This window comes from Terriglobales bacterium (genome assembly GCA_035567895.1).
GTDB lineage: Bacteria > Acidobacteriota > Terriglobia > Terriglobales > Acidobacteriaceae > Gp1-AA112.
The window spans coordinates 1-57,671 of sequence record DATMPC010000022.1; the positions used below are offsets into that span (position 1 = coordinate 1).

50 protein-coding genes (1 of these 50 running past the window's edge) are annotated in these 57,671 nt (G+C 55.2%); 27 read left to right on the forward strand and 23 right to left on the reverse strand.

Annotated elements, in window-relative coordinates; all coding sequences use genetic code 11:
* Positions 1-255 (reverse strand): prepilin-type N-terminal cleavage/methylation domain-containing protein (locus VNX88_05885; protein ID HWY68174.1); only part of this gene is annotated, 255 nt, incomplete at its 3' end.
* Positions 256-762: 507 nt separating this feature from the next.
* Between VNX88_05885 and VNX88_05890 the strand changes: the two genes are divergently transcribed.
* From VNX88_05890 to VNX88_05905, 4 genes are read left to right on the forward strand one after another with little or no spacing between them, the layout of a single operon-like run.
* Complete coding sequence (locus tag VNX88_05890) at positions 763-2,475, forward strand: tetratricopeptide repeat protein (protein ID HWY68175.1); 1,713 nt, start codon at positions 763-765, stop codon at positions 2,473-2,475.
* A 52-nt stretch (positions 2,476-2,527) separates the two neighbouring features.
* Positions 2,528-4,291, forward strand: a complete 1,764-nt coding sequence (locus VNX88_05895; GenBank protein ID HWY68176.1) for a hypothetical protein — start codon at positions 2,528-2,530, stop codon at positions 4,289-4,291.
* The gene (locus tag VNX88_05900) at positions 4,288-5,514 is read left to right on the forward strand and encodes a glycosyltransferase family 2 protein (protein HWY68177.1); all 1,227 of its coding nucleotides are present in this window, start codon (positions 4,288-4,290) and stop codon (positions 5,512-5,514) included. The genes VNX88_05895 and VNX88_05900 overlap by 4 nt, the downstream gene beginning before the upstream one ends.
* Positions 5,511-6,107, forward strand: a complete 597-nt coding sequence (locus VNX88_05905) for a class I SAM-dependent methyltransferase (GenBank protein ID HWY68178.1) — start codon at positions 5,511-5,513, stop codon at positions 6,105-6,107. The genes VNX88_05900 and VNX88_05905 overlap by 4 nt, the downstream gene beginning before the upstream one ends.
* A 76-nt stretch (positions 6,108-6,183) precedes the next feature.
* Here the strand turns inward: VNX88_05905 and VNX88_05910 are convergent, their stop codons facing one another.
* From VNX88_05910 to VNX88_05925, 4 genes are all read right to left on the reverse strand, one after another.
* Positions 6,184-6,918: an SDR family NAD(P)-dependent oxidoreductase gene (locus VNX88_05910; protein ID HWY68179.1), complete on the reverse strand. Its 735-nt coding sequence runs from the start codon at positions 6,916-6,918 to the stop codon at positions 6,184-6,186.
* Positions 6,919-6,921: 3 nt separating this feature from the next.
* Complete coding sequence (locus VNX88_05915; protein HWY68180.1) at positions 6,922-8,280, reverse strand: FAD-binding oxidoreductase; 1,359 nt, start codon at positions 8,278-8,280, stop codon at positions 6,922-6,924.
* Positions 8,277-9,770: a UbiA family prenyltransferase gene (locus VNX88_05920; GenBank protein HWY68181.1), complete on the reverse strand. Its 1,494-nt coding sequence runs from the start codon at positions 9,768-9,770 to the stop codon at positions 8,277-8,279. The genes VNX88_05915 and VNX88_05920 overlap by 4 nt, the downstream gene beginning before the upstream one ends.
* Before the next feature lie 722 nt (positions 9,771-10,492).
* A complete protein-coding gene (locus VNX88_05925; protein HWY68182.1) occupies positions 10,493-11,770 on the reverse strand; it encodes a pitrilysin family protein in 1,278 nt (425 codons plus the stop codon).
* Positions 11,771-11,905: 135 nt separating this feature from the next.
* Here VNX88_05925 and rlmN point away from each other — a divergent pair, with 135 nt between their 5' ends.
* Positions 11,906-13,108, forward strand: a complete 1,203-nt coding sequence (rlmN, locus tag VNX88_05930) for a 23S rRNA (adenine(2503)-C(2))-methyltransferase RlmN (protein HWY68183.1) — start codon at positions 11,906-11,908, stop codon at positions 13,106-13,108.
* A gap of 30 nt (positions 13,109-13,138) precedes the next feature.
* Here rlmN and VNX88_05935 read toward each other — a convergent pair whose 3' ends face one another.
* The 4 genes from VNX88_05935 to VNX88_05950 all read right to left on the reverse strand — a co-directional run bounded on the left by VNX88_05935 (position 13,139) and on the right by VNX88_05950 (position 18,446).
* Entirely contained in the window at positions 13,139-14,734 is a 1,596-nt protein-coding gene (locus VNX88_05935) for a hypothetical protein (GenBank protein HWY68184.1), read from the reverse strand.
* Between the two features lie 43 nt (positions 14,735-14,777).
* Entirely contained in the window at positions 14,778-15,710 is a 933-nt protein-coding gene (locus VNX88_05940; GenBank protein ID HWY68185.1) for a PfkB family carbohydrate kinase, read from the reverse strand.
* Positions 15,710-16,591, reverse strand: a complete 882-nt coding sequence (locus VNX88_05945) for an S-methyl-5'-thioadenosine phosphorylase (GenBank protein ID HWY68186.1) — start codon at positions 16,589-16,591, stop codon at positions 15,710-15,712. The genes VNX88_05940 and VNX88_05945 overlap by 1 nt, the downstream gene beginning before the upstream one ends.
* A 121-nt stretch (positions 16,592-16,712) precedes the next feature.
* A complete protein-coding gene (locus tag VNX88_05950; protein HWY68187.1) occupies positions 16,713-18,446 on the reverse strand; it encodes a hypothetical protein in 1,734 nt (577 codons plus the stop codon).
* Positions 18,447-18,489: 43 nt separating this feature from the next.
* Here VNX88_05950 and VNX88_05955 point away from each other — a divergent pair, with 43 nt between their 5' ends.
* The gene (locus VNX88_05955) at positions 18,490-18,978 is read left to right on the forward strand and encodes a tetratricopeptide repeat protein (GenBank protein ID HWY68188.1); all 489 of its coding nucleotides are present in this window, start codon (positions 18,490-18,492) and stop codon (positions 18,976-18,978) included.
* Here VNX88_05955 and VNX88_05960 read toward each other — a convergent pair.
* Entirely contained in the window at positions 18,975-20,042 is a 1,068-nt protein-coding gene (locus tag VNX88_05960) for a 3-isopropylmalate dehydrogenase (protein HWY68189.1), read from the reverse strand. The genes VNX88_05955 and VNX88_05960 overlap by 4 nt on opposite strands.
* Before the next feature lie 29 nt (positions 20,043-20,071).
* Between VNX88_05960 and VNX88_05965 the strand changes: the two genes are divergently transcribed.
* The 5 genes from VNX88_05965 to VNX88_05985 are packed head-to-tail and all read left to right on the forward strand — an operon-like array spanning position 20,072 to position 23,890.
* Entirely contained in the window at positions 20,072-21,133 is a 1,062-nt protein-coding gene (locus VNX88_05965; protein HWY68190.1) for a hypothetical protein, read from the forward strand.
* A 7-nt stretch (positions 21,134-21,140) separates the two neighbouring features.
* The gene (locus tag VNX88_05970) at positions 21,141-21,683 is read left to right on the forward strand and encodes a DUF1844 domain-containing protein (GenBank protein HWY68191.1); all 543 of its coding nucleotides are present in this window, start codon (positions 21,141-21,143) and stop codon (positions 21,681-21,683) included.
* On the forward strand, positions 21,680-22,450 hold the full coding sequence (locus VNX88_05975) for an MBL fold metallo-hydrolase (protein HWY68192.1): 771 nt from the start codon (positions 21,680-21,682) through the stop codon (positions 22,448-22,450). Before VNX88_05970 ends, VNX88_05975 begins: the two co-directional genes overlap by 4 nt.
* The gene (locus VNX88_05980; protein ID HWY68193.1) at positions 22,450-23,394 is read left to right on the forward strand and encodes a bifunctional riboflavin kinase/FAD synthetase; all 945 of its coding nucleotides are present in this window, start codon (positions 22,450-22,452) and stop codon (positions 23,392-23,394) included. The genes VNX88_05975 and VNX88_05980 overlap by 1 nt, the downstream gene beginning before the upstream one ends.
* A gap of 40 nt (positions 23,395-23,434) precedes the next feature.
* Positions 23,435-23,890 carry a hypothetical protein gene (locus VNX88_05985; GenBank protein ID HWY68194.1) on the forward strand — a complete coding sequence of 152 codons (456 nt, stop codon included), beginning with the start codon at positions 23,435-23,437 and terminating at the stop codon, positions 23,888-23,890.
* A 9-nt stretch (positions 23,891-23,899) separates the two neighbouring features.
* Here the strand turns inward: VNX88_05985 and VNX88_05990 are convergent, their stop codons facing one another.
* The 3 genes from VNX88_05990 to VNX88_06000 all read right to left on the reverse strand — a co-directional run bounded on the left by VNX88_05990 (position 23,900) and on the right by VNX88_06000 (position 25,933).
* Positions 23,900-24,265, reverse strand: coding sequence for a cytochrome c (locus VNX88_05990; protein ID HWY68195.1), 366 nt, complete (start codon positions 24,263-24,265; stop codon positions 23,900-23,902).
* A 14-nt stretch (positions 24,266-24,279) separates the two neighbouring features.
* Entirely contained in the window at positions 24,280-25,143 is an 864-nt protein-coding gene (locus VNX88_05995; protein ID HWY68196.1) for a hypothetical protein, read from the reverse strand.
* A 202-nt stretch (positions 25,144-25,345) separates the two neighbouring features.
* A complete protein-coding gene (locus tag VNX88_06000; GenBank protein ID HWY68197.1) occupies positions 25,346-25,933 on the reverse strand; it encodes a DUF4254 domain-containing protein in 588 nt (195 codons plus the stop codon).
* Positions 25,934-26,729: 796 nt separating this feature from the next.
* Between VNX88_06000 and VNX88_06005 the strand changes: the two genes are divergently transcribed.
* From VNX88_06005 to VNX88_06035, 7 genes are all read left to right on the forward strand, one after another.
* Entirely contained in the window at positions 26,730-29,234 is a 2,505-nt protein-coding gene (locus tag VNX88_06005; GenBank protein HWY68198.1) for a sodium-translocating pyrophosphatase, read from the forward strand.
* A gap of 146 nt (positions 29,235-29,380) precedes the next feature.
* The gene (locus VNX88_06010) at positions 29,381-31,177 is read left to right on the forward strand and encodes a M20/M25/M40 family metallo-hydrolase (GenBank protein ID HWY68199.1); all 1,797 of its coding nucleotides are present in this window, start codon (positions 29,381-29,383) and stop codon (positions 31,175-31,177) included.
* 155 nt (positions 31,178-31,332) lie between these two features.
* Positions 31,333-31,644: a hypothetical protein gene (locus VNX88_06015; protein ID HWY68200.1), complete on the forward strand. Its 312-nt coding sequence runs from the start codon at positions 31,333-31,335 to the stop codon at positions 31,642-31,644.
* A gap of 145 nt (positions 31,645-31,789) precedes the next feature.
* Positions 31,790-33,043, forward strand: a complete 1,254-nt coding sequence (gene glgC, locus VNX88_06020; protein HWY68201.1) for a glucose-1-phosphate adenylyltransferase — start codon at positions 31,790-31,792, stop codon at positions 33,041-33,043.
* A 468-nt stretch (positions 33,044-33,511) separates the two neighbouring features.
* Positions 33,512-33,895 (forward strand): YciI family protein, encoded by a 384-nt coding sequence (locus VNX88_06025; protein HWY68202.1) that lies wholly within the window; start codon positions 33,512-33,514, stop codon positions 33,893-33,895.
* Complete coding sequence (locus VNX88_06030; protein HWY68203.1) at positions 33,892-35,148, forward strand: RNA polymerase sigma factor; 1,257 nt, start codon at positions 33,892-33,894, stop codon at positions 35,146-35,148. The genes VNX88_06025 and VNX88_06030 overlap by 4 nt, the downstream gene beginning before the upstream one ends.
* A 143-nt stretch (positions 35,149-35,291) precedes the next feature.
* Positions 35,292-35,714, forward strand: a complete 423-nt coding sequence (locus VNX88_06035; protein HWY68204.1) for a GxxExxY protein — start codon at positions 35,292-35,294, stop codon at positions 35,712-35,714.
* A gap of 77 nt (positions 35,715-35,791) precedes the next feature.
* Here VNX88_06035 and VNX88_06040 read toward each other — a convergent pair whose 3' ends face one another.
* Positions 35,792-38,221 carry an ABC transporter permease gene (locus tag VNX88_06040; GenBank protein HWY68205.1) on the reverse strand — a complete coding sequence of 810 codons (2,430 nt, stop codon included), beginning with the start codon at positions 38,219-38,221 and terminating at the stop codon, positions 35,792-35,794.
* 909 nt (positions 38,222-39,130) lie between these two features.
* On the opposite strand from VNX88_06040, the gene VNX88_06045 reads away from it, so the two are divergent.
* The 5 genes from VNX88_06045 to VNX88_06065 are packed head-to-tail and all read left to right on the forward strand — an operon-like array spanning position 39,131 to position 43,198.
* The gene (locus VNX88_06045) at positions 39,131-39,757 is read left to right on the forward strand and encodes a sigma-70 family RNA polymerase sigma factor (protein HWY68206.1); all 627 of its coding nucleotides are present in this window, start codon (positions 39,131-39,133) and stop codon (positions 39,755-39,757) included.
* 1 nt (position 39,758) lies between these two features.
* A complete protein-coding gene (locus tag VNX88_06050; protein HWY68207.1) occupies positions 39,759-40,640 on the forward strand; it encodes a hypothetical protein in 882 nt (293 codons plus the stop codon).
* Complete coding sequence (locus VNX88_06055) at positions 40,637-41,461, forward strand: B-box zinc finger protein (GenBank protein ID HWY68208.1); 825 nt, start codon at positions 40,637-40,639, stop codon at positions 41,459-41,461. Before VNX88_06050 ends, VNX88_06055 begins: the two co-directional genes overlap by 4 nt.
* 2 nt (positions 41,462-41,463) lie before the next feature.
* Positions 41,464-41,787, forward strand: coding sequence for a DUF5668 domain-containing protein (locus VNX88_06060; GenBank protein HWY68209.1), 324 nt, complete (start codon positions 41,464-41,466; stop codon positions 41,785-41,787).
* Positions 41,780-43,198: a DUF4097 family beta strand repeat-containing protein gene (locus tag VNX88_06065; protein ID HWY68210.1), complete on the forward strand. Its 1,419-nt coding sequence runs from the start codon at positions 41,780-41,782 to the stop codon at positions 43,196-43,198. The genes VNX88_06060 and VNX88_06065 overlap by 8 nt, the downstream gene beginning before the upstream one ends.
* 156 nt (positions 43,199-43,354) lie before the next feature.
* On the opposite strand, the gene cmk is transcribed toward VNX88_06065, so the two are convergent.
* From cmk to VNX88_06110, 9 genes are all read right to left on the reverse strand, one after another.
* On the reverse strand, positions 43,355-44,083 hold the full coding sequence (cmk, locus tag VNX88_06070; protein ID HWY68211.1) for a (d)CMP kinase: 729 nt from the start codon (positions 44,081-44,083) through the stop codon (positions 43,355-43,357).
* Entirely contained in the window at positions 44,076-44,978 is a 903-nt protein-coding gene (locus VNX88_06075; GenBank protein HWY68212.1) for a hypothetical protein, read from the reverse strand. The genes cmk and VNX88_06075 overlap by 8 nt, the downstream gene beginning before the upstream one ends.
* A gap of 116 nt (positions 44,979-45,094) precedes the next feature.
* Complete coding sequence (gene mutL / locus VNX88_06080; protein HWY68213.1) at positions 45,095-47,047, reverse strand: DNA mismatch repair endonuclease MutL; 1,953 nt, start codon at positions 47,045-47,047, stop codon at positions 45,095-45,097.
* A gap of 117 nt (positions 47,048-47,164) precedes the next feature.
* Positions 47,165-48,982, reverse strand: a complete 1,818-nt coding sequence (gene aspS, locus VNX88_06085; protein HWY68214.1) for an aspartate--tRNA ligase — start codon at positions 48,980-48,982, stop codon at positions 47,165-47,167.
* A gap of 151 nt (positions 48,983-49,133) precedes the next feature.
* On the reverse strand, positions 49,134-50,078 hold the full coding sequence (locus VNX88_06090) for a branched-chain amino acid transaminase (GenBank protein ID HWY68215.1): 945 nt from the start codon (positions 50,076-50,078) through the stop codon (positions 49,134-49,136).
* A 199-nt stretch (positions 50,079-50,277) separates the two neighbouring features.
* A complete protein-coding gene (locus VNX88_06095) occupies positions 50,278-51,003 on the reverse strand; it encodes a uracil-DNA glycosylase (protein HWY68216.1) in 726 nt (241 codons plus the stop codon).
* Between the two features lie 37 nt (positions 51,004-51,040).
* Positions 51,041-51,343, reverse strand: a complete 303-nt coding sequence (locus tag VNX88_06100) for an antibiotic biosynthesis monooxygenase (GenBank protein HWY68217.1) — start codon at positions 51,341-51,343, stop codon at positions 51,041-51,043.
* A gap of 36 nt (positions 51,344-51,379) precedes the next feature.
* A complete protein-coding gene (locus VNX88_06105; protein ID HWY68218.1) occupies positions 51,380-51,586 on the reverse strand; it encodes a hypothetical protein in 207 nt (68 codons plus the stop codon).
* A 36-nt stretch (positions 51,587-51,622) separates the two neighbouring features.
* Positions 51,623-52,180 carry an ATP-binding protein gene (locus VNX88_06110; protein HWY68219.1) on the reverse strand — a complete coding sequence of 186 codons (558 nt, stop codon included), beginning with the start codon at positions 52,178-52,180 and terminating at the stop codon, positions 51,623-51,625.
* A 187-nt stretch (positions 52,181-52,367) separates the two neighbouring features.
* On the opposite strand from VNX88_06110, the gene tig reads away from it, so the two are divergent.
* The 4 genes from tig to lon all read left to right on the forward strand — a co-directional run.
* A complete protein-coding gene (tig, locus tag VNX88_06115) occupies positions 52,368-53,771 on the forward strand; it encodes a trigger factor (protein HWY68220.1) in 1,404 nt (467 codons plus the stop codon).
* Between the two features lie 103 nt (positions 53,772-53,874).
* On the forward strand, positions 53,875-54,468 hold the full coding sequence (gene clpP, locus VNX88_06120; protein ID HWY68221.1) for an ATP-dependent Clp endopeptidase proteolytic subunit ClpP: 594 nt from the start codon (positions 53,875-53,877) through the stop codon (positions 54,466-54,468).
* 277 nt (positions 54,469-54,745) lie between these two features.
* Positions 54,746-56,020 (forward strand): ATP-dependent Clp protease ATP-binding subunit ClpX, encoded by a 1,275-nt coding sequence (gene clpX / locus VNX88_06125; GenBank protein HWY68222.1) that lies wholly within the window; start codon positions 54,746-54,748, stop codon positions 56,018-56,020.
* 122 nt (positions 56,021-56,142) lie between these two features.
* Positions 56,143-57,671, forward strand: the 5' portion of a protein-coding gene (gene lon, locus VNX88_06130) for an endopeptidase La (protein ID HWY68223.1). Its footprint extends 889 nt past the window's final position; only the first 1,529 of its 2,418 coding nucleotides appear in the window; it begins with the start codon at positions 56,143-56,145; its stop codon lies beyond the right edge, outside the window.

The window sequence follows — 57,671 nt, forward strand, 5'->3', positions numbered from 1 at the left end:
TGACCCGTTCGGGCCGAGATTGATAAGCGCGGCCGAGAAGCCGACCTGCTTCGGGGGAGTACCACCATCGGTCCAGCCCGCCGAATTGTAAGCGACTTCAGCGGTAACGATGGTGCGCATGGAACCAACAGCCGAAGCCTCATTGGCCGCAATCTTGGCGCGCAGCAGGTTAGGAATTGCGATAGCCGCGATGATCAGAATGATCGCCACGACGATCAGAAGTTCAATCAGCGAGAAACCTTTCTGTTTCTTCATTTTTGCTCCTTTAGGGTGGCCAGCAAGGCCGTAACTACGTTCTTCCTAGCGGGCAACCCCGCTGGTTGACAACGTCTATAGTCGCAACCGGTGTACCACTCCCGCGACGCGCACCAGCATCGCAATTACTCAACAAAATCAATGAGTTACAGGAAACCATACCAGGAAACCCTTTGCCTGGCCGGTCTTAAGCCGTGCGATTCTGACAGATTGTGTCAAGTCAAGCGGACGGAATTTGTCAGTTGGAACCCTGATATTCTCCCATAGCCCAAGGCCTGCCGTCTTGAGCGATCGAAGCTCCCAGCCCTCTACAGGCAGGATTGTGGAAGGCCGAACAGCCCTATTCCTGATTCGTCAAGACTCGAATTGGCTCGCTTGAGTACCTCATCCTCAACATGCCCGAGTTACTTCCGTTATCCCGCCTTGCATCTTGAACTTGATACTCCGCTGAGAATCACTCGACTATGAAACGCTAGCAGCAACATTCCGAATAAAGTGAGTTCCACGTTGAGCGCTACGTCTATCCCCGCACTCGAGCGGATGGCAGAACCTAAATCCAGCCGGTTCCAAGCCTGGTTTCAGTGGTTTATGCAGCCTGCAGTTCTGATTCGAATCGTACTGTATGCGACTACTCTGATCTACCTTCGTAGCGTTCTGTTTGACTATGTTTACGACGACTCCGCTCTCATCACACTGAACCCCTGGATGGAATCCTGGAAGCAGGTTCCAGAGCTCTTTACCCATTCATTTTGGGGGTTCCTGGATGTCCCACGAGCGATCGATTTCTATCGACCTCTCGTGTCTCTGGTCTTCATGACGATCCTTCACCTGTTAGGGCCGGCACCGGGATGGTTTCACCTGGTAGCTGCGGGGCTCCACATTGCTGCGACTTATCTCGTTTACCGGCTTGCGTGCGAGACCACAGAGAATAAAATTGTCGCGGCAATTGCAGCAGGTTTTTTCGGACTTCACCCAACCAAAGTTGAAACCGCAGCTTGGATCTCCGGCATTAGCGATTCTCTTTCAGTTGTCTTCTTCCTCGGTTCCATAATCTCGTACTTCAAAGCACGGAAAAACGTGGAGCATAGGCTCAAGTATCAATGGACTTCCAATGTACTGTTGCTCTTGGCTTTGTTCTCCAAAGAAGCCGCAGTATTCGCTCCAGTTCTGATCGCTATATACGAATTCAGCTCCACAAACTCCCGCTTTCGCGATCGCTGCGTGGCCAGTCTTCGAGCCGCGTTGCCTTTCCTCACCGTGACTACCCTTGCCCTCCTTGCCAGAAAGGCACTGATACATAATGAACTCGACCTGGGCCTTCTGCAGAAAATACCTCTCAAAGCCACAGTCCTCACCGCGCCAAAAGCAATCCTTTGGTACCTGCTTAAACAGTTATGGCCGGGCGAACTTAGTGTGCAATATCCGATTATGCTGGTACGCACATTTTCGTTTCGGCAGTTCGTATTACCGCTTGTCCTTACATTGGCAGTTACCACAGCCATCGTGTGGGCTGTTCGAAAGAGACCGACGGGAATCTTCTTCGCAAGCTGGTTCGTGCTGATGCTCGCTCCCGTAATCGTCTACTTCATTACTTTGCAAGAACATGATCGATACTCTTATTTACCTTCCGTTGCTTCGAGTATTGGTATCGCGTATTTATTGGAGCGTCTGCGGGTCTTTAGTGCGAAGGTCCATGCAGCAGTTATCCTCATCGTCTTTGCGGTAATGTCAGTACTGACCGTCACCTATGAATCTTATTGGGACAACGACATTAAGCTATTTGAGCGGGCTGTACGAATCGCTCCCGACAACTGGAATGCGCAAAACTATCTTGCAGGCGCCTATGTTGTCTTCGGACAACGGGAAAAAGCGGAAGCTTTTGCTCGCAGCGTAATCAATAGAGATCGCGGCCCGAATAGTTGGTACCTGCTTGGCGACGTCTTCCTTGCCGAATGCAAGTACGAAGAGGCGCGCGAGGCCATACAAACGGGCTACAACCTTGAGAGGGAACACCACCTGGTGGCCAACCTTGCGTTAGCGAATGTGGATTTGCGTCTCGGCAGAAATGAAGAGGCAGTTCAGATTTACCAAGAACAACTCAAGCGATTTCCAAACAGGGCCTTTCTTCATGGCCATCTTGCAACCGCGCTCAAAGCTATGGGCAGGTCGGAAGAAGCCCAACGAGAATTAGCGATTCAGAAGAGTTTGAACAAACATTAGTTTTACACACTTAAACAAATAACTCTCAAGACTTCGACGAAGAAATACAAACATGATTGTTAGCACTACAACTCTCAGAGATTCTTCTGGTGGGCCCCAGATTTCTGCGGCGCGCATTGCATTTGGGATCTTCCTTATTGTGCTAGCTATCTATGTCGTCTCCAGCCCTGGCCGTATCGACATCATTGACGGACAGGCTCGGTTCGATGTGGCCTATAACTGGCTGCATTCGGGACAGCCTCTCCTGACAGATCCATGGATAAAGCCTCGGATGGCAGTCCCGGGCCGCCACAAGCTTCCATATTCCTATTATGGGGCGCCCGCCTCTGTACTCCCGATGCCGCTCATGGCGATAGGCGCCTTGTACGACAAAGATATGGGCGTCGGAGCAAGCCAGTTTTTGTTCTCTCTAACCTCTCCAATACTCGGAGCCACAATCTGTACTGTGTTGTTTCTGTTTTACATTGAACTGGGAGTAGAAGTACGCCATGCGTTCGCCTGGGCCTTAGTAAGCGCATTCGCGACGATGATCTGGCCCTTGTCGAACTCCACATTCGACAATGCGCAACACGCTTTCTTCGCCATTCTCAGCGTTTTCCTTGGATTTGTTAGCTCTCGGCACAACTCAAAAGCTCTGGCTATCGCCGGCGGACTCTCCGCCGCTGTCTTGGTTCTATATCAAGAGTACTTCTTGATCATTATTCCGGCGCTTGCTATGTCGACGATCAGATGGACGGCTACTACGAGTCCCGCTGAAGAACCTTCGCCGAGCAGTTCTTCACTTCTGTCGAGTCTCATTTCGAATCTTCGCACCTATGCGCGTCGAGTAGGCAATCTGTTGAGGGCTGCAGTGAACGGTCCTGGTGAAGAACGAGCATCGTGCGTGCGTTTTGTCCTTTGGTCGTTGACGGCGGTTACTGTCGGCTTAACACTGTGCTTCTGGTTTAATGATCTGCGGTTTGGATCTCTTTTTCGCGACGGGAAACTCCAATTTCGCTCACGACGAGGATTCCCGATGTTTGGAAATCCTGTCGCCGGACTTGCAACGCTGATTTTGAGTCCAGGAAAAAGCATCTTCCTGTACAGCCCCACTCTTGTTATTGCGGTAATTGGAATGCGGCGCCTTTTCCGTGAGCAGCAGGCTTTGGCGCTTGGACTGTGCTCTGCGAGCATCGCTTTAGTTCTATTCATATCCTGTATTTCATTTGCAGGTGGCGATTGGTGCTGGGGCCCACGGTATCTTGTCCCGCTCCTACCGCTTTGGGCGTTGGCGTTTCCTTTTGCATTAAACCGCTTCAGGTGGAAGAGACTCGTCCCCGTAATTGTAGGAATCAGCTTCGCAGTGCAACTAATGGCCGTGAGCGTTGAAAACCAGCGCTTTTTTTTCCAACGCGGATTCAATGACTTCTTTTGGGTGGAAGATCCGTGGGTTTATTTCAAAGACAGTGCGTTGTTGGCTCGCGCGGGAGAAACGATTTCGCTGAAAAATGGTGCCCCGGTGACCGCCGAGTTTTTCAATTCGATTCCTGCTCCAAACTGGTACACCTATACCATTCTTGGACCAAATCCGAATACTCCACGGCGCATGGCGCCAGTATGGATGACGCACTTCAAGATCTTCTATCTTCCAAAGCCATGGCCGCTGTGGATGTCAACAACCGATCCTGGATCACGTCCGATTAACCTGCAGGCCTGGCTCTGCGCCTTAATAGGAATGGTAGCGATTAGTCTAACAGTTCTCTATCCGCTCTATAAGGGTTCTCCAACTCGACAACTTGCAAAGTACAGCGGAGTAGAACAGAAGGCTGCTGTATGAGTCAGTTACTATTTGAAAACTCGACCGTTTCAGATGACCTGCTGTTTGATCTTAGTCAATTCGAACGGCCCACTCCGGATCTGGAGTTAACCATCCTGTTGCCATGTCTTAATGAAAGCGAAACCTTGGAGACATGTATACGAAAGGCCCAGACGTTTATATTCGACAATCACATCCGAGGTGAGGTCGTAGTCAGCGATAACGGGTCCGAAGATGGATCACAAGAGATAGCCCGCAACTTCGGGGCTAGAGTAGTCGATGTACCAGTGAGGGGCTACGGTGCTGCTCTTATTTATGGCACCCTTGCGGCACGGGGAACCTATATTGTCATGGGAGACTCCGACGACAGCTACGACTTCTCCAACCTTCTGCCTTTCATCTTGAAGCTGCGCGCAGGCTTCGACCTGGTTATGGGCAATCGTTTGTTGGGTGGGATCAAACCCGGGGCGATGCCGTGGAAGAATCGCTGGATTGGTACGCCAGCACTTTCAGGTATCGGCCGGTTATTCTTCCGTTGTCCAGTCGGAGATTTTAATTGTGGCTTGCGAGCTTTCTCCGCGGATGCATTCAGGCGAATGGGCCTGAGAACAACAGGTATGGAATTTGCTTCCGAGATGATCGTCAAGGCCACGCTGATGGGAATGAAAATCACGGAAGTACCGACCACGCTGAGTCCGGATGGCCGCAGTCGTCCGCCTCACCTTCGACCGTGGCGCGACGGATGGCGGCATTTGCGCTTCATGCTTCTTTACAGCCCACGATGGCTCTTTCTGTATCCCGGGCTGTTTTTGATGCTGGCTGGCCTGTCGGTCGGGGCATGGCTGACGCCTCACGCCCGGATGCTGGGAACGATCACCCTGGACATCCATACGCTCTTTTTCTCTGCAATCGGTGCTCTGGTCGGCTTCCAGGCTATCCTCTTCGCAATCTTTGGTAAGACTTTTGCCATCACCCAAGGCTTGCTACCACCAGATCGAAAGATGAATCAGGTGCATCGTCTCTTTCATCTCGAGTCTTGGATAGTCATCGGTACTCTGCTGGTCCTTCTTGGCTTGTCGGGCGGCATTTATGGGGTCATGTTTTGGGAACGCCACGGCTTCGGCCCCCTTCTCCCGACGCACGTGATGCGGGTAGCGATACCATCGGGTTTTTCGTTAGCTTTGGGCTCCCAAATTGTTTTGTCAGCTTTCTTCCTAAGCCTGCTGCGAATGGGTCGAAGATGAGTGTTCTTGATATTGCGCACGGAGGCTTCATTTATCCTCGAAGGATTTGTCAGCTGGGCCAGACCATCGCGAACCTTCTTCCTGCCAACGCTCGCGTCCTCGATATCGGCTGTGGGGATGGACTGCTCTCATCACAAATCGTGAAAAAGAGAAGCGACCTCGTAGTACAGGGTATCGATGTTCTAGTCCGGAACAAAACTTTCATTCCAGTTACTGAATTTGATGGTGCCGTCATTCCCTACGCGAATGATTCCTTTGATGTGGCAATCCTGGTTGACGTTCTGCATCACACAGATGACCCAACAGTTCTACTTCGGGAAGCGAAGCGAGTTTCGCGCAAGGGAATTGTCATCAAGGACCACACCAGCAATGGCCCGATGGCTGATTTGAGACTGCGCTTCATGGATTGGGTCGGCAATTCCCGCCATGGAGTCATTCTCCCTTACAATTATTGGCCGCTCGAAACCTGGAAGGCGCAGCTGACAAGGTTAAATCTCGAAATTGAGACCTGGGTGAGCGAACTCCATCTCTATCCTTGGTGGGCCAACTGGCTATTCGGTAGTTCCCTGCACTTCATCGCCTCTATCCGCTGAATCACAAGAGACGGCCAATATTCGCCGCGAACATCAAACCTACGGCTCCTGACACCATGAGTGTGAGCACCTTAAGCTAGATGGGAAGCCTCTTGAATAGGCGTTCGGGGACAAGCTTCAACATTGCCATTATCCAGCGCCACTGACGGGGTGTGTATATGACGTCAGAGTTGGAGCTCTCGAGAGCGTCGTAGATGTCTCGAGCCACCTTTTCAGAATCAGCAATCATCGGCATGTTGCTTTCGTCTGCCGTCATGGCGGTGACAACGGGCCCCGGTTTGATAGTAAGTACGCGCACCCCATATTGGCACATTCGGTTGCGCAACCCCTGTAAGAAGATACTCAGCCCACCCTTTGCTGCGCCATACACGTAGTTGGACCGTCGTCCTCGATCCCCGGCGACAGAGGTGATTCCGGCGATCACGCCCGAGCGCCGTTGCTCAAAGTGCCTCGCAAACACAGTAAGCAGGACCACTGCGCTGATCAAATTCGTCTGCAGTTCACGCGCAGCAAATTCGACATCTGCTTGGCAAAGCCCTTGATCCAACATCGTTCCATACGATAGCAACAGGGTGTCAAAGTCACAAAAGCACTGCTCTGCGAAGGAATAAACCAAATCTGGAGAAGCGGTTAAGTCCGCCTCAAAGGTGAGGACATTCGCCGCGCCTCGGGCCCTCAAGTCACTGCGCACAGCGTCAAGTCGCTCTTGCGACCTGGCCACAAGTAGGAGCTCCTTGCCATCGGCAGCCATCCTGCGCAGCAATGGCTGGATCATCGTGGACGTCGCACCAAGGATTACGATTCGCTTCATTACCTACTCTGCCGTTGCCCGTCGCCAGAACGAGGACGAGAATTTGGGATCGATATAGGGCACAAGACTCGCCCAGTTCGGGAATCCGCTCTTAAACATGGTAGACGACATTCGCGCGTCTTTTGCTGGATAGAGCGCTCCGCCGTTGGCCAACACTAGCTCGTCGAGTCGAGAGAGCAATGCCAGCGTACGATTACCGCGCATGGGTAGATCTAGGGCCAGCGTCAGGCCTGGCCGAGGAAAGGAGAGCAGTCCTGGTGACTGGATTTCGCCAAAAGCTTTGAGCACAGCGAGAAAACACGCCTCTCCGGACTTTGATACAGCCTCAATGATCGTCTTCACGGCCCCGGCATCGCCAGCCGGCAACACGCATTGGTATTGAACTAGTCCTCGTCTTCCGTAGAGAAGATTCCAATTCAGGATCGAATCGAGTGGGAAGAAGAAGGGATCGTAGTGTATGACTGCCGAACCAGGCTTGCGGGCCTTGAGTCCGAAGTAGGCGCGATTGAAAAGCTTAACCGCCGGTCGGTTTAGCCCGAATTCCGGAAACGCAAACGGAACCGTTATCTTAGTTGATCGACAGGAGACGTTCTTTTCCGCATGGCTACCGCGGAAAAAGATTCCGCGCCCACCGCGCGACAAGCAATCAACCCAGGCAACTGTATATTCATGGCTCTGATCGCTTGCTGCCGAAAGATCGAGAAACTGATTCAGATCGCGGAATGTAAGAGTTTCGACTTCGATGGCGTTGCCGGCAATGCGCTTGAGTTGTATCTCCGCGGATCCGATAACTCCGGTCAGGCCCAAGCCTCCGATGGTGGCTTGAAGCAGATCAGAATTTGTTGCCGGAGAACACACCACCGGAGATGTATCCGATCGGTGCAGTGTGATCTGCTTGACGTGACATCCGAATGTTCCAGCGCGATGGTGATTCTTTCCGTGGATGTCGTTCGCTATGGCTCCGCCCACAGTCACAAACTTCGTGCCGGGAACCACTGGCATGAACCAGCCTCGGGGGACTATTACTTCCAGAAGATCACCGAGCGTAATTCCAGCTTCAACGCAAACGCGTCCAGCCTCCCAATCACAATCGAGTATGCGATTGAGAGCTTTGCAATCCAACAGATCGCGATCTGAATTCAGACACGAGTCGCCATAGCTTCGTCCCATGCCATAGGCTAAGAGCGACTCCGGTTCGGCCTTCCGCAGAGCCTCCTCCAGTTGGTCGCGCCAGTAGATCTTTGAGACATTCCGGTGCGCCGCCTTCGGATATCTGCCCCAGGATTGATATCGTTCTATTTTGGAACCGTTGGAACGATCCGAAACGATTTCTCGGACCGGAAGCGTAGATGCAGTGGTCATCTTGTATGAAATCCACCAATCATAAGCACGGCCACTGCCAGCGTAGCAAGTACCCAACTGGTGCGATCGCGCACCGCGAACATCACAGGATCATGATCAAGCTCTCCGCGTCCGGCGAGGAGCCACACTCGAGTAAGCCAATAAAGCACTAAAGGACACAGCCACAGCAATTCAGTTGAGCTTCCGTACAACGAGTTCACGACCGGACTGCGAGCGTAAAGACAAAGAATCACTACCGCGGCAAAGCTGCTGGCAGTTCCGAACATCGCAAGCAGCTCACGGTCCTTTATGACATATCCGCGACCAGAGTTTCCGTCTTCCACCAGCTTACTTGCGCGCTCCAACTCCGAATGGCGTTTAGCCATTGCCAGACTCAGGAAAAAAAACAAAGAGAATGCCATGAGCCAGTCCGATACCGGAATACCGGAGATCAGGCTCCCCGCCCATATACGAACTGTGTAGAAGCTGGAGAGAACGAACACATCCAGCAACGGCACTCTCTTCAGCTTCCAGGAATAGGCAACCGTGAGTACGGCGTATCCGAGCAACGCTGCGGCAAATCGGAAATCGAGGAACACAGAGATGAGCAGTGAACAGCCGACTAGCAGTGTTGACTCCAGCACTCCAACCCACAACGGAAATTCTCCTGCAGCAAAGGGACGTTTGCTTTTGGCTGGATGTAATCGATCAGAATGCAGGTCGAGCAGGTCGTTGAGGACATAGAGACCTGAAGCACATCCGCCGAACAAGGCGAATCCAACGAGACTGTCTCTCCATGCGGCCCAGGCGAAGTTATGCGCAAATAAGACCGGCAACAACACCAACAGGTTCTTGGTCCAATGCAAGAGACGTATCGAGTGCAGCCATGCGCCAAATGAGGGTTGAGTAACTTCGAAGAGTCGTGCAACCGGCGTCTTGCGGGAAACTCTCTTGGCCATTCGCGGACTTCCCACTACATATGCGAACCTGGCTACGCTCCAAACCGGCAGGTCGGCATGAGAATCCCCGATGTAGTCGAAGTTGCCCCTCCCGAGCATGCCTGCTAGAAATCCGGCCTTCGCTCCTCCCTTTAGATTCACCGCTCCGTCACTGCCGTAAACGCCGTCGAATTGGCCTAAATGAGCCGCAATTGCCTCGGCCATGCTTTGATCCGCAGCCGTCACCAGCAGCGTTTGCCGCCCAGATTCGCGCTCGCTACGAACGAACTCCACAACCTCTTGACGATACGGAAGCTTCTCGACCGCCAGCGGCGTCTTGGTTGCTAGCTGACGCTTTAGGAACGAACGGCCGCGAAGGCTCCACCACAGGATCAGCAGAATGGACCATGGCTTTTGTTTGAGGAGCAGGAGAATCGATTCAAAAAAGAGGTCGGATTTGATGAGCGTCCCGTCGAGATCAACGCAAAGAACCGGCGGCTTGGCCGGATCACGGAGTGAACCCTCATGAAATCCAGGTTCTACAAGCTCGGGGACGCCTTGGTGGATACTCATGTGAACGTTGTCGCCAAATCTACGGATCTTCCGAGCTTGGTGAGTTCCTTAAGTTCAGCCTAGTCATGAACGGAATGCAAGATGTCTTAAGGACGGGGCCTCCGGAGTAATCCCTGTCCTGCGCTGCGAAGAACATTTTCCCAAATCAGGACAAAAATTCCCTGCTAATTCCCTGTTCTTTTCTTGAATCCTGCAGAAAACAGCCCTAAGACCTTTATTGCTGGTGGCTTAAAGAGAAATCCACAGAATTCGCTGTTAATTCCCTGGTTTTGAGCGAAATTTACTGATTTTGGGCAGAATTAGACGATTTCGCGATCGAATTCGAGAACGTCCCTGTTGTTCTCCCTATTCTTTGCCCTTGCCCGATCTTTACGCCCGCCTCTGCAAAAGGAAAAGAGACCGGGCTTACGCCCGGTCTCTTTCTGGCTGGTACCCTCCCCCAGGTACTTCGCCAAACTTTGACTATTGAAACGGTGGGCCGAGTGCTGCCTTCCGGTAAGGGACACCGATCAGCTTTGACGCTTTGATATGTGCAGCTTTCCTACCATTGCCCCAAAAAGACCACAATCCACTCTCTCTATGTGGATAAAGACCCTAAATAGCTAATTATTTAGTTACTTACGAGACAAAGTATGAGGAAGGGAGGCACTAGTGGATGGTGCCGACTTCCCCTAAAGGACTGCCAAAGTGCCAAAAAATGTCACTTTCAGTAGCGCGAAGTGTCAGCAGGCTAGTTGCTCGGGCACAATCTTCAAACCGTCCAGATTCCCGAGGACGGTTACGGCGATTTTGTTCTGTTGGAACAGGTCTTGAGCCATCTCCTGAAGCTGGTCGGCCGATACGCTCTCGATCCGCTCAATAATCTCGTCGAGCGAAAAGAAGCGATCGAAGTACATCTCCTGCCGCGCAAGATTTGACATACGCGCAGTGGAGGACTCCAAACTCAGCATCAGGCTCCCTTTTAATTGCGCTTTAGCCCTGCTGAGCTCCTCTTCAGAAACCGACTCTGTCTTCAAATTGCGGAACTCTCCGACCACCGATTCCACGACTTTTGGGGCCCATTCCTGGGAGGTTCCCGCGAATACGGACAGACAGCCGGTATCGCGATATGAGTTCAAATCGCTGTAGATCGCATAGCACAGCCCCTGATTCTCGCGAATGTTCTGGAACAATCTCGAGCTCATTCCGCCGCCAAGTAGCGTATTCAGCACGTACGCAACGTAGCGGCGGTCATCGGCGATCTGCAGCGCCGGCACTCCCATGCAGATTTGCACTTGCTCAAGAGATTTCTTGTTACGCGCAATAATTTTGGAGAAAGTCTGCGGCGCAGTTTGTTTAAAACCGTTCTGCTTGGCCTTCAACTGGGAGAATTTCTGGCGGACCAACTCAGCAAAGCGTTCATGATTCAAGCTTCCCGCAGCCGCAATGATCATGTTTCCGGGATAGAAAAAGCCGCCGTAGTAGTCGAATAACATTGTCTGTTCGAACTTCCGGACGGTTTCTTTTGTTCCTAGAATCGGTTTGCCAAGCGGGTGATCCTTCCAAAAACTCTGGGTGAAGATCTCGTGGACGAGATAATCCGGGCTATCTTCGTCCATTTTGATTTCTTCCAGGATCACACCCCGTTCGCGGAGAATATCTTTCGCGGCGAAGACGGGGTTAAGCACCAGGTCGCTGAGGATATCCATCGCGATGGGCAGGTGCTCATCGAGGATTTTGATGTTGAAGCAGATGCATTCCTTGGCCGTGAACGCATCCATGTTGCCGCCGATTGAGTCAACCTGGCGCGCAATATCTTGGGCAGAGCGGCTGGTCGTGCCCTTAAATAACATGTGCTCCACAAAATGAGAGATGCCATTGCGCTCAGATTCTTCGTGACGCGAACCGGTCTTTATCCATATCCCGATGGACGTAGAACGAATCTGCTGCATCTCTTCGGTCAGGATCGTGAGGCCATTCGGCAACACTTCCCGACGCACGTTTCTTAGCTCTTGAACCATTAACTTGTAAGGACCTTCTAAATGACGGAAAGACGTATTCTAAATGCGCGGAGAGGCAATTAGCAGGCACGAGATGAAGTATCGCTCCAGTCAGCCCGCGCTAATTACCTGAGTCACACGTATTAGATGCCCGGCATGTCCATGCAGAACGAACTATTAAACCTCTCGAATCAAGAGCTTACGGCTCTGGTTACGAGGCTTGGACATCCTGGATTCCGGGCGCGCCAGGTAGCAGACGCCATCTTCCGACAGCGCCGAGAATCGCTTTCTGACGTGTCCAACCTACCGTCGGCTCTTAAGTCTCAGATTGCCGAAGAAGGACTGTCCGTCGGATTTCCACGAATCGATCAGAAATTCACCTCTGTCGATGGAACGACCCGATATCTGATGGCATTTACCGACGGCGAGTCTGTGGAGACCGTCTGGATGCCGGAGGGTGACTCTGGCGAGGCCGGTGATGGCACCGAGGCTGGTCAGGAGGAGCTTGTCCAGCTGAACTACGAAGGGATTCCCCGCCTAGCCCGTCACGTCTTGAACTCGAACGCTGAATCTCGGCACCGAAAGCCCAGGTCTGCGGCGAAGAGTTCGGTAGGAGCGAGCAGATCGAGGGCAACGATCTGCGTTTCTTCCCAGGTTGGCTGTGCCGTAAATTGCCAGTTCTGCCTTACGGCCTTGCTCGGCGTGAAACGCAACCTAACGCCGGGCGAAATTGTCGGACAGGTTCTCGCCGTTCTCCGCGATCACTCCGTCAGCTTAGACCGGGAGCGGATGAACATCGTCTTCATGGGAATGGGTGAGCCGTTTCTCAACTACGACAACTTTATGAAGGCCGTTCGTCTGTTGGTCGAGGAGGTTGGGTTCCCGGAATCGCGGATGACAGTATCTACGTCGGGTATCGTGCCGAGGATTCTCGATTTTGGAAAAGAGACGATTCGTCCGAAGCTCGCCATCTCGCTGAATGCGCCGGACAACACGATTCGAGAGCGCATCATGCCCATCACGCGAAAATGGAACGTTGAAGCCTTGCTGGATGCAGCTCACCAATTTCCGCTGCGTCCACGCGAGCGCCTTACTTTCGAGTACGTGCTCCTTGAAGGTGTGAATGACGCTCACGAGCATGCTCTGGAAGTCGCGCGTCGCGTAGAAGGTATCCGCTGCAAAGTGAACCTCATTGCCTTCAACCCAGGACCTGGCGTGAGCTACACCATGCCTGTACACGAGCGTGTACTCGCCTTTCAAAGCGTCCTAGCCGACGCAGGTGTGCCGGTGTTTATTCGGCGTCCTCGCGGTCGAGACATCTACGCCGCATGCGGGCAGCTGAAGCGTACAGTTTCCTGAGAACAATTCATCTGAATATCGCTGGATAGCTCATTGGGCGCGCGTGGTCTTGTGAATCACGACTCGAGATTGGCCGGCAACTTGAATCGACGCGATTGGTGTGAGACCAGTTGGATGGTTGAGTATGGACCTCGCAACTGGATCATCATCTGCGGCGATTACATAGTCTGCTGCTGCTGCTGGATGCGCTAACGAGGCATCCCAAATGAACTCGATTCCCTCATTGATGGTCCTGCGTAATGGGATGCCAGCAAATTGGAAAGCTCCACCGTGCGCTCCGGTATAGGCCAGAATCGTAGAGTCCGGTGGCAACGACGCGAGCGCATTAGCTAGACGACGATCAAGTTCCATTCGCGCACTGCCGTTCGCGCGCACTTCGCGCAGGCAGATCGGAACTGTTCGCCACGTTTCGAAGTACGATACTGTCATCAGCACGAGAATCGAAGCGACACTTGCTCGCCGCGCCCATTCTCGCTTCCAACTCGCGCTAACCATCGGTACCGAGAGACCGACGCCGGCGGCGATTGCTGGAAGCAACTCGAGCCCGTATCGCACGTTGTAGTAGGAAAAGGGCCACCACACCGGTACAAAAATGGGAACCGAGCCGTACGCGATGGACAGTGAGTAGAAGGCTAGCGGCGACCAGAGCAGAACCATTGGCATCCATTCTCGTCGGATCGCGAAGCCAAGGCTTCCAACTACAGCAATTAGGAGCAGAATCTTGCCTGTTCGGTGTTCTCCAATGTTTAATTGCGCAGCTTTCACGAAGTAAGTACCGGCGGTAAATAAATGACCCTCCCCTGGGTAGGTTGGAGAACCTTGCTCAGTTGTGCGCTGCGCGATTGCCTTCGCCGAGTACGGACCATTGGCGAAGTTCAATGGATTTTTGTACACGCCAAAGTTGTAGGCCATCCAAAGAGTTGGACCCAGCGCAGTGAGCAGCAAAGGCTTGTAGATTGCTTTCCGTAAATTGATCAGCCCTCCGGGCATCCGTCGCACCGCCGAAACCGCGCTAACCAGGAATGCAGCCCAGCAAATACACGCGAGAAACCAACCGTCGTAGCGGGTAAAGATCGCCGCAGTTAACGCTATCGCGCCTTTTTCGAGTGATCTCGCCGCAATCTGTGAGCTTCGGACCAGATGCCGAGAAGCCTCCACAAAAAATACGGCGGCCCAGATGAAGCTTGCCAGATAGAGCGGCTCGTTCAGCGCTGTGCTCTGAACATAGAGAAGATTGGGATTTGCCGCGAGAAATGCCGTTGCAATCCAAGCAGCAACTCGTGACGAGGGACGGAGAAGCCGAAAGAGTCCGAGGCCAGCGAGAACAGATGAGACCACGGAAACAATCGAGCCACCAATTCCCGATTGCCACATCGGCTTGATAATGATGAAAGGAATCGTCAGCAAGTGCGGAAGAGGGAGCCAAACCGATCCCAACTGCAGCGGCCCCGGCGTTCGCGAATCGAACACTCGTCGCGCGATGCTGATGTGCGCGACCGCATCTCCTGAGAGAAGAATCTCATTCCGGGAGTAGAAGAAACAAAGGGCTGCGATCCCTAACAGACTGAGCGGAGTTGCCAGGATCCAATAATCTCTCGTGTTGACGCCCAAATCCCGATCGGACACTAAGTCTGCAGTGACTGTTGTATCTGTCTCAAATCGGGAAGCACTATCCGATGTGCGTGAGTTCACGGAAGACCTGGTAGCGCGCATCGATCTCCTCGCGTGTGAGTGACTGCAGGCGTTCTGTGCCGAACCGCTCGACAGCGAAAGATCCCATTACGCCGCCGTAGAACATTGCACGCTTGAAGGTCTCGCGGTCCAGCCTTTTCTGCGAGGCCACATATCCCATGAATCCCCCGGCAAAGGAGTCACCGGCACCCGTGGGGTCGCGAACTTCTTCCATCGGCAGCGCCGGCGCGCGAAAAGGATGACGTCCACCTCCGAATTCGCCTTCCTTGAAAAACACTGTGGCGCCATATTCACCATGCTTGATCACCAAGGCACGCGGGCCCATCCGCAGCACTTTCTGTACGGCGCGAGGAACGCTCGTCTCTGCTGCGAGGAGCTTTGCTTCGGTATCGTTAATCAACAAAACATCAACGCCCTTCAATGTCTCGAGCAAATTCTTGCGATGATTGGGATCGGTGATCCAGTAATTCATCGTGTCGCCACCGACAAGCTTCACCCGTCCGTCCATTTGGCGACGAACATTGCCCTGTAGAACAGGATCGATGTTGGCAAGAAAGAGATAGTCAGAATCAAGATACTCGGCTGGAACTTGCGGGTTGAAGCTTTGGAAAACGTTTAACTGCGTCTCCAGGGTTTTGGCTTCGTTGAGGTTCTCTCCGTACTCGCCGCGCCAAAAGAAACTCTTGCCTTCCGTATGCTCGATACCGCGTGTATCGACTTTGCGCGAACGCAATATGTCTTCGTCTTGTTTGCTGAAGTCTTCTCCCACTACGGCGACTATCCGCACTTGCGTGAAGTAGCTCGCTGCCAGCGAAAAGTATGTAGCGGCGCCTCCAAGACACCGATCTACCGAACCAGAGGGGCTTTTGATGCCGTCATACGCTACCGATCCAACAACGACAATCGACATCAGGCTCTCGCCTCCTGCGTCTTCAAATACTTGTCGAGCAGCAGGCTCAGCTTGCGACGGACTTCTGCAGGAATTTTCGACCTGTCCGTCAGGATCGCGTATTCGAGAGCCGACCCGCATTTGCAGCCGCGTGTTTTCGGGATATTCGCCACCGTGTATTTCACGACCTTGCACGCATTTTCAGCATTCTTATTCAGATAGGAGATCACTGTCTCGACTGTCACCGCGTCGTGTTCAGGATGCCAGCAGTCATAATCTGTGACCATTGCCACTGTGGCGTAACAGATCTCTGCTTCGCGGGCGAGCTTGGCTTCCTGAAGATTCGTCATACCAATCACGTCCATTCCCCAACTTCGGTAAAGATTCGATTCGGCGCGCGTCGAAAACTGTGGCCCCTCGATGCAGATATAGGTTCCACCACTCTTGCCGGTCACACCTGCCTTTTTGCATGCACTCGCAGCACTCTTCGCAACTTCCGCGCAGATCGGATCAGCAAGCGCCACGTGCGCAACCAGTCCTTCGCCGAAGAATGTCGATATACGTTGTCGCGTACGATCCACAAACTGATCCGGGATCACGAAATCCATCGGCTTATGTTCTTCTTTGAGCGAGCCGACAGCGGAGACCGAAATAATTCGCTCTACTCCGAGCTGTTTCATGCCGTAGATATTTGCACGAAAGTTCAACTCAGTAGGCATGATGCGATGGCCGCGTCCGTGGCGCGCGAGAAAGGCTACTCTACGACCTTCGAGTGTACCGAGTACGTATGCGTCCGATGGCGTTCCGAAAGGGGTTTCCAGTCTTTCTTCATGGACATCGGAGAGGCCAGGCATCGCATACAGTCCACTCCCTCCGATGATTCCTATTTCAGCTCTTTGCAATTGCACGACTCCGGTGAGGATGGTTGAAGTAAGAAAAATTATACAGAACTCAAGCACTCAGCTCGGTGTGCCGTACGAACTGGTATGCCGCATCGTGACGAGTCACTTCTCGTCAAAGGCACTAGTTCACAGGTCGCGACGAATTCTTGATTTTTTCGCTGATGCGGGCGGCGAGAATGCGTCCAACTGCGTCTTGAATGACGGCTGATGTTCGTAAAGGTGACATCAACGAGCGCATTTGCACCTGAACTAGCCTTGCGGGATTGGCGGACAGAACTTGTGCACGCAGCTTCGATCCGGTCGCAACGTCAAAGCCTTCGCTGACCAAAACACCGGCTCCTTCGACTCGCTGAATCCAGACCTCGCCTTCCTCAGTACTGAAAGCCCGAACACTTTTGGCATCACAACTCTCAGGCGGGACACACTTAACTTCCTTCACGTTAAGTGGAATCGCCTTGGCATAACGCCTCGGGAGATAATCGCCGTAGATCTTCGCAAACTGATCGGCCGCATCTTCCGTCTCCCACCGCGACAAATAGACCAACCCGATGCGCGCCGAACCTTTTAGCTTCGGGTCCTTTTTCCCGGCGGCGTAATAGACTCCACCCTTCCATGCTTCGGCCATCTTCGCGGCGGTCTCCTTGTCCGAGTATTGCTGAACGAGGATGCGAGTATCGAGTTGGCCGATAGATCCCTCGTCGTATTTCTCGTATGCGGAGCCGAGCTCGTTGCGGAGATCTGGCAATACTAGCCACCGCGCCGGAGCGGCTTTCAAGTAAGAGCCGACGTCGAGTATTTCGTGAGTATTCTGTGGCGGCCGGCGAAACGCGCCAGAAAACGCAGTGTCCTTTCCTTTTTCCAACAGAGCTGCCTCAAAGGCGAGTCCGTCCCCATAGGGGAACACGAGCGACTCGCGGATCATGAGCGGCGCCTTTTCAAGCAGTGGGAATCCACTGTTCCCGGTCATTGACGAGCGCATCATCGTTGCCACCTGAGGAGCGTCGGCTAGTGTGTGCCCAGTGCCTCGCAGCATGAAGTCGACCAGCGTGACCATTCCCTGCCCTTCTGCAACAGCGCTGCGGGCCGTCGCAGCCTCGTCCTCATCGAACGTGAACTCTTCCCTGTCGCTGCGCTTGGCGGCCTTCGGCGTCTCCCACGTCTTTAGATCGAAGTTCTGATCCTGGAGAGCGTGCGTGAGTTCGTGTGCAAGGACAGGCTTCTGGGAATCAGCCGAGAGCCAATCGAGCAGATACATACTCTTCGACTTCACGTCGTAATACCCGGCGACCTGCTCCTGCAGAAGTTGAATGAGGAACGCGTGCAAGTCGAAGTTGCGTGGCAATAGTCCGAACTTCTTAAGCACAATTTCCGAGCGTTCCAGACGCTTGGCATCTTCATCATCATTCAGCCGGTCATCAACATACTTCGCGACCTGCTCGCGACTTGCCAACTCGCCCTTGACCTTTTGCTTGATGGCGTAGCCGGTATCCTTGCTTAGCCACGTCAACGTCTCATCTATGGAGGCGAAGAGCTCTCGCGCTTCCTCAGGAGTAATCTTTCTCTCTGCGGGCGGGGAGGCTGGTTGTACCTGAATTCCGATATCGCCTTTTCCTTGTTGTCGGCTGGACGGAGAGGCCGTAGCCGGTTTCTTGTCCGGCGTATCGGTATGCTGGGCGATCAAGACTGCTTGTACTTGTTGGGCGGCAGCGTAATTAACGCCGACAAGAAACGGGCTGCAAAGCAACAGCAGCGGTGCACGACTCGCAGAAAGGCAAGAGCGAAGATAGGCGCCCTTCATCCGGGCTCGATTCAATCCGGTTACGACGAACATGAGGTTAGTTGGATAATATGGCAAAGAGCGCCCGCGTCGCCAGCGAAGCGGCCTGAGTTGTGTCGGTATGGCGGATAGCAGCGAACTTCGGCAACGAGCCGGCGAGTACTTCCGCCGAGCTTATGAGCACCAGCAAAAAGGAGAGTATGAGGAGGCCATTGAGCTTTACTCCAACTCGATTGAGGCCTTCCCTACCGCCGAGGCCTACACGTTTCGGGGATGGGCGCACTCATTCCAATCCAACTATCGGCAGGCGATAGCGGATTGCCGGCAAGCGATCAAGATCGACCCTGACTTCGGCAACCCGTATAACGACATCGGCGCATATCTGATCGAGCAAGGCCAATGGGATGCGGCCATTCCCTGGTTCCAAAAAGCTCTTGCTGCGGCTCGTTACGAATCCTACTGCTTTCCTCATTTCAATCTTGGCCGTGTTTACGAGCAGAAGCGCGAGTGGGGTAAAGCTCGAGAGCACTATCTCCGCGCTCTGCAGTTGAACGGGCAGTACGTTCTGGCATACCGCGCCCTGAGAAGACTCCAGGCGATGTGGAATTAGCCGGCTACTTTTTCGGCGATCCAGTCTCCACACTCGCGTGTTCCGAGTGTTCCGCCGACATCCTTGGTAGTTTTCTTCTGGCGCACGGCCGCGAGCACGGCATCATTAATTTTCCTGGCTTCAGGCGCAAATCCCAGATGATCGAGCATCATCGCTGCCGTTAGAATCGCGCCCATCGGATTCGCGATGTTCTTCCCGGCGAAAGGTGGTGCAGACCCATGCACGGGCTCAAACATCGATGTCTTACCGGGATGAATGTTCCCGCTGGCCGCCATGCCAAGGCCTCCCTGCAGCGCCGCCGCAAGATCTGTGATGATGTCGCCAAACATGTTGTTGGTTACGATGACATCGAATTGGCTGGGATCCCGAACCATGTGCATGCAGAGCGCATCCACGTACATGTGAGACGACTGTATATCGCGGTATTCCGCGGAGACTTCCTTGAACACTCGTTGCCAGAGGCCATGCCCGTAAGTCATCACATTTGACTTGTCCGCCATCAGAACTTTCTTGCGGCCGTTTCTGCGCGCGTAGTCGAAGGCATAGCGAATCACACGTTCCACACCCTTGCGCGTATTCACGTCTTCCTGGACTGCAACTTCATCTGGAGTTCCCTGCTTAAAGACCCCGCCAACATCTACGTAAGGACCTTCGGTGTTCTCGCGCACGACCACGAAATCGATCTGTGCTGCGGATGCGTTCTTTAGCGGGCAGAGGGAATCGTCCAGGCACTTAACGGGCCGAACGTTCGCGTACAGGTCCATTTTGAAACGCATGCCCAGAAGGATGTCCTTGGCGTGAATGTTGGAAGGCACGCGCGGATCTCCCAATGCGCCAACGAAGATCGCGTCGAAGTCGCGGGATAGCATGGCAAAGCCATCCGCGGGAATCGTTGTCCCGTCTCTTAGGTAGCGATCGGCAGACCAGTCGAACTCGACAAATTCAATCCTGGCTTTGCTCGCCTTAACCACACTCACGGCCTGCGCAATGACTTCCTTGCCGATGCCGTCACCAGGAACCACGGCGATGCGCTTGGTTGGTGTTTGGTTCACGATAGAAAACATAGCAGACCGCTATAATCAAGAGTTCGGCCATGTACAAGACTCCTCTCTATGAAGCGTTCCTTGCTGCCGGCGCGCGGATGGGCGAATACAGCGGCGTCGAGACCGCTGCAGCCTTCAAGGATGTTGCCGGCGAATTTCGTGAGCTGAACTCTGGCTGCGCTCTATACGACTTAGGATGGCGGTCTAAGGTCTCCATTACCGGCGAGGAGCGTGCGCGCTGGTTGAACGGGATGGTCACAAACAACGTCAAAGACCTGCCGCTCAATCGAGGGAACTACAGTTTCGTTTTGAATCCTCAGGGACGAATCCTCGGCGACCTGTACACCTATAATCGCGGCGATTCCCTGCTGATCGATACCGAACGCTCTCAGCTTGAGGGCTTGCTGAAGTTATTCGAGCACTACATCATCATGGATGATGTTGAGGTAGGCGATAAGAGCGACTCGCTGACTGCGATCGGAATCCAGGGGCCAACTACGGCCGAAGTCCTAAAACGAGCCGGAATTGATGACCTGGGACTCGAGCCGATGCAGGTTGCAGATCTCAGATTCGGCGGCGTTGGGCTGTCGCTTACGCGCATAGCAAGTCCGGAATTTCTCACCTATGAAATTTGGGCTTCGCCCGCGACCGTGCCACAGACATGGAACCTACTTCTCCGAGCCGGCGCCACCCCAGTCGGTACTGAGGCATTGGAGAAATTCCGTGTCATGATCGGATTTCCCAAGTACGGGACGGACATCCGCGAGCGCGATCTGCCGCAGGAAACCGATCAGGAGCACGCCCTCAATTTCACCAAAGGGTGTTACGTGGGACAGGAGATCGTCGAACGCATCCGCTCACGGGGGAATGTGCATCGCAAATTCCAGGGGTTTGTGCTCGAAGGTGAATTACCCGGACAAGGCACTAAGCTCCAGGCTGATGGGAAGGAAGTGGGCGAGCTGACGAGCATTAGTCGCATACCGACGAACAGTGGCGACCAGTCGGTGGCCCTGGGATATATCCGGCGCGAGGCGCTGGAACGCGGGGCAAAGATTACTTACCCGGGAGGAGAGGCTAGACCTTCCGAAGTTCCATTTTCAATAGCCTCTTAGGAACGTTATGGCAGAAAAGAAACCGGATTTTGTAGTTAGTGATCGCCGCAAGTTTACGGATGAGGGCGAACTTCGTACTGATGTTCGCGAAGAGGCCAACGCCCCACCACCCTCGTCGGTGCAGACAGGAACCATCGAGAGCGATCATCCGCCTGAGCCACCTTCGCGCGCAGAGCAAGAAGCGCAGCACAAGGAGTATCGCGCCTCAGGCAAAAAGCTCGACGATATGCTCGCGGCCGGCGGTCACGGCAAAGCAGAAGATTTTGAGATGACTTTCGAGCGCCTCGTACAGTCGCTGTACGTGAGTGCACTCTTCCAACTCGGCGTGATGCACCCCGAAGGCGAGGCCCCGCGGCCGGATGTTGTAGCCGCCCGGCAGACGATCGACACGCTCGGAGTATTAAAGGAGAAGACGAAGGGCAATCTCACCCCTGCGGAGGAGAATGTCCTGCAGAACGTCCTCTTCGAGCTGCGCATGGCGTTCCTGGAGATCACTAACGCAATTACGCGCGCTCCGGGTCCTGCAGCGAACAAACCCGTAGCGAAATGAAGGCGACGATTACCGTTTTGGGTAGCGGGACTTCGATGGGCGTACCCACCATCGGTTGCGACTGCCAGGTTTGCACTTCACACGATGCGCACGACCGGCGCACTCGACCCTCGATCCTGATTGGATATGACGGGCACTCCGTGCTTATCGATTCGACGCCAGATTTCCGCGAGCAGGCCCTGCGAGAAAAGATCAGGCGAATCGACGCCGTTCTCTACACTCATGGTCATGCGGACCATATCCTTGGCCTCGACGATCTTCGTCCGCTCACGTTCAAACGCGAGCAGAAGCTCCCGCTCTACGCCGATGAGCAGACCGCGAAAATCATCGAACGCATGTTTGCCTACGTCTTCGATCCGGAATCGACCTACTCCACACGCCCTCAAGTAACACTGCACCGGCTGAATGGAACCCTGGAACTTTTCGGCGCCAAGTTTCAGCCGCTGAAGGTGCTGCACGGGGATACTGACATCACAGCATTCCGCTTTGGAAGCGCCGCATATCTCACAGACTTCAGTTCCATTCCGGAATCGACCATGGAAGTCCTACATGGGCTGGACATCCTATTTCTTGATGCCCTGCGGCGCCGGCCGCATCCGACACATTCTTCGCTCGACGAATCACTTAAGATTGTGGAGAAACTCAAGCCGCGTCGATCTTTCTTTGTGCACATGTCCCACGATCTCGCTCACGAGGAAACCAATCGCATTCTGCCATCGAACGTACGCCTCGCGTATGACGGTCTAAAGCTGGAGTTCGAGATCTGATGCACGTCTTCCGCAGCCTCGACGAACTTCCTGCCGACTGGAACACGACCGTCATCAGCATCGGAAACTTCGACGGCGTGCACCGCGCGCACCAGCATGTGTTGGCTACAGTTGCAGAACAAGCACGAGAGCTCGGTGCCCATTCTCTGGCAGTCACATTCGATCCCCATCCTCTGCGTGTGCTTCGGCCGGAGAGTGCTCCTGCACTGATATCTCCTTTGCCGCAGAAGATCGCGAGACTAGCAGAAACCGGAATCGAGGCTACGCTCGCTTTGCCCTTCACTCAACAGTTATCTGTGCTCTCGCCGCGGGAATTCGCGGAGAAGATTATCGTCGAACGTCTTCACGCAAAAGAAGTACATGAAGGAGCAAGTTTCCATTTTGGGCATCGTGCTGAGGGCGACTGCGCGACATTGAAGGAGCTTGGACAGGAATTTGGATTTGGAGTAACAACCTATCCGGAAATGCGCTGGCGTTACGAGACAGTCTCAAGCAGCCGCATACGTGAACTGCTCGCTGCGGGCAATGTCACGCGCGCTCGACATCTCCTCGACCGCCCGTTCTCGATAGTCGGCACGCCAGCAAAAGGACGCGGCTACGGGACACGCTATACCGTACCCACCATCAACCTGGAACCTTATCCGGAGTTGGTACCCAAGAACGGCGTTTACATTACTTGCACGCGAGTCTCGGGTGAGCACTTCGAATCAGTAACGAATGTTGGAACCCGCCCAACCTTTGATGGCCAATCGTTCGCAATTGAAACTCACCTTCTGAACTTCCATCCGATCTCGCTTGAGGAGCAAACTGAAGTTGAGGTCGCATTCCTGAAATGGTTGCGACCGGAAATCAAGTGGCCGAACCCAGAAGCTCTAAAGCAGCAGATAGGCAAGGATATCGCTCGTGCGAAGCGCTTTTTTCGGCACTGTCGAATTCCAACCTGAGGCCTCTTTGGCAAAATCGTCGTAGTCGGAGGATCGAACTATGGTTTCAGGCGTTCACGCGATCATCTACAGCAAGCAGGCAGAACGTTTGCGCGAGTTCTTTCGCGACGTGTTGAAGTACCCATCAGTCGATGCAGGCGGTGGATGGTCGATCTTCGCCTTACCGCCCGCGGAATTGGCTGTGCATCCTGCTGAGGACAGCTATCACGAGCTTTACCTCATGTGCGATGACGTGCACGCCGTGACCAAGAAATTGCAGAGCAAGGGAGTTGAGCTTGCGATGCCCATTTCGGACCGGGGCTGGGGACTTGTGACCCGATTAACGTTACCGAGCGGAGATCAGATCGGGCTCTATCAGCCGAAACATCCCACGGCACTGGATTTGAAAGGCCCAAGCCAGCGAAGATCAGCATCACCAAAAGCCACGAGGCGGCGACCCGCGAGCGGGACTAAGAATCGGCAGACAAAGAACCGGAAATCAAAGACTCGTCGCTAATCCGAAGAGTTACAAAGATTTAAGAAAGCTCACCAATTGCCAGCGCTGCGGCTCAGGCAAACGGCTCCACGAAGGCATCCCGTTCTTCAGACTTCCGTTCTTCAGAAGCCATTCCAACTCGCCTGGGGTAGCGTTCTTCACCCGCTCGGTATGGAGATCCGGATGCGTCGCGAGCCCCTCGGCCTGCTTCCCATGGCAGCTTGCGCAATTTCTCTGAAATAATTTCGCACCCGCGGCTACCGCGCTCGACTCATTGGCCATAGGATTCGAGCGTTGTCTTGCAGTCGCCGGCACCTTTGTTTGCCAGCGACCGTCGCCAACTTCGATTGAAATTGCCAGCGCCGGCAGCGCGACGCAGAGACTGAGTGCGGCCACTCTCCACGCCCGCATCAGTGCCCCCTCAGCCGTGAGACGATTTGATCGATTTCGCAAGAGACGCCAAAGCGAAAAAGGAAACGTTCACTGTTATCGTTTAGACCGAAACCGGGCGAGAACTTGAAAGTCGTGCTTCCTGGAATTCGCCATTCCACAACTGGAGCCAGATAGTGAGAAGTGTCGTGCAGCCCGAAGCTGTAACGGTCGCCTAAGCCGCCATACATCTCCGCTCCCGCAGAAAAATTTTCGCGGCAGAAAACGCATTGTTTCGCACTGGCAAGCAGCGCCAGAGGACGACTCACGCCTAGCGCATAACCAAACTCCCAGGGCTCGCCCGCCAGGTTCTTCTCGGCGATCATGTTCTCAGAGAAATTCCAACCCTTGACGTTGCTGGACAGAATCAGCTTTAGCTCCGCTTCCCTTTTCTTCTCGTGCCGGTCATTGCGTTCGCTGAACTCCTCACGCGTGTCATGACCGACGACCTCGAGCAACGACTTGTCGGCGCCATTAATGTTTTCGAATTCGACGTAAAGCACTGGGTTGATCCAATGCTCGCGAAGCAGAGGTCGAAAGCGGTTTTCCCAGCGGAATCCAGTAAATACGGAACTCTCGTTCGCCGTGTACTGAGAATCGAGGTAGACTTCGGACGTCCACCATGTCTTCACGCCGTATTCGAATTCCCAGGCATTGGCGAGAAAAGCGTTGCCGTCTTTCGGAGATGCAGTTACCGATTTCACTCCTACTTCCAAGTTGCCTGGCTCTTCCATCTGATGGGAATAGGTAATGAAGTATCCCTCCTGCGCGAAAGCGCATGAGGTGAACAGGAATGGAACGGCAAAGATTGCAGTACGAACAAGTCTGCTGAGCGGTGTAATCACAGATGAGGCTTTCTAATTGAAAATGAAATTGAAATTCATTTTCAATATCAAGACTCTAAATTGCAGCTGAAGGTTCGTCAAACACCAATAGGTGAACGGCGCTCAAGAGACTCTCAGCGGATTCTTACGAGTGGCGAGTGGAGAAATTCGGTTGGGCAAGATCCGGCAGAACCTCACGCCTCTTTGTGGCTACTTGGTCGTTCTAGCGATCGCGCGCACCGTAGATCGCAGGATTTAGCTCAGGATCGTTGTACATCTTGAGCTGGCGATAGAGCTTGAAGTGACGCCTCCCTGCTTGAATATCTTTCCAAAGCGCAGTCAAACATCCCGCAAGATCCTCTCGCTGCCTGACGAGCACATCAAGACGTTCTCGATTGCGCTCAATGTGTGCCGATTGCACGTCCTCACGCTCGATCTGTTCTTGTGTGTGGAAAATTTTTAGCGACAGGATCGACAGCCTGTCGATGATCATGCCCGGCGTCTCGGAGTGAAGTTCTCCGCCGGACTTAACTCCCGCTGCGTTCAGCTTCCGCAGCAGTTCCCTGTCAATCGACTCAACTAGATCGTTGCGCACCTGATTCAAGGCATCGATGGCCCGTTTAGTCTGAGCAATCTGATCGGGAGACGCATTCGGATCGCGAGCTCGATCTTCTTCATGCCACAAAGCAAAGTTCTGGCGGTGCTGTTCGATTACCAGCGCTTCCAGTCCGCTGCCCGCTCCAGCATTTGGATCTCTATGCCACAGCGTGGTGAACTCGTCGTGCTTTTTCAGGATTGGAGGTAATTCCATCGCAGAGGTACGGCGATTCTAGCGTGCCGAGTTTGGATTTCGCCCGCTTGTCCCGCGTAAGTACCGTCCCTTCCGTTCGTTGACACTCCGGAGCCCCTGAAACAGACTGAATCCACCCCCCGAACAACGAGGATCCAATGGCCAAGTGCCCTCGCTGCACTCATGAAATCTCAACACCCTCCGTATTCGACTTGCAGCGGTGGGCGCGTCTCGCCTGCGACCAATGCGGATCCAGGCTACAGGCCAAAGGCCCTCGTTCACTCGCCTTCGCCCCACTAGTTGCGAGTTTGCCTGTGCTTGGCATGCAGGGGCGCCCGTTCGCGGCAGTGGCAGTCGTCCTCATGGTGGTTGTTAATGCCGTAATCCTCACCGACCTCATGCGCCCGCGGTTGCGCCTGCGCAAACACCAACCTCAACCAGAAGTTGATTTAACCTCAGCGTTTCCAAGTAGCTAGCGGACGCGTGTCGCTCCGACGTTTGACCCTATTTTTTGCACCGTGTTATAAACAGGAGTTTGCCTCGCCCCGGTTTAAGTGTCTGTGCTGACAGGGCATGAGGCAAAAAGTAGTCCCACCCTGAGTACGGGGTCCCCAGCAGGCGCCGCTGTTGCGGCTGATGGGGTGCAATGTTCTATCCGGTTGGCGGATAGAACGGGAGACGCGGCCAAGCTTCAGAACACCATTCGAGTGGAAGCGCGGGTTCCGGGACTGCGACGTCGCCTATTTCAGGCGATGAGTGTGGATTGATCCCTTCAACTCGAAAACTGAACTCTAAAAGTTTGTTCTGGAGGAATTTTATGCTGACCTCGCAAGCCGTGGCTTGTGCGATGGCCCCGTTGCGTCGAATTATCCCGATTTCCAAGCTTGTGCGGCGTGGTTTCGTCGCCGCGTCTGCTGTGTTGATGCTGCTTCTCCTGCAAGGCCCAATGGCCCTTGCCCAGCCCGCTCCTGAGGCGGGCGGCGAAGCCAGCCTTCATCTGCCCGATCTTTCTAGCGTGAATTTCTTTGGAATGAACGGTCACGCGCTTCTGCTGATCGGATTAATCTTCTGCGTCTTCGGCCTTCTCTTCGGACTTGCAATCTATCTCCAGCTGAAGAACCTTCCGGTCCACAGCTCGATGCGCGAGATCTCCGAGCTGATTTATGAGACCTGCAAGACCTATCTCGTGACGCAAGGCAAGTTTCTTGCCGTGCTCTGGATATTCATTGCCATCATCATGGCGCTCTACTTCGGAGTTCTCGCGCCGATTCCGGGACACCCCGTCGCCTTCACACTGACCATCATTCTTGCCTTCAGCGTCGTGGGTATTCTCGGCAGCTACGGCGTGGCGTGGTTTGGTATCCGCGTAAATACTTTTGCGAACTCTCGCACGGCGTTCGCCGGGCTGGGTGGCAAGCCGTTCCCGCTCTACGCGATTCCGCTTAAGGCGGGCATGAGCATCGGCATGCTCCTGGTGAGCGTTGAACTGCTCATCATGCTCTTCATCCTACTGTTCGTGCCGGGAGATTACGCGGGACCCTGCTTCATAGGATTCGCAATCGGCGAATCGCTCGGAGCCGCGGCGCTGCGAATTGCCGGCGGCATCTTCACCAAGATCGCCGACATCGGCTCTGACCTGATGAAGATCGTCTTCAAGATCAAGGAAGACGATGCGCGCAACCCCGGCGTAATTGCAGATTGCACCGGCGACAATGCGGGCGACTCCGTCGGACCCAGCGCGGACGGCTTCGAGACCTATGGCGTAACTGGCGTAGCTCTTATTACCTTCATCCTGCTTGGCGTGCCGAATTCGACCGTACAAGTGCAGCTGTTGGTATGGATCTTCGTCATGCGCATCATGATGCTGGTCACCAGCGCCGTCTCGTATTTCATCAACGACTTTATTGCCAAGGCACGCTTTGCCAACAGCGATCACATGAATTTCGAGACGCCACTCACGTCGCTCGTGTGGATCACTTCGATTTTCTCGATCATCGCCACATTCATCATCTCCAAACTGATGATTCCCGTCGTGCAAGGCAATGACACGCTGTGGTGGAAGCTTTCGTTGATCATCTCCTGCGGAACCCTCGCCGGCGCAGTGATTCCTGAATTGGTCAAAGTATTCACCTCGACAGACTCGCGCCACGTGAAGGAAGTCGTAACTTCATCGCGAGAAGGCGGAGCTTCCCTGAACATCCTCTCCGGACTGGTCGCGGGAAACTTCTCCGCGTACTGGCTGGGACTCACGATGGTTGCGCTGATGGGTCTGGGCTACTACTTCACGCTTGGACTCACCTCGGACTTGATGTTGGCTCCGGCGGTCTTTGCATTTGGTCTGGTCGCCTTTGGCTTCCTCGGCATGGGACCGGTAACCATCGCCGTCGACTCCTACGGACCGGTTACGGACAACGCCCAATCCGTGTACGAACTCTCGTTAATCGAGCACGTGCCGGTAGCAGACATTCAGCGTGAGTACAAAGGCACCGTCAACTTCCAGCGCGCGAAGGACCTGCTCGAGGAAAACGATGGAGCGGGCAACACCTTCAAGGCAACGGCAAAACCGGTGCTGATCGGAACCGCCGTAGTCGGAGCGACCACGATGATCTTCTCGATCATCATGGCACTCACACATGGTTTGCGCGACAACCTTGCCAATCTTTCCCTGTTGCATGCGCCGTTTGTGCTGGGACTCATCTCGGGTGGCGCGATTATCTACTGGTTCACCGGTGCTTCAACGCAGGCTGTAACCACCGGCGCTTATCGAGCGGTGGAGTTCATCAAGGCCAATATTCGCCTGGAGGGTGTTGAAAAAGCTTCGGTCTCCGACAGCAAGAAGGTCGTTCAGATCTGCACCCAGTATGCACAGAAGGGAATGTTCAACATCTTCCTCGCTGTCTTCTTCGTGACTCTCGCTTTCGCGTTTGTGGAGCCCTTCTATTTCATTGGCTACCTCATCTCGATCGCAGTCTTCGGCCTGTATCAGGCAATCTTCATGGCCAACGCAGGCGGAGCCTGGGACAATGCGAAGAAGATCGTTGAAACCGAGCTTAAGCAAAAAGGCACGCCTCTGCACGATGCCACCGTCGTGGGCGACACCGTGGGAGATCCGTTCAAGGACACTTCTTCTGTGGCGATGAACCCGATCATCAAGTTCACCACGTTATTTGGATTGCTAGCGGTTGAGTTAGCGGTCCATCTGACGAGCGAACGCGGAGCACAACTCACGAACGGCCTGGCAGTGCTCTTCTTCGCGATCTCGATGTACTTTGTCTGGCGGTCGTTCTACGGCATGCGCATCGGGAGCCAGAAGGCAGCTTAGCTGGAAGCGTTCAAACGATTCAGATGCCGTCTCGAAATGGGACGGCATTTTTACTTCATTGCGAGATATCGATCGGGGTGGCCGTTTGTTCATCTCTGATTCGTTCTGCTACCCTGCCAGCAATTCAGTTGTAACGAGGATCACCAATGCAGTCATCATCCCGATTCTTCTTCCTCTTACTCGTTGGCTTCAGCCTCTCCGCATTTGCAGCTGACAAGAAGTCTGTCCCCCAACCTGCTGACTCATCGCTAGCGATCGCTCAATCGCAGCGGGAAAACCTTGACTACGGCATGTATCAGCGCATCCGCGACGAGGCGATTGGGCACTCGCACATCATGGAATACGCCTCCGGCCTGATGGATGGAATCGGCCCACGTCTCACAGGCTCCCCAAACGCCAGGCGAGCAAACGAGTGGACTCGCGATCAACTTACAGCGATGGGCTGCAGCAACGCCCACCTCGAAGACTGGGGTGAATTCGGCATGGGGTGGCAGCAGGTAAATACCTGGGCTCGTATGTCTTCGCCCGACACTGCAGTTTTCATCGCACAAGCATCGCCGTGGTCACCCTCCACCAATGGCGCAGTAAGCGCTCCTGCAACCTGGGTAGACATCAAAGACGAGAAAGATTTTGAGAAATACAAAGGGAAGCTGGCAGGAAAGATCGTTCTTTACGGCGAGATGCGCGAGGTGAAGCCGGTCGACAAGGCTCTCTTTAGTCATCTGGAAGATGACGATCTCAGGAAGCTGGCCGACTACCCCTTAGCCAGGCGCGAAGGCGATGGCTTTCAAACGTTCCTCAAACGCCTCGAGTTTCGCGAAAAGGTTGGAAAATTCTTTGCCGACGAGAAGGCCGTCGCGGTAATCGTTCCAAGCCGCGATGGACGCAACAACGGCGGTTCCGGCGGAACCATCTTCGACGACACCGGCTCCACCTTTGGCTGGTTTGTCTACCGGCGCGAACATGCCAGTCCAATTCCGAGCGCAGTAATGGCAATCGAGAACTACGGGCGCGTTTACCGACTGCTCAAAGCGCATGTGCCGGTGAATATCGAAATGAACATCGATGCCAAGTTCACCGGTGACCACGAACATGGCTTCGACACTATCGCCGAAATTCCGGGAGCTGATCCCAGGCTCAAAGATGAAGTCGTGATGGTCGGTGGCCACCTTGATTCCTGGGCTTCGGGAACAGGAGCTACCGACAACGGAGCCGGCACGGTAGTGGCGATGGAGGTGATGCGCATTCTCAATTCCCTCCAGGTGAAACCGCGCCGCACGATTCGCATCGGTCTATGGACTGGAGAAGAACAAGGCGAATTCGGATCCTACGGCTACGTAAAGCAACACTTCGGATTTGTTCCTCGATCTACTGAGGCAGACCAACTTAAGCTCACCGAATTTGACCGCAAGCCGGCTGGCCCCGTGGAGACCAAACCCGAATATCAAAAGATTTCCGCATACTTCAACCTCGACAACGGCAGTGGACGTATTCGTGGAGTTTATCTGCAGGAGAACGCCGCTCTCGCTCCTATCTTTGCGCAGTGGATGGAGCCGCTAAGAGATCTTGGGGTTACCACCATTACTATGCGCAACACCGGTGGCACCGACCACGAGGCTTTCGACTCCATTGGTGTGCCCGGGTTTCAGTTCATTCAGGATCGCCTGGACTACGGATCACGGACGCACCACTCCAATATGGATACCTATGAGCGCTTGCAGGAAGAGGATCTGGCCCAGGCTGCTGCCGTGGAAACAATCTTCGTCTATAACGCCGCGATGCGCGATCAGATGCTGCCGCGTAAAGCTTTCCCTCATCCAGAACTTGAAGAGCAACGCAATGCGCCCCTGAAGAGCGCTATGCCCGGGGCGGAGATTCAGGAAAAGGACGCCAAAGAAAAGGCGGAGAAGGCAGAACAAGGCACACCCTCCCGATCCCAATAAGATCAAGACACACGTAGGTTTTTGCTGGGTTTTGGAGTAAATTGACGAAACATCCCCGCAACCCCCAGCATCCAATGAAGTGAAATCGCAAGGCTAAACGGCCTTTGGGCAGATATGCCTTTGTTGGGCAACAAGGAAGCGAAGGAGTAAGAGTCGTGAACCAACGGCTGAAACAACTCATGAAAGAGCTGGGAGAGGCGATCAACGAATCGCTCTCCGAAGCAGAACCGATTGCGCAGGTGATCGGCCGGATTAAAGGCGAGGGATACGATGTGTTCCTGGTAATGGAAGCCACGGTCGGCTTCAATCGGCGCGAAGACGACGAATCGGCGTCAGCAACTGTGCGGGGAAACAAGTCTTTGACGGCCGTTCCAGATCTGCAGATCAACGCGCAGGATCTTCGTTTCCTAAAATCGCTGCGTATCAGCCTCTCGGAAGCTCGCGACGTAAAAGATTCCGCTGCTTGAGTTCCTTTTAGGTTCTATCCAGATTTCAGCAACCCGGAGCAGAGGCTCCGGGTTTTGCTTTTAGCTGTTATCATCGTCTGTTTTCGGGTCGCTGTCCGGCCCGCCTACAAAGTCGCACTCGGATTCGCAGCACATTCGCTAGATCATGAAGGACACACTCGGAGTCTTACTGGCCGGAGGCGCGGGCGAGCGTCTCTTCCCGCTTACGCGCGACCGCGCCAAACCTGCGGTGACCTTCGGCGGCAACTACCGCATTATCGACATCAGCCTATCCAACTGCATCAACTCAGACCTGCGCAAGGTCTATATCCTCACGCAATACAAGGCGCTGTCACTCAACCGTCATATCCGCGAGGGCTGGGGCACGATCGTCGCGAGCGAACTTGGCGAGTTCATCGAGATCCTGCCGCCGATGAAGCGCGTCAGCGAAAACTGGTACATGGGCACGGCTGACGCTGTGTATCAAAACATTTACTCCATCGGAAGCGAGCAGCCGAAGTACGTCCTCATCCTCTCAGGCGACCACATCTACAAGATGAACTACGACCTGATGATGCGGCAGCATGTCGATGCAAATGCAGACGTTACGCTGGCTACGATTCTCATCGATCCAAGTGAATCGTCGCGCTTCGGAGTAGTGGACATCGACCGCGAGAGCCGGGTAGTCGGATTTGAAGAGAAGCCCAAATCAACACAGCTCCGCTCTCCCTTCAATCCGAATATGTGCTCGGGATCGATGGGCGTCTATCTGTTCAACACTGACGTGTTGTTGCCCGCGCTATTGAAGGATGCCGAAGATCCCGAATCCTCTCACGACTTCGGCCACGACATTCTCCCCAAGCTTCTGGAGGAGTACCGGGTTTACGCCTTTAACTTCATCGACGAAAACAAGAAGGAAGCGCTCTACTGGCGCGACGTCGGCACACTCGACGCCTACTTCGACGCCAACATGGACGTGGTCGCGGTATCGCCGGTCTTCAACCTGTACGACAAAGCCTGGCCGATCCGCACGCATCAACGCCAATATCCTCCGGCTAAATTTGTTTTCAGCGAACCTGGACGCACAGGAATGGCAGTGGATTCAGTCGTCTCGTCGGGATGCATCATCTCCGGCGCGGCAGTGCGGAAATGCGTAATGTCGCCGGATGTGCGCGTGAACTCCTATGCTGAAGTGGAGTCGTGCATTATCTTTTCGCACGTAAACATCGGGCGCCATTGCCGCATTCGACGGGCCATCGTTGACCGCGACGTCCACATTCCTGAAGGCAGCGTGATCGGCTACGACGCGGAAGAAGATAAGCGCAACTACTTCGTCACCGACAGCGGGATCACCGTGGTGACCCGCGACTACTCCCTCTTCGAATCGCCCGTCGCGGTGGATTACTTCACGTCAGAATAGCGGGCAGATGCTCAATCGCTTTCTGAATACCCGGATACCCTCGATCCTCTCGGCGCTCGCGTTCATCGTTTTCTCGCTATTGTTTATTCGCGCGCTCGTCGGAGCGCGTGAGCCAGCTACAGCTACCCCAGAGGTGCTTCACGGATTGATTCTGTGGGGCATTCTTGCACTTGCAGCCATGCTGGCCTTCTGCCTGTCTCTCATGAGGGTGACCCGCTACCGGCGAAGCCTGCCGGACAGACCACGGCGACAAAGCTCATGAAATGTGGCACAGCCGCCCTCGGCTGTGGCAGGCTTGTGAGACGCCAACACCGGCCAGCTGCTTACGGCGATTTCCGGCAGCGCTGAGTAAGTCAAAACCCACAGCCGAGGGCGGCTGTGCCACCGGGCCGAAAAATTCGTTGGATGTCGATAATACGTGCGTCAAACGTCGCTCTATCAGAGGCAGGAACATAAGGAGGGGGTTGAATGCGCTACATGTTGCTGGTCTACTCACGAGAGGAAGCTCCCGCCTATCCGGAATCGATGCAGCAGATCGCCGAAACCCACCGGATGCTAATGGCCGAGGCAACGGCGAAAGGCATCCTTGAGGGAGCTGAGCCTCTCAGGCCCACAACGACGGCGACCACGGTTCGGCCGCAAAACGGCAAGTCCATCGTCCTTGACGGCCCATTTGCCGAAACAAAGGAACAGCTCGCCGGATACTACATCCTCAACTGCAAGGATTTGGATGAGGCCATCGAGTGGGCGCAGAAGATACCCACCGGATGCGCGGGAGCCGAAGGATGCATCGAAATTCGTCCGCTGCTGGAAAAGCCTGCGCACCTGCTGGTAGAGGCCGCGCACCATTGACCACGGATTGGGAGGCAGCGGCAGAGTCCGTTTTCCGCGAGGAGTCGGGGAAAATCATTGCGACACTGATCCGCCTGTCAGGATCGTTCGATCGCGCCGAGGATGCGGTCCAGGAGGCTTTCACCTCTGCGCTGGCGTCGTGGCCCAAAACAGGAATCCCAACCAATCCCGCCGCGTGGCTGATGACCACCGCCCATCGCAAGCTGATCGACCAGGGAAGGCGGGAACGCACTCAGCGGGAAAAAGAAGATTCGGTCCGCTATGAAATTGAAGCCTTTCGCCCTGCCAGCGAACCAGAACTCGAGACCGCTATGCACCTGCCCGACGATCGTCTGCGCTTGATCTTCACCTGCTGCCACCCTGCGTTGAATCAGGAAGGGCAAGTAGCATTGACACTGAGGACGCTAGGTGGGCTCAGCACTCCGGAAATCGCGAAAGCGTTTCTCCTTCCGGAACCCACGCTGGCTCAGCGCCTGGTCCGCGCCAAGCGCAAGATCCAGGAAGCGCACATTCCGTACGAAGTTCCACCCCCCGAACGCCTGCCTGAACGCCTCGAATCCGTACAAACCGTGATCTACCTGATCTTCAACGAAGGATATGTTGCAACCGCCGGCGAGCAGCTCGTGCGTACCGACCTTTGTGCTGAGGCGATCCGCCTGTGCCGTGTGCTGGGCGACCTGATGCCGGGGCAGGCAGAGAATCTAGCTCTGCTGGCGCTAATGCTGCTCCATGATTCCCGCCGTTTCGCCCGTGTTCGAGACAGCCAACTGGTCACACTCGAAGACCAAGACCGCACGCTGTGGGACCAGAACAAAATTGCAGAAGGACTCGAGCTGGTGCACAAGGCAGTGAGGCGAGGCCCCGTAGGACAATACCAACTGCAAGCCGCCATCGCTGCCCTGCACAGCGAAGCCAAGATACCTACAGAAACAGACTGGCCACAGATCGCTGCGCTGTACGAAAAGCTTCTCGAATTCAATGCCTCTCCAGTAATCGCGCTGAATCACGCCGTAGCAGTGGCAATGGGCGCTGGTTTGGAAGAGGGACTCAAACAAATTGAAGTAGTCGGAGCCTCAGGGGAGTTAGACCGCTATTACCTATTTCACGCAGCCCAAGCCGACATCCTGCGCAGAATGGGACGCAGGAAAGAATCAGCCACCGCATACACAAAGGCGCTGGAACTCGCGACGAACCGGGTCGAGCAACAGTACTTGCGTCGGCGCCTAAAGGAGGTACAGAACCACTTGCGGTAGCGCGTGCGGGCAATTCGTGTTGATGTGTGCCATCCGGCGCGTTCAGAACGCAAAAGTCCCAACGGCAACTACTCACGCAGAAGAACGCAGATTTACGGATGCACACAGATCGCTAAGGGATTTGGGCTATGATGTCTCGCCCTATGGCGGATCAAGATTATAAGCATGCTGAGTTGACGGAGAAACTAATCGGAATTTTCTTTGAGGTTTACAACGAGCTTGGCCATGGGTTTCTGGAAAGCGTATATGAGCAGGCTTATGTGCTCGTTCTGACCTCGAAGGGAATACAGTTTCAGCAACAATGTCCGGTGAATGTCATGTTTCGCGGCGCCAATGTCGGGGAGTTTTGTGCCGACCTAATCGTCGAACAGGCCGTGATCGTTGAAATGAAGGCCGTTCAGAAACTCGATCTCAGCCATGAAAAACAGTTACTCAATTACTTGCGAGCAACGGATCTTGAGGTAGGCCTTCTACTCAATTTTGGTCCAAGCGCTCAAATCCGCCGACTGATTCTCGAGAACGAACGCAAGCGTCTGCGCAGAAAGGCGGTAGGCTCCAGCCTCTAAGCAACAATCCCAAAAATCTGCGTGCATCCCTAAATCTGCGTTCATCTGCGTGAGTAGTTGATTTTTCGCCGAGCTGCCTACTCGTATCGCAACGCCACCATGGGATCCACGTGGCTTGCACGGTGAGCCGGTATGTAGCTGGCTATCAGGGCTACCGCCGTCATCACCACCGACACGACGACAAACGTGCCTAAGTCTGTAGGCTGCACGCCGTAGAGTAGGCTCCGGATCAGGCGAGCGCCAGCTAGAGCGCCGACTAGGCCGATTACGACACCGACGCCGGTCAAGAGCAGTCCGTGGCCGAGCACATCGCGCACGATCGCCGATTGGCTCGCACCCAATGCCATCCGGACGCCAATGTCTTTTGTGCGTTGCACGACGGTGTACGACAGCACGCCATAAATTCCTACCGCGGCCAACAAGAGCGCAGTCGCGGCAAAGGTCGTCAGCAAAAAAGTGTCGAAATGGGACTGTTCGAGCTGGCTTGAAACTCGTTCCTGCAGGGTTGAGACACGATAGATAGGCACGCCAGGCGCTGCCTTGGCCACCGCCGCGCGTAGTTCGTTAACGGGAATCACGGCTCCCTGCGTGCGCACGACTATGTCCATGGTGCGGCCGATCCAGTCCCAGGCTGAGGGAGGCATCTGCGCAATGGGCATGTAGAACTCGGGGAAGATTTGCCGGTCGAGTCCCCAGGCACGGACGTCGCCGACAACTCCTGCGACTTCGTGCCAAACAGGATCCATGCGCCCTCTGGGCCCACTCTCACAGCAGGCGAAGCGTTTCCCGATGGGATTCTGATTGGGCCACATGGTTCGCGCGAGGGTCTCATTCACCAGCACCACTAACGTCCGGTCGCGAGTGTCTGCGGGAGTGAAGTCGCGGCCCAGCCTCAGAGGGATGCGGGTGGTGGTCAGATATCCGGGAGAGACGATTCTCACCCTTGCATCCACCAGGTTTGACGAATCGAGAGCCTTGCCTTCGGCCAGCAATCCGTTGCTGCTTCCGCCGCCCATCAGCGGAGCTCTTGAAACGACTGCGGCGGAGGCGACGCCGGGCAGCCCTTCAATGTTGTTGAGAACCCCCTCAAAACCTTGGCGCGCCTTTGCAGGATCGCTGTAGGCGGCTTCGGGCAGGCCAACTCGCCCTGCCATGAGATTGGAAGTGTCGAAGCCGGGCTGCACTTTAGCGAGAACCATCGCGCTACGCACCAGCAGTCCCGCGACGGCGAGGAGCATTAGGGCGAGTGCAACTTCGCCGACTACGAGCAAGCTGCGCACATGATCGCGGCTGGAGGTGGAGCGAGCGGCCTGGAAAGTTCCGGTCAGGCGCACGGATGCTGATCGCAGAGCCGGCGCCATGCCGAAGAGCAGGCTGGAGACTACGGCGATGGCGGCTGCGAAGCAAAGCGCAACGGTGTCAACGCGGGCTTCCTCGATACGTGGCACTCCCGGAGGAGCGCTTGCGATTAGCCAGCGGACTCCGGCAATAGCCAGGAAGATTCCCACAATTGCACTCACACCAGCCAGCAAAAGATTCTCTGCGAGGAGCTGCCGCACGATGCGCTTGGGTGTTGCTCCCAAGGCTGCGCGGACGGCGATTTCGCCCTGGCGTCCGCGGGCTCGGGCTAGCTGCAGGTTCGCGATATTGGCACACCCGATCAGCAGGACGAATCCCACCGCTCCAACGACAGTGAAGAGGGTTACTCGCTGATCACCGAGCAGGACTTCGGTCAGCGGTGTGAGGCTGAAGCCACGATCTTTGTCGTCGATGGGGTAGCGCTGGGCTTGCCGCGCGGAGAGGACGTTCAGCTCGGCGCGGGCTTGCTCTACGGAGACTCCATCTTTCAGCCGCGCGAAGATCTCGAGATAGTGATTGTCGTGGTCAGCAAGCTGGGCGGCCGTGTAGGCCGCAGGGATCCAGATGTCGGACTTGCTCAGCAGCGGATCGAAGCTTCGTGGCATGACTCCAACAACGACTAAAGGCACGCCGTTGACGTGGATCGCCCGTCCCATGAGCCCGCGATCCTCGTGAAAGCGTGTCCGCCAGAGCCGTTCGCTGATCACCGCTACTGCATCTCGCCCGGGAGCATCCTCGGCTGAGGTAAACACCCGTCCCAAGAGGGGGCTAACCTGGAAGGTGTTGAAGTATTCGGCGTCGACGCTCTCGCCGTCGATGCGTTCGGGAGCCTCTTCGGTCGCGAGATTATAGGCGGCGGAGGCGGAAGACGAAACGCTGGAGAACGAGGAGTTCTGCTGGCGAATGTCGGCGAAGTTGCCGACTGATACTCCGCCACCCCCACGGCCTTGCCAGATCTCCTGCAACAGCATCACGCGCTCCGGCTGGGCCATAGCCAGAGGTCGAAAGAGCACAGCGTCGACGATGCTGAAGATTGCGGTGTTCGCTCCAATGCCAATAGCCAGCGTGAGAATGGCAACGACAGTGAATGCTGGCGTCTTGCGCAGAATGCGTGCGCCGTAGCGGAGATCCTGAATCCAGGTGTGCATGCGTTATTTCTTAGTCCTCTTGATAGCGGTGCACTAGCGAGGCCGTTTTCAGCCAGGATAGGGTGCTGTGTACTCATGGACATGCCGCACACGAGCTATACCGTGGGAGGACTGCGCGGCTCCGAAGTCGGAACGTGGTGTTCAAATTCGGACAGTAAGCTTTGCGGGGGTCACGACCGTCCCCTGGCTGTGATTCTGCGTGAAGCAAAATCGCTGTCAGCTGTTTCCAGAATCGCGTTGATTTTTGCTTTTTCTTCGTCTAGGATGGAGCCGAGGTTGCGCCGAGGATGGCGCTGAAGTCGTCGGCCGGCGCACTTAGTCGTTCGCGAGTGATCATGCATAGAGAAATTGATCTCGGGCGCGAATTCCCTGTTATTTCACTGTTAATTCCCTGCCCGTTTTCGGAGTCCCCTGTGTTCATGCGGGTTTCAGGATGAATCCACTCGCGCGAAAAAATTCGCTGTTTTTTTCGCTGTTATTTTCGCTGTTATTGCCCTGATCAGTGAAAGAACAGTGAATTCGCAATCAGCATGAGCACGAAGCCGGCGGCCAGGAGAGGGATCGCTTTCGCTGCCGGGCTGCACGTCGCGCAGTGCAAATGTCGCCAGGAGCTTGTTCCAGCCTTGTTAGAATCCCTGAACTCCAATAATTTGTTGAACTTTCGTCGCCAAGGCTGCGTATCTCGCTGGCAAGTTGAGACATTCAGCCCAAACCGCAAAGAGAGCTCCGGCGGGACGGATACCGGCGTGCATGGTACGGTCCGGTTACCGCACCAAATCTGCAACGGCGCGTAAGCTGGTCCGTCATCCTTCTTTCGGGACTTTCGCTGTATCGGCCCAGGGCAAGATAGCCGCAAGATCGCAGGCGGGAACGATTGTTCCATTTACTGCACCACAGCCAAGACCGGCTGTGCCAAATGAAAGAAGCCTAAACCGGTTGGAAGAAAACGCGCTAACAGCTGCCCTGGTTCGACGATGCATAGCAGGCGATGCAACCGCTTGGGAAGACCTCGTCAAGCAGCAGAACCGGCGTATTTACAACATTTGCTACCGGTTTACGGGCTCGGCGAGCGACGCCGAAGACCTCACTCAGGAAGTCTTCATTCGGCTTTATCGAACAATGGGCAGCTATGCGGCGGATCGGGGATCCTTCAATACCTGGCTTGCGACCCTCACGCGCAATATGCTGGTCGACCATTTCCGCCGCACGCGGCAGGAGCGCATGACGGACTCCATAGACGCCGCTCCCGCGGCCAGTGAGGATGCTCCGACGCTAGCGGAGCGCATCGAAGACGAGGCTCCCTCGCCGCAATCCCGATTGGCCAGCAAAGAGACCCAAAAGATGGTGCAACAGGCCCTGCAGAGAGTCTCCCCAGACCTGCGGGAGGCAGTGATTCTGCGAGATTTACAGGACATGGACTACAAAGAAATTGCGGTCGCTCTAAAGGTTCCGGAGGGTACCGTAAAGTCCCGAATCAATCGCGGTCGGGCGGAACTGGCAAGACTTTTATCGCGTATTAATAAACAGGCGGTCTAGTGTGGACAATCGCAGCCAATTCGAGAGGAAAGAAGGCACGTCAGGGCTGACCTGCGCCGAATTCGACGCGCTGATGACCGACGCTTTTGACGGTCTCCTCACCCCGGCTTCGCAGCAGAGCTTTGACGCTCATCGCCTGCAGTGTCCCACTTGCGGTCCTCTCTTCCGCGAGGCCGAAGCGGGGATGTCCTGGCTTCATACGTTGGCAGAAGTCGAGCCTCCGGCAAGTCTGATACACAACATCCTCGCAGCCACAACCGTTCAGACGAGCGCAGCGATTGCAGCCGCTCCCAAATTGGGCTGGAAGCAGCGACTTTCAGAAGTGTGGGCCGATGTACTTGCGCCTTTCCGGGCTCTGGTAGCTCAGCCGCGAATGGCCATGACTGGAGCAATGGCGCTTTTCTCAGTTTCGCTTTCGTTGAATCTGGCGGGAGTGAAGCTCGGCGATCTGCGTCATATGGACTTGCGACCAAGCGCTCTGAAAGAGCAGGTCACGATGAAGTACTACGAAACCACGTCGCGGGTAGTGAAGTACTACGAAAATATTCGGCTGGTGTATGAGGTCGAATCGCGGCTGCAGGAGCTGAAACGCGCCACTACCACCGAACCGGAGCCGGAGCAGCGTCCACGCGACCGCAACAAGACAGAAAACGAGAAGGACAAGGAACGCAAGCAGAATTACTACAGTATGGACAGGCCGAAAGTTCAGCTTGCGAAATGGAGTACAAACGAATTGAATCTGTGCAGTAACTTTGAACCAGGCTTCGTGCTGCAGAAATCCAGCGACGAAGTCGGCATCTACAGCAACGCGCATTTCGCGGTATCCGTACTCTCCCAGGGTTTCGAGCACAGCTACGAATCGACTAGGGGCTTACTCGCATGACTTGCGCAGTTCACACTGATCAACCTGCAACCTCCTATTGCCGCACCTGCGGAAAAGCGCTTTGCCAGAGTTGTCAGCGCGATGTCCGCGGCGTGATTTATTGCCAGGATTGTCTCGCAGCTCGGCTTGAAGGCACCGTTCCTCCGGCCGCGGCGAACGCTCCGAACGCGGTCTACGTGGCTCCGGCGAGTTCTGCCAGCCCGGGCCTTGCTGCCGTGCTTGGTTTCATCCCCGGCGTCGGCGCGTTCTATAACGGGCAGTTTGCCAAGGGCTTCGTGCACGTTTTTGTCTTCGCCGTGCTTTGCCATCTCGCTAATAGTGCAGACTTTCTCGGCTTACTGGTGATGGCCTGGCTCTTCTACATGGTCTTTGACGCGTACACCACGGCCAAGGCGCGGCAACTTGGCCAGCCATTACCCGACCATCTTGGACTCAACGCGCTGCTGGCCAGTTTCGGATTGGGAACAGCGCTTGGCCATCCTCAACCGGCTCATGCCGGCGCTCCATCGACAACAAGTACCACGACGCCAGCTGATGTTGCTCAGGCGCAGGTTGCGAACCTTGCGCCGCTCGATCCGAGCACTTCGTCCGAATCGACGCAACCTTACGCTCCCGATCCAGGCGGCCCGCAGGGTGGTTTTGGTCCTGGAGGTGTGCCGATGGGAGCGATCATCCTGATCGCTCTCGGTGTACTGCTGCTGCTCGAGAACCTCGGCGTGCTGGCGTTTCGCTGGACCGCACAGTTCTGGCCAATCATTCTGATCGTGTTGGGAATCTGGCTGGCGTTCCGCCGCATGAGCATGACGCAGGGAAGGAACTAGACGTGGCGATCTACGATCACGACGATTACTACGTTCCCAACCGCGCCTGTCACTGTCTGCGCTGCTCTTCACGGTGGCTCATGGGACCAGCCGTGCTGATTACAGTCGGTGTGCTCTTTCTTCTGCAGCAACTACACATCTTCAACTTCGGCAGCACGTTTCCAGTACTGCTGATCGTGATTGGCTTAGTGAAGATTGCGCAGCGATCTGCGCCTGATACCGGGCATATTCCACCGCCTCCGTACTACCCACCGGGAATGCAGGTTCCACCCGTACCACCCGCATCTCCCAGTAACCGGCCTGACTCGGAGGTGAACCGTGGCTAGTCCTCCGCAGATGCCCTACGATCCTCGCTATTCGCGGTATCGTCGACCGCGCTCGATGGCCGGTCCGATCATCCTGATCGGAGTCGGCGTCATGTTCCTGTTGATGAATATGCGCCTCGTGAGCTGGCCCAGACTGGGTTGGTTTTTTGCCACATGGTGGCCGGTGCTGCTCATCGTGTTCGGGCTGATTCGCATTGCCGAATACACGATTGCGCGCAGCCGTGGAGGTCCTGCTCCGCGCCTCGGCGGTGGCGCGATTTTTCTCTTGATACTGCTCATCGTGATGGGACTCTCTGCTTCGTCGGCCCGGCACGTGAACTGGCAAGCGATTGGCAACAACGTCGACGTGAATCCCGGATGGGATGGCATGTTTGGCGAGAAGTACGAGTTCACTCAGGAACTCTCGCAGCCACTGCCGGGTGATGGAAGAATCCAGATCGACTCAGACCGCGGTTCGGTTACAGTCCACGTCGCCGAGAACGGTGATTCGCCGGTGAAGATGGTGGTCCATCGCCACATCTCGGCAGACTCGCAGGAAGCCGCCAACAAATTCAACGACCAGCAGAAGCCCGCCATGAGCGTGGATGGAAACATTCTCCGCATCAATTCCGGAGAGCACGTAGCCCACGTTCAGGTTGGGTTCTCAATGGGACCGCGCATCGTCACCGATCTGGAAATCTGGGCTCCACGCAAGGCTCCGGTACAGGTGAATGCCGGCCGTGGAGACGTGAACGTTTCGCAACGCGACGCTGACGTGAAGATCACAACCACGCGCGGAGATGTTCAGGCCGACCAGATCAAGGGCAATGTAGAGATTATCGCTCGCCGGGGCAACGTTCAGGCCAGTCAGGTCACTGGCGATGTCCATGTGGAAGGCAGGGCGGACGATGTTACGCTAAGCGATATTTCAGGCGTCGCCCTGCTAGAAGGCGAATTCTTCGGCGACACCAAGCTCTCGCACATCGGCAAGTCGGTGAAGTTTCACAGCACCCGTACCGATTTGGAACTGGGAAGACTTGACGGCGATCTAAGCATGGATTCTGGCGATCTGCGAGTCAGCTCAGTCGCTGGTCCTTTTGAAGTCCGCACGAAGGCTAAGGACATCCGCCTGGAAGACGTGTCAGGACCAATCACTGTCGAGAACAGCCACGGAGAGATTGATGTTCGTCCCAAGGCCCCGTTTGGCGATGTGACCCTCAACAATCATCAGGGCGCAATCCACATCGTGTTGCCGGAGGCGGCGGGATTTACTGTGGCAGCTCGCAGCAGCCGCGGAGAGCTGGAGAGCGACTTCCCACTCAATGTCACGAAGAATGGCGACGATCACGTAGCCGAAGGCAACGTCGGGAAAGGCGGCAAGAAGCTACAGCTCACTACGGATCACGGGACGATTGAGATTCGGAAGGGATGATAGAAATCGGGTGATCGGGACATCGGGGGATCGGCTGAAGTAAACAAAACCTTCCTTGTCGGAATAAATCTCAGTCGCAATCTGCAGAATTTAAGAAACTCACTTGAATCTAGGTCAGTGCTGGCGCTAATAGCGTCTCGCAGTTCCTTCGCCCGATCACCCGATCACCCGATCACCCGATTCTTTATTGGCCGGATCAGCCAATGACCCGATTGTTTCCCTCACGATCTGCTCAGCCCGCTCAATCACCTCATCGAGAGTCATGCTGGTCGAGTCGATCACGACCGCGTCGTTAGCTGCTACCAAGGGAGACACTGAGCGCGTCCGGTCGCGCTCATCGCGGGCGCGCATCTCCGCGAGTACCGCTGCTGAAGGTTCAACCACGGGATTCTGGTGAAAACGGCGATTGCCGCGCACTTCGGGTGCCGCATCCAGGAAGATCTTCACATCAGCATTGGGAAATACCGCAGTGCCGATATCACGGCCCTCCATCACAACTCCGCCTTTTGAACCTAACTCCCGTTGCTTGTGAACCATCCATTCCCGCAATTTCGGGTGTACCGAGACCCGTGATGCCGCCTCGGTAACATCTTTTTCGCGAATGCGGGTAGAAACATCTGCGTTGTCGAGCTTCACTCGGTTGCCGTCGATCTGCGGTTCGAGAGTGATCTTTGATCCTAACGCGAGATTCACCAGCGCGCTTTCGTCGTCTACGTCGACATCATTCTCGATAGCTTTGAGAGCCAGCGCCCGATACATGGCGCCGGTTTCGATGTTGAGGTAATTCAGTTTGCGCGCGAGGCGCGAAGCCAACGTGCTCTTCCCTGCTCCGGCAGGTCCATCGATCGCGATCACTATTGCACGCCTGCCTGGCGCGTCAACCATTGCGTCTCCTCGGCTGCAAAGTTGCACCATGCTCACGAGTTGCCCGCGGCGTTTCAGAGCGGACGTTGCTGTGGGACACGGTAATCAAGGCTCTCGACTCACTGGGAGTGTACGAGAACTCGCGTGCCGCCAGAAGAGCCTTTACGACTTCAGCAACGCGGGCGCGTGATGTGAACGTGGAGAAGAAGGCCTCGATCTCCTCCAGCGTAGCCGCAACCGTGCAATCGAGATACTTAGATATCAGCGCCGACAACGCCTCGGCATCGGAGATGCGCACGCCTTCGTTCACCGCCTCGGGAGCCCAGCGATAGTAGACGTCCCAGCTATCTCCTGCTTCGGGATGATGATCAACGCGAGTGATCTTCAAAGCCGCGGATAACTCCTGCAAGGCGCGATCGAGGACAGCTTCGGACAGACCACGTCCCAGTTGCTCCTGAAGCTGCGCTCCTGAGAGTGGACCTTTCGCATCGAGCTTTTCGAATACGTGTTCGGATAGCAGCGAGGCCTGGCCGCGGGCCCGGCTCCGCACAAGCTGCTTAGGCTTGCGATCGCTGGCCAGAGTGTAGTAGTACGGAAACACCGCGGAAGAGAGAAACAAGCCCTCGCCATGCAGCTGCGCTTCGAAGACAAACTTATTTCGCACTAGCTTCTGAAGTAACTCTTCAGCTCTCTTCGCTCGCGGATCGTTGAATGCGTTTTGGCGCGTCGGCAGCTTCTGATCGCTTCCGAGCGTCGCACCGATCAATGTGGGCAATAAGGTCGCGTGGCGCGTGGGATAAAAAAGACACATTCCGACAGAATCGACGAACTCGCGAGCTTCCTCCAACGTGCGGATAGGCTCTCCATCCAGCCGCCACTTCTCACGCCGAAGATGTTGGAGTTCGAGTTCAGTCATGAGTCGCCTCTGTCATTCCGAAGCCGCGCCTTGTGCGGCGAGGAATCCCTACTGTAAGCACACAGCATCGGCACGGTAGAGATCCCTCACGAAGGTTCGGGATGACACCTCCGATTTCAAATCCGTTTGAACGCTCTTTGTATGTCCTTCACAGAATAACGCAGGACGACTGGACGCCCGTGAGGGCACGACATTGGGCATTCAGTTTGGGCTAGCTCCCGGAGCAGCCATTCCATTTTGTTCTGCTCCAGAGGCATGTTGACCTTAATAGCCGCGTGACACGCAATCGATGCCGCTATGCGGTGGCGGATGGCGTCGAGGTTCAGCATCTGCTGTTCGCGTTCAAAGTCACCCAGCAGCTCGCTGAGCATTTGTTCCATATCGCAGCTTTCTATACCAGCAGGCACGGCCTTGACGACGACCGTCCGCGATCCAAACAGCTCCACCTCGAAGCCGTTACGTCCGAGTTCATCGGAGATTTCGGCAAAGACAGCCTGCTGACCCGGAGTAAGCTGTACCACAATCGGCATCAGCATCTTCTGGACGGGAATGGATTCGGTCTGCCTTTGTATCAGCACACGTTCAAACAGCACGCGCTCATGCGCCACATGCTGATCAATGATCCAAAGGCCTTCCTGATCGACGGCCAAAATGAACGACTCGCGTATCTGCCCGAGCGGCCGCAATGAAGCAAGCTGCGGAACAACACCCTCTTCAACTTCGGCCCGGTCGTCGATCACTGCGCTGCAAGCACTGCCTCCGGAAACTGACTCCCAGTTCGGGACTGCCGCGGTGATGGCTGCGATCTCTGACCTCGCTCCTGGCGAGGACTGGATCACGAAAGCATTGTCGAACGCTAGCGGTGCTGTCTGGGCCGGAGGTGCGGTTGCTGTGAGCACGAATCCCGCAGCTTCGTCTTGTGCTTCTCCGCGCAGAGAGGCTCCGGGAGAGAGTGCTACAGCCGCGGTCGGTTGCGCAGAAATCTCGCGTGTGAACTGCGGCACCGGACGCGCCTTCATCAGTGCGGCGCGAACCGAGTCACGCACAAAATCATGCACGAATCCTTGCTGGCGGAAGCGAACTTCAGTCTTTGCCGGATGCACGTTGGCATCAACTTCAGTTGGCGGCATCTCCAGGAACAGCAGTACCACGGGAAAAACGGTAGGCGGGATGATGTTGCGATATGCCTCCGTAAGCGCGTGCTGTACTAGGCGGTCACGCACCAATCGCTGATTTACAAACACGAAGATCGAATTGCGATTCAGCTTTTGCAACTCAGGCTTTGACACAAAACCACGCAAGCGCACCTTGCCCGGAGTTGGTGGTTCATAATCCGCAGTCCTGCGCCAGGGCGGAGGCTCCGGAATTCCCACGCGCTCGAGGTCGCTCTCGGCTGCGACTGAGATGAGTTGATCGAGAGTATCGCGGCCGAAAATCTGGTACAACCGCTCGGCATGGGTAGCCACTGGCGATGCAGTCAGGATGTTGTGCGTCGCCGAGTGCAACTCTAAATGTTTGTCGGGATGAGCCAGCGCGTAATGTGTTACGAGTGAAGCAATGTGTGAGAGTTCGGTAGATTCCGCTTTCAGGAATTTCTTGCGCGCCGGAGTGTTGAAGAAGAGGTCACGGACGGTGATCGCGGTTCCTGCTGGTGCTCCCGTCTCTTCGACTTTCAAAAGCTTGCCACCGGCGATCTCGATCCGAGTGCCAGATGTGTCGGCATCCTGTCTGGTTTCGAGGGCGAGCCGCGATACGGACGCGATCGATGGAAGCGCCTCGCCACGAAAGCCCAGAGTATCGATATTCAGCAGATCGTCCGCGTCGTGAATCTTCGAGGTCGCGTGCCGCTCGAACGCGAGCATGGCATCGTCTTGCCCCATGCCGCAGCCGTTGTCCATGATCGCGATGAGCTTCCTTCCGCCAGCCTCGACCTCGATGCGAATACGCGTCGCGCCCGCATCGAGCGAATTCTCGAGAAGCTCCTTCACCACCGATGCGGGCCTCTCGACAACTTCGCCTGCGGCAATTTTGTTGGCGACGTTATCGGAGAGAACGCGAATGCGGCCCATTGGGCTGATTTAATCACAGAACGGAGGAAGAGCGAACACGAAGGTCACCAAGGCAGACAGAGAAGGTCACGACGAATTCTTCCTTTATTTCGTGACCTTCGTGTTCGCCTCTCGGCTTTACGCCTTCACCGCAATTCCCAACTCCTTCAATTGCGTCGCGCTCACTGGAGTGGGTGCATCGACCATGAGATCCACAGCCTTCGCAGTCTTTGGGAATGGGATCACTTCTCGCAGACTGTCCGCACCTGCGAGAATCATCACGATACGATCGAGACCTAAAGCAATACCTCCATGTGGAGGCGTGCCATACTCCAAGGCTTCCAGGAAGAATCCAAATCGCGAGCGCGCTTCCTCATCGGTCATACCGAGCGCGTTGAAGATCTGCTTTTGAATGTCCTGGCGATGAATACGAATAGAGCCTGAGCCCAACTCGGTTCCGTTCAGCACAATGTCATACGCCAACGCCCGCACTGCTCCCGGATCTGAGAGCAGCTTGCCGAAGTCTTCCTCATGCGGCGACGTGAAGGGATGGTGCGCAGCGTTCCAGCGACCATCCTTGTCGTCATATTCGAACATGGGAAAATCGGTGACCCAGAGCAAGCAATAGTCGTTTGCAGTACCTGTCTTGTTGAAGGCTCCATGCTTCTCTTTGTACTTCTGCCCAAGAGTTAAACGCAGCGCACCGGCCGACGCGTAAACAGCCTCAGCCCCCTTACGAAATGCTACGGCCGAGCGGTCCTCAGATGGAGCTCCTGCGACGATCACGAGCAAATCGTCAGCCTCTGCCTCCGCCGTGGCGCGGAGCTTGGTTACGGCATCGGGAAAGCTCTTCTCCAGACGCTTTACGTCATCGATGACTTTGACCCCAGGCTTCGGCGCGGCGAGCTGTTTGTTGTCGTCGCGTTCCTTGCGCGAGACTTCGCCCACTTTCGGAATACGGACTGCAACCACCGGCAGCAGCGGATCAAGACTCAAAGCATTTAGGTTCTCCTCGGTGAACGCCTCACGGACATCGGTCATCTCTGGCAGACGCATGTCAGGCTTATCGATCCCGTATTTCCGAATAGCATCGTCATACTTCATGCGCGGAAACGGCGGCTTTAACTCAACTCCTGCCTCGCGGAACGCCGCAACCAGAAATGCCTCGACTACTTCGAAGACCCGATCCTGCGTAGGAAACGAAGTTTCAAGATCGACCTGCGTGAATTCAGGCTGACGATCGGCACGCAAGTCTTCGTCGCGAAAGCAACGCACGATCTGAAAGTATTTGTCGAAGCCGGAGATCATCAAGATTTGCTTGAACAATTGCGGCGATTGCGGCAGAGCGTAAAAAGATCCTGGATAGACGCGGCTCGGCACCAGGTAGTCACGCGCACCCTCGGGAGTGCTACGCGTCATGAACGGCGTCTCGATCTCCAGGAAACCACGGCTCGAGAGTTCTTTGCGAATCGCCAACGAAACCTTGGAACGCAACTCGATGTTCGACTGCATCTCGGGACGACGCATGTCGAGATACCGATACTTCAAGCGCAATTCTTCGTTCCCGATGGCCTGCTCTGAAGGCGAAAACGGCGGTGTTTTTGAGTCGTTAAGAACGCGCAACTCTTCGGCGATGATCTCGATCTCGCCCGTGGGAACATTCTTATTGATGGTCGGGGCATCGCGCCTCTTTACGCTGCCCACAATGGCGAGTACATATTCGGACCGGACTCGGCTCGCCTTTTCGTGCAAAGCTGGATTGCTCTCTTTGTCGAAGACGATCTGCACCAGGCCGGTGCGGTCCCGTAGATCGATAAAGATCAAATTGCCGAGATCGCGGCGGCGGTTCACCCATCCCATGAGAGTGACGGTTTTGCTGGCATCGCTGGCGCGCAGCGTGCCGCACATGTGGCTGCGTTGCAAACTGCCAAGCAAATCGAGCTGAGTGTCGGGCAATGTCGAGTCCTTGAAGCTGAAAGTAATCCTTGATGATAAATGCGATGGGTACTAACACGAATAAAGCATAGGGACCGAAGGCAGCAAAAACAAGAATCGGGTGAATCGGTCGTTACACCGCCCGATCACCCGATCGCGAAACTACCTATCTCTAAACGCTCACTGGCTGCTTTACCGGCACTTGTGTGAACCAGCCATGCCGGTCGGCCACGCGGCCTTCGACGATGTCGAAGAATTCCTTGTGCAGGGCGCGAGTGATTGGACCTGTCTTGCCATCTCCGACCGCGATCTTGTCGACCGTGCGAATCGGCGTGATCTCAGCCGCTGTGCCGGTGAAGAAAACTTCGTCGGCAATGTAGAGCATCTCGCGCGGAATCATCTGCTCGACCACTGGGAACCCCAGCTCGCGGATCAGATCTATGGCGGTGGCACGGGTAATCCCGGGCAGTACCGAGTTTCCAAGCGGTGCGGTGAACACGGTGCCCTTGCGTACGACAAACAGATTCTCACCCGAGCCTTCGCTAACGTAGCCGCTCACGTCGAGAGCAATACCCTCAACGTATCCATTAAGGATGGCTTCCATCTTGATGAGCTGCGAGTTCATGTAGTTGGCGCCGGACTTTGCCATGGCAGGCAGGGTGTTTGGTGCGATTCGCGTCCACGAGGAGACGCAGACATCGACTCCCTCATCGGGCGAATCATGTCCGAGGTATTTGCCCCACGCATAGTTGCAGATGTAAACGTCGATGGGAGAGTTAAACGGATTCACACCCGCCTCGCCATATCCACGCAGCACGATCGGCCGTATGTAGCAAGGATAAACACCGTTGTGAGCGACTACTTCAACCATGGCTTGAACAATCTCTTCCTCGGTAAAGGGCACTTCCATGCGATAGACCTTGGCGGAGTTCAGAAGCCGTTCGGCGTGCTCCTGTGCACGGAAAATCGCGGCACCCTGAGGATGCTTATAGCAACGCACGCCCTCAAATACTGACGAACCGTAATTCACCACGTGCGACATTACATGCAACTTGGCATCGTCCCAGTTGATGAGCTTACCGTTGTGCCATATTTTTTCCGTCTTGGGTATCGCCATGAATGCTCCTTACCGAGATTGGGACAGCGCAAACACTACATTATATTCAGATGCTTTGGCTGCACTCAACGATTTCGTTGATTGCGGGGATAAGCGGACGACCATTTCACCACGGAGACACGGAGGCACGGAGAAGACTTGGGGAGCAAAACCGAACGGTGTGCATACCCTCGATTTGAATATAGTCGCTCAGGGATTGCTAGAGAGCATCGTCGCGACGCTTTGGACCCACTTCCATCTTTCTCCGTGCCTCCGCGCCTCCGTGGTGAATCAGCTCTCTCGCGCGTTCGAAGATTCGCCGAAACATCTCGGCTGTCAGCTTGCCCGTGTTGGTGTTTTGCAGTGAGGGATGATACGTCCCAAGCAACACCATCCCGTTAGGTATCTGGTATTCCGCTCCGTGGCGAAACTCATATGGCGCGCGTGAAGTGATGACTCCGATCCGCCGCAGGTGGTTGAGGTAGGCGTCGAAGCCGATCTTGCCTAGAGCAACTACAACTCTCAACTTCCGCAGCAATGCAATATCTGCATCGAGGAAATGGGCGCAGTTGGCAATTTCCTCTGGCGCCGGCTTGTTGCCCGGAGGGGCGCAGCGCACGGCCGCTGTGATGTAGGCGTCGGTCAGTTTCATACCATCACCGCGGTTGGTCGCCAGCGGCTGGGAGGCAAAGCCGGTTTCATACAGGACGGGGTACATGAAATCGCCAGAGCCATCACCGGTAAATGGACGCCCTGTTCGATTCGATCCGTGCGCTCCTGGAGCAAGACCAAGAATGAGCATGCGCGCGTTCCCATCTCCGAAGCCCGGTACAGGCTTCGCCCAATATTCCCAGTCCATGTAGGCACGTCGTTTGACCCGGCCAATTTCCTCGCGGTACGCAACCAGTCGCGGACAGAGTGTGCAACCGACGACTGCGTGATTCAATTCAGCAATTGATGAGTTGATGACTTTGAGAGAAGAGTTACGGGAGCCGTTCAAAGATGCCGATGTGGCGTTCGGAGCTTGTGAGGCTCTCGCACTCCTCGTCGATACTCGCGTAATCGCCGGCAAAACGATCCTTGAAGCCGAGATAAGAATCTTTATCTTCCCACACGTCGATGGTTAGATAGCGGCCGGATTGTGCATTGTCTTTGACGAGGATGGTTTCGCGATATGCAGAATCGCGACGGAAGAGACGAGCCCAGACGCCCTCGGTCCCGTAGGCGGTTTCAAATTCGTCGCAGTGTCCTGGTTCGACCGTGAATTCCCACAGAATGTAGATCATGAGCGACAAAAAGCCAGCGCTTCGCGCTGGCTTTCTTTAGCGCTTCACCACGACCTGAGCACCGTCAGAATCGTAGCCTTCATCGACAATCGTCTTCTGCGCGGCAGCGCGGATCTTCTGTTCATCGGCATCTTTCGGTGCATCGCAATAGCGGCGGACTACTTCTTCGCCCGCCTGAATTCGCACCAGCCATTTCTTCTTGTCTTTGTCCCATGAGGCTTCTACACGATCTGCTCGCATCATCCCCACCTCGGCACGGCAATATATCACTTCGGATGATCAATTCGATCCTTCCGGGACCGGACGTGTTTCCAGGCTCTCCAGATACTTCTGCGCCTGCTCGACCGAAACTGCCAATTCCTGATCGGAGCTGATGCTCAATCGCGGCCCGCTTAGCGGCTCACGCTCGAAATCTTGCTTCTTCTCCAGGTAGAGCTCTACGGTTCGATTGGCGGCAAAGTGGCTTCCCGATTCGAGGTCCCGACGAATGCGCGCGAGTGCGGTCGCCTCGTCGGCAACACATTCGATCACTGCCAGCGGCGTCCCCATCCGTTCGGCAGCAGCCCGGACGCTCTCTCGTTGATACTGCCGGGAAAACGGCCGACCATCGAGAAATACACGTAATGTCGGCTTCCGCCTGAGCAGATATTCGACGGTCTCGAGCATCACATGCTGGCAGAAATCGTCCTGCTCGACTGTGTATTCAATCTGCGATGGACCAAAGAGAGCTGGCCGGATTAGGTCCTTATCGATTACGAAGCCACCAAAGCGCTCCACCAGAGCACGCGAGAGCGTGCTCTTCCCGGTTCCGGGCAGACCAACCATGAGGATCAGCATTCATGCAGGTTAGCGCAGATGACTAACGAGTCTCACATTCTGAAGCCAGGAGCTAGCAGCAAGTAGCCAGCAGCTTCTTCTGGGTTTGACCGCATTGTTTCGCGGGTCTTACACTTGAAGTTCCGGCCGCTATTGCTGCGCCTCACAGGGTGCTCCGGCTACTTCGAAAGCGCTAGGAACACGGAAATTGACCGAAATAGAGAGCACCACGACCGAACAAAACACAGGCGAGACTCACAACCACGAACACACACAAGAGCCGCGTCCGCTCGGGGAATGTGAGCGCGAGATCTCGGTCGAGATTCCCGCCGATACCGTCTCCCATGAACTCGAGTCGTTCGTTGCCCGCTACCAGAAAATGGCGCGAGTGCCCGGCTTCCGTCGCGGTAAGACGCCGGCAAGTCTGGTGCGTCGCCGCTTCGCGGACGAATTGAAGCAGGAAGTGGTCGAGTCGCTGGTACCCAAGTACTTCCGAGAAGAAGTTCAAAAGCTCGGCTTTGCCCCTATCTCTCAGCCGAAAATCACCGACTTTCATTTTGAAGACAGCGAGCCGCTGCGCTTCAAGGCGGTTTTCGAGATCATGCCAAACATCGAGGTAGCTCCCTACTCGGATCTGAAGGCTGAAAAAGGTGATGTCTCGGTAAGCGAGGACGAAGTCGAGCATGAATTGCAGGCTCTCCGCGAGAACCAGGCTACCTACAACTCCGTCGAAGAAGATCGTGGTCTTCAAGACGGCGACTTTGCGCAAGCCAGCTTCACCGGCACTCCAATCGAAAAGCAGGAATCTAGTCTGGTAGATCCGTCAGGAAATCCCGTCAGTTCCGGACAGCAGGAGACAAAGCCTACAGGGTCGCAGCCCGTCCACATGGACGATGTGCTCGTCGACATCGGTGGCGCCAACACCGTCCGGGAGTTTAGTGAGAACCTTCGCGGAGCCAAATCGGGAGAAGAACGCACGTTCATCATTACGTATCCCGAAGACGCGCAAGACAAACGCCTCGCCGGCAAGACTCTGGAGTATAAGGTCCAGATCAAGGGGATTAAGAAGAAACAGATTCCCGAATTGAACGACGACTTCGCAAAAGGGCTTGGAGACTTCAAGAGCCTCGAAGATCTGCGCACCCGGATTCGTGAGCAGCTTGAATCTCAGAAGCGCCACGAAATCGAGCACACCGCGAAGGACAAGCTGGTGCAAGAGCTGGTCAGCCGAAACAACTTTCCGGTTCCTGAATCATTGATAGACCAGCAAGTGACTTCGCGCCTGGAGCGTGGATTCCGAGCTCTGGCTGCCCAGGGAATGCGCCCCGAGGACATGCGTAAGATGGACTTTGGTCGTTTGCGGCAGGCGCAGCGTGAGGCGGCTCTCCGTGAGGTGAAGGCATCTTTGATCCTCGAGAAGATCGCCGACAAGGAGAACATTCAAGCCAGCGATGCCGATCTCGACCTGGAAGTGGAACGCTTCGCGCAGCAATCGCGGCAACCGGTGGAGGCAGTGCGCAAAAAGTTGACTGATGAAGGCACGCTTGAGCGCATGCGCGAACGGATCCGCTACGAAAAGACTCTGGACTTTTTATATCAACGCTCTGCCTGAGCGCTCGAGCCTCGGCTTGAAGCTGACGAATGGCAGGCAGTAACCCTCGCCCGGACACAGTTCCGGGCGCAGGTGTATGTGAGTGAAGAAAGGATTACCTGCAATGGCCCTGGTTCCAATGGTAGTCGAGCAGACCAGCCGCGGAGAGCGCGCTTACGACATCTATTCGCGCCTGCTGCGGGACAACATCGTTTTCATCGGCACGCCGATCGACGACATGATCGCCAATCTCGTTATCGCGCAAATGCTCTTCCTGGCTGCGGAGGATCCCGAAAAGGACATCCAGCTTTACATCAACTCTCCCGGTGGATCGATTACTTCCGGAATGGCCATCTACGACACCATGCAGTTCGTCAAGAACGACATCATGACGATCTGCATTGGGCAAGCGGCCAGCATGGCGGCTGTGCTTCTCGCGGCGGGCACCGCCAAGAAGCGCTTTGCTCTGCCTAATTCGAGAATTCTGATCCACCAGCCTCATATCATGGGCGGTGGCATCTCCGGTCAGGCGACGGATATCGACATTCACGCGCGCGAGATCCTGCGCATGCGCGAAATCATGAACAACATCATGGCCAAGCACACTGGCCAGAAGCTGGAGAGGGTGGAGAAAGACGTAGAACGCGACTTCATCATGAACGCGCAGCAGAGCAAGGATTACGGCATCGTCGACGACATAATCTACAAGCACAAGTAGTGCTGCAGGTGTTGAACGGGATTTTCGGAGTTTCTTACGTGTATTGCACAAAAGTCACAGGCGTTCGTTACTTTTGAACCGGGGTGGTGAACACTTTTGCACTTGAAATAACGTTAGAATGTGGCCAGTGCGATAACAACTCCAGGTCCCCCAGCTTGGTTTGCTCGACGGAAAAGGGTGCTTCGCGCGCCTTAGTCCCAACGTAATCGGTTCTTCGCAGTATTGATCGGTCGCAGTCGATAGGGTAGACAGTGGTTAGGGTAGACAGGAGTACATCGTGAAAACGCGTTCCGGATCTGAAGATAGCCTACGTTGTTCGTTCTGCCACAAGTCTCAGGACGCAGTCGCCAAGCTGATCTCCTCACCAAGTGATTACCCGCGCGCTTACATCTGCGATGAATGCGTTGCGGTCTGCAATTCGATCCTTGAAGACGACCGAACAGAGACACATTCCACTGCTGCTCCCAATCATCTGCCAAAGCCTGCCGAGGTGAAGCAGTTCCTCGACGAATATGTAATCGGGCAGGACCAGACGAAGAAGAAGCTCGCAGTAGCGGTTTACAACCACTACAAGCGCATCCACATGAACCGCAATCGCAACGGCGAAGTGGAACTCACAAAATCGAACATCATGCTGATAGGGCCGACCGGCAGCGGCAAGACGCTGCTGGCTCAGACGCTCGCCAAGATGCTCGATGTGCCCTTCGCGATTGTTGATGCCACTACACTCACCGAAGCCGGCTATGTTGGTGAGGATGTCGAGAACATCATCCTCAAGCTGCTGCAGGCGGCGGACGGCGACGTAGGACGCGCGCAGACCGGAATCATCTATATCGATGAAATCGACAAGATTGGCCGCAAGGACGAGAACCCTTCAATCACTCGCGACGTTTCGGGTGAGGGCGTGCAACAAGCATTGCTGAAGATCCTCGAAGGTACGGTCGCGAATGTTCCGCCCCAAGGCGGCCGCAAGCACCCGCACCAGGAGTTCACTCCGGTTGACACGACTAACATCCTTTTCATTTGCGGCGGCGCGTTCGTTGGCCTGGAGAAAGTAATTGGGCGGCGAATCGGGAAGAAGGCGCTGGGCTTTAAGGCAGAACCCAAAGAGGGTGAAGCCCCGGTTCCAGCCATTCCCAAACGCGACACCGAGATGCTGGGCAAGGTTGAGCCGACCGACCTCATCAAGTTTGGTCTCATTCCTGAATTTGTCGGTCGGCTGCCTGTCGTAGGAGTTCTCGATGAACTCGACGAGAATGCACTGGTCGAGATCCTGACCAAGCCGCGCAATGCCATAATCAAGCAATACCAGCGGCTGTTTGAGTTCGAGAACGTCCGGCTCAAGTTCAGCGAAGACGCTACTCGTGCCGTTGCCCGCGAGGCCCTCCAAAGGAAGGTCGGCGCTCGAGGATTACGCATGATTCTGGAAGACCTGATGCTCGACCTGATGTACCACCTCCCCAGCCAGAAGCGGCTCAAGGAGTTCGAGGTAAGCCGTGAAATGGTGGAAAAACGCGACGTATCCATCCCAATGATGGAAAAAGCTGGGTAAAACGGGTCTCAGAGCTTGATTTGGCTGGGTGAGTTGAAGAGAATTGGCGATTTGAGCATCAGTTGTATAAGCTTAGGTTTTAAGCCCATAAGCTTAAGTTTTGGAAGTACAAAGGGGACCGAGTGACCCAAGCCAGGGAAAAGTTCGAAACGCGCAAGCTGCCCATGATGCCCATCCGGGACGTCGTCATCTTCCCGCATATGATGACGCCGTTCGTTGTCGGACGCGAATCGAGTGTCCGAGCGTTGGAAGAGGCGCTTGCCGGCGATCGGAAAATCTTTCTCGCTACGCAACACGACGCCAGCGTAGACGAACCCAAGCCGAACGAAATCTACCAAGTCGGCACAATCGTCAATATTGTTCAAAGCCTCAAACTGCCCGATGGCAACATCAAAGTCCTGGTCGAAGGTGTCGAGCGCGGCAAGATTCTCCAAGTTGTCGATACCGACGGTTTCTTCCATGCCAGCGTTCGCGTAGCCAAGTACACGGTAGAAGCCACGCCTGTAATCGAACAGGCGATGCAACGTGTCACCTCATTATTCGAGCAATACGTAAAGCTGTGCCAGTCGCTGAATTACGAAACGATGATTGCAGCGGTTCGCATGGAGGACCCCTCCAAGCTGACCGACGTGATCGCCGCCAACATGCAGCTTGCGATCGAAGAAAAGCAGGAGCTGCTTGAGATCTTCGATCCGGCGGAAAGATTGAACCGGGTCGCCGACGTTCTCGAAATAGAAATCGAGAAGCTCAACATGGATCGCACCATCCAGACTCGCGTAAAGCGGCAGATGGAGCGCGCTCAGAAAGAGTACTACCTCAACGAGAAGATCAAGGCCATCCAGAAAGAGCTAGGCCGCGGCGAGAAGAGCGAATGGGACGAGCTCAAGAAGAAGGTCGATGGCGCCGGCATGCCGAAGGAAGTGCACGAGAAGGCGCTTCAGGAGCTGAAGAAGCTCGAAGCCATGCCTCCGATGTCGGCCGAATCGACGGTCTCGCGCAACTATCTTGATTGGCTGCTCGCTGTACCGTGGCGCAAGAAGTCGAAAGAGATTCGCAACATCGAATCGGCAGAGAAAATCCTTAATGAAGACCATTACGGTCTGGAGAAGATCAAAGATCGCATCCTTGAATTTCTCGCCGTCCGCCAGTTGGTGAAAAATCCGAAAGGCTCGATTCTGTGCTTCGTTGGACCTCCGGGCGTGGGAAAAACTTCGCTCGGCATGTCGATCGCGAAGGCCACTGGACGCAAGTTCGTCCGCCTATCACTCGGCGGTGTGCGTGATGAAGCAGAAATTCGTGGACATCGCCGCACTTACATCGGCGCATTACCTGGGCAGATTATTCAATCCATGAAGAAGGCCGGCACGAAGAACCCAGTCATCATGCTCGATGAGATCGACAAGATGGCTGCGGACTTCCGCGGCGATCCGTCGGCCGCATTGCTCGAAGTTCTAGATCCAGAACAGAACTTCATGTTCCAGGATCACTACCTCGACGTCGAGTACGACCTCTCGCAGGTCTTCTTTGTCGCTACCGCTAACGTGCTGCACACCATTCCGGCTCCACTTCAGGACCGCATGGAAGTACTTCGGCTTCATGGCTACACCGAACTCGAGAAGCTGGAAATCGCCAAGCAGTACCTGGTGCGCAA

Excerpts from the sequence above, each read along its gene's own strand:
- VNX88_05965 (HWY68190.1), top strand. The coding sequence starts at position 20,072 with ATGTACAAGACTCCTCTCTATGAAGCGTTCCTTGCTGCCGGCGCGCGG.
- VNX88_05975 (HWY68192.1), top strand. The coding sequence starts at position 21,680 with ATGAAGGCGACGATTACCGTTTTGGGTAGCGGGACTTCGATGGGCGTA.
- VNX88_05925 (HWY68182.1), bottom strand. The coding sequence starts at position 11,770 with ATGGTTCAAGAGCTAAGAAACGTGCGTCGGGAAGTGTTGCCGAATGGC.
- VNX88_05905 (HWY68178.1), top strand. The coding sequence starts at position 5,511 with ATGAGTGTTCTTGATATTGCGCACGGAGGCTTCATTTATCCTCGAAGG.
- VNX88_06075 (HWY68212.1), bottom strand. The coding sequence starts at position 44,978 with ATGACTGAACTCGAACTCCAACATCTTCGGCGTGAGAAGTGGCGGCTG.
- VNX88_06100 (HWY68217.1), bottom strand. The coding sequence starts at position 51,343 with ATGATCTACATTCTGTGGGAATTCACGGTCGAACCAGGACACTGCGAC.
- VNX88_05970 (HWY68191.1), top strand. The coding sequence starts at position 21,141 with ATGGCAGAAAAGAAACCGGATTTTGTAGTTAGTGATCGCCGCAAGTTT.
- VNX88_06025 (HWY68202.1), top strand. The coding sequence starts at position 33,512 with ATGCGCTACATGTTGCTGGTCTACTCACGAGAGGAAGCTCCCGCCTAT.
- VNX88_06010 (HWY68199.1), top strand. The coding sequence starts at position 29,381 with ATGCAGTCATCATCCCGATTCTTCTTCCTCTTACTCGTTGGCTTCAGC.
- glgC (HWY68201.1), top strand. The coding sequence starts at position 31,790 with ATGAAGGACACACTCGGAGTCTTACTGGCCGGAGGCGCGGGCGAGCGT.
- VNX88_05985 (HWY68194.1), top strand. The coding sequence starts at position 23,435 with ATGGTTTCAGGCGTTCACGCGATCATCTACAGCAAGCAGGCAGAACGT.
- VNX88_06090 (HWY68215.1), bottom strand. The coding sequence starts at position 50,078 with ATGGCGATACCCAAGACGGAAAAAATATGGCACAACGGTAAGCTCATC.
- VNX88_05920 (HWY68181.1), bottom strand. The coding sequence starts at position 9,770 with ATGAGTATCCACCAAGGCGTCCCCGAGCTTGTAGAACCTGGATTTCAT.
- VNX88_05980 (HWY68193.1), top strand. The coding sequence starts at position 22,450 with ATGCACGTCTTCCGCAGCCTCGACGAACTTCCTGCCGACTGGAACACG.
- VNX88_05955 (HWY68188.1), top strand. The coding sequence starts at position 18,490 with ATGGCGGATAGCAGCGAACTTCGGCAACGAGCCGGCGAGTACTTCCGC.
- rlmN (HWY68183.1), top strand. The coding sequence starts at position 11,906 with ATGTCCATGCAGAACGAACTATTAAACCTCTCGAATCAAGAGCTTACG.
- VNX88_05900 (HWY68177.1), top strand. The coding sequence starts at position 4,288 with ATGAGTCAGTTACTATTTGAAAACTCGACCGTTTCAGATGACCTGCTG.
- VNX88_05915 (HWY68180.1), bottom strand. The coding sequence starts at position 8,280 with ATGACCACTGCATCTACGCTTCCGGTCCGAGAAATCGTTTCGGATCGT.
- VNX88_06035 (HWY68204.1), top strand. The coding sequence starts at position 35,292 with ATGGCGGATCAAGATTATAAGCATGCTGAGTTGACGGAGAAACTAATC.
- VNX88_06105 (HWY68218.1), bottom strand. The coding sequence starts at position 51,586 with ATGATGCGAGCAGATCGTGTAGAAGCCTCATGGGACAAAGACAAGAAG.
- VNX88_05960 (HWY68189.1), bottom strand. The coding sequence starts at position 20,042 with ATGTTTTCTATCGTGAACCAAACACCAACCAAGCGCATCGCCGTGGTT.
- VNX88_06000 (HWY68197.1), bottom strand. The coding sequence starts at position 25,933 with ATGGAATTACCTCCAATCCTGAAAAAGCACGACGAGTTCACCACGCTG.
- VNX88_05940 (HWY68185.1), bottom strand. The coding sequence starts at position 15,710 with ATGTCGATTGTCGTTGTTGGATCGGTAGCGTATGACGGCATCAAAAGC.
- VNX88_06055 (HWY68208.1), top strand. The coding sequence starts at position 40,637 with ATGACTTGCGCAGTTCACACTGATCAACCTGCAACCTCCTATTGCCGC.
- mutL (HWY68213.1), bottom strand. The coding sequence starts at position 47,047 with ATGGGCCGCATTCGCGTTCTCTCCGATAACGTCGCCAACAAAATTGCC.
- VNX88_05895 (HWY68176.1), top strand. The coding sequence starts at position 2,528 with ATGATTGTTAGCACTACAACTCTCAGAGATTCTTCTGGTGGGCCCCAG.
- VNX88_06110 (HWY68219.1), bottom strand. The coding sequence starts at position 52,180 with ATGCTGATCCTCATGGTTGGTCTGCCCGGAACCGGGAAGAGCACGCTC.
- VNX88_06040 (HWY68205.1), bottom strand. The coding sequence starts at position 38,221 with ATGCACACCTGGATTCAGGATCTCCGCTACGGCGCACGCATTCTGCGC.
- cmk (HWY68211.1), bottom strand. The coding sequence starts at position 44,083 with ATGGTTGACGCGCCAGGCAGGCGTGCAATAGTGATCGCGATCGATGGA.
- VNX88_05910 (HWY68179.1), bottom strand. The coding sequence starts at position 6,918 with ATGAAGCGAATCGTAATCCTTGGTGCGACGTCCACGATGATCCAGCCA.
- clpP (HWY68221.1), top strand. The coding sequence starts at position 53,875 with ATGGCCCTGGTTCCAATGGTAGTCGAGCAGACCAGCCGCGGAGAGCGC.
- VNX88_06005 (HWY68198.1), top strand. The coding sequence starts at position 26,730 with ATGCTGACCTCGCAAGCCGTGGCTTGTGCGATGGCCCCGTTGCGTCGA.